Source organism: Phocaeicola sp. ICN-14070 (genome assembly GCF_037892625.1).
GTDB lineage: Bacteria > Bacteroidota > Bacteroidia > Bacteroidales > Bacteroidaceae > Phocaeicola > Phocaeicola plebeius.
In genome coordinates this window covers 57,672-115,342 of the sequence record NZ_JBBKBF010000002.1, presented here as the reverse complement: position 1 = coordinate 115,342, position 57,671 = coordinate 57,672, and the positions used below count along the sequence as shown (strand labels likewise).

Genomic DNA, 57,671 nt, shown 5'->3' with positions numbered 1-57,671 from the left:
ATATACCCTTGATGCACGGCTTGAAACGAAGGATGGAAATGATATTGTAAAAGAATCTTTTGGAGTACGTGAATTGGGAATCAAAGGAAGTCAGATAACTGTAAACGGAAATTCCGTATTTTTCAGGGGAACTCTTGAATGCTGTATTTTTCCAAAGACTGGTTTTCCTCCTACAGATGAAACAGAATGGAAACGCATTATGGAGATTTGTAAGGCTCATGGCCTTAATCATATCCGTTTTCATTCATGGTGTCCTCCTGAAGCAGCATTCTGTGTGGCAGACAAGCTTGGAATATATCTTTACGTAGAATGCGGTTCATGGTGCTCGGATTTAGGCAGTGGTCATCCTATCGATAGTTATCTATACGATGAGAGTGAAAGAATAGTAAAGGAGTATGGGAATCATCCTTCTTTCTGCCTAATGTCGTACGGAAATGAGCCTCATGGAAAAAAGCATAAGGAATATCTCACTAAGTTTGTTTCTTATTGGAAGGAAAAGGATTCCAGGTTCCTTTATACAACTGCAGCAGGATGGCCTGCTATAAAGGAAAACGACTGGCATTGTCTTCCTGCACCAAGAATACAGGGATGGGCACAGGGACTAAAGAGTATAATAAATGCTAAGAGACCTAATTCAGACTTTGACTGGAGTAATAAAATCTCGAAAACACAACCTACTATAAGTCATGAGATAGGCCAGTGGTGTGTTTATCCCGACTTAAAGGAAAGGAGTAAATATACAGGTGTTCTAAAAGCAAAGAACTTTGATATTTTTGAAGACAGACTTAGAGAAAATGGTTTGTTGCACTTGGCGGACAGTTTTCTGTTGGCCTCGGGTAAATTACAGGCATTGTGTTATAAGGCGGATATTGAAGCCGCTCTGAGAACTAAAAATTTTGCCGGTTTCCAATTGCTTGATTTGCATGATTTCCCGGGACAGGGAAGTGCAATAGTAGGAGTGTTGAATCCTTTCTGGGAATCTAAAGGATATGTTACACCTCAGGAGTACAGTGAGTTCTGTAATTCTGTGGTACCTTTGGCAAGAATGTCAAAGTTTGTGTTTAATAGTGGAGATACATTGAAAGCCGATATAGATGTGGCACAATTCTCGCAAAGTGATATGAATGTCCCTGTAAGATGGAAGATAACATCGTTCGATGGTGCACTAATAAGCAATGGTGTTATTGATGTTTGCAGAATCCCTGCCGGTGGTTTGAGCAGAGTAGGGCAGATTTCCTATAATGTAAATGTAGACAAACCTCAGCAGTGGGAACTTGAGGTTGAAGTTTCCGGATATAAGAACAGATGGAATTTATGGGCTTATCCTAAAAATAAGATAGAGAATAAAGAAGTGGTTGTTGCTTCCTCTTTGTCAGAAGATGTCTTGAAAACCTTGTCTGAAGGTGGCAAAGTGTTATTGACCGCTGCAAAAGGGAGTCTGAAGAATGAAGGGAAAGACTCAGTTGTGGTAGGGTTCTCTTCTATTTTTTGGAACACGCTTTGGACAAACAAACAGGCTCCACATACTCAGGGTATATTATGTAATCCTGAACATCCTGCATTAAGACTTTTCCCTACGGAATATCATAGCGATTACCAATGGTGGGATGCTATGTCGCATTGTAATGCTATTCCTTTACACAAATTGGGAAACCCTGAACCAATAGTAAGAATTATAGACGACTGGTTTACTGCTCGTTCCTTAGGGCTTGTGGTAGAAATGAAGGTAGGAAAAGGAAAACTGATTCTTTGTGGAGCAGATTTACTTGCCGATTCAGATAAGAGACCGGAGGCGGTACAGCTTATGAACAGTCTTCTTAATTATATGAATGGTGAAAAATTCAATCCGGATAATGTTGTAACTTTGAATCAGTTAACGACTTTATTTAAATAAACTAATATGGAACGATTTTTTTTATTGACAATGGCAGGTTTTTTACCTGCCATTGCAAACGCAGCAACAGATAAAGCAGAACATGATTTGCCACGTCCTAATATTTTGTGGTTGACATTTGAGGATACATCCCCACAGTTTATAGGCTGTTACGGTGACAGTCTGGCAAAAACTCCCACAATGGATAAACTTGCCGCAGAAGGAGTGAGATTTACTTCAGCCTTTTCTACTGGAACAGTGTCCTCTCCAAGCCGGTTTTGTCTTATTACTGGAATGACACCAACTACTATGGGTACAGGGAATCACCGTAGTCATTATCCAATACCGGATTTTGTTCATGGTTTTCCCAAGTATCTGAAAGATGCCGGATATTATACGTCTAATAATTATAAGACCGACTATAACAATGCAAGTGAGCGTAGGATGATAGCTGAGTCATGGAATGAAAGTTCAGGAAAAGCGGGGTGGTGGAAACGTAAACCGGGACAACCATTCTTTGCAGTATTCAATAGTCCGCACAGTCATCAGTCAAGGACAATGACAAACCCATGGGAAGTTTATGAGAAGCAGGTTCTTAAATGGATAAATGAGAAAAGAAAAACAGCCATTGACGTCCCTTTTGATATGCCGTCATTCTACAGAAATACTCCGGAGATGCGTAAACGGATGTCAAGGGTGTATAATTCAATTTCTTTGACAGACCAGCAGTTTGAAGGAATCCTGAAGCGCCTTGAGAAAGATGGGCTGAAAGACAGTACGATAGTATTTTGTTTTTCTGATCATGGCGAAGGTATCCCACGCGGTAAAGGAAGTTCTTTAGGATTGGGATATAGAGTTCCCTTTATAGTGTGGATTCCTGAGATGTATAAGCATTTGTCTCCATGGGGAAGCGGTGTAGTGACCGACCGTCTTGTCAGTTTCGAGGACTTTGGCGCAACTGTATTGGCTTTAGCCGGTGTTGACATACCTGATTATATTGAAGGTAAGCCTTTTATGGGAAAGAACTATGTAAAGGATAAAAAGTACGTTTATGGCGCTTGCGATGGTCTTGATTCGAACAATGAGTTGTCCCGTTCTGTAACAGACGGCAAATACATGTACACCAGAGTATTTACATGCCATCAGCCTTGGATAAGATGGATGAGCTATTATGACCACGGGGATATTCAGAAGATAATGCGTAAGGACTTTGCAGCCGGGCTGATGAATGAAGGACAGGCTGCTATTATGAAACCTCGCCAGGCAGAATATCTGTATGATTTGGAAAACGACAAGTGGGAGATGAATAATCTGGCTACAAATCCTGAATATCAGGGAGTACTGAAAGAATTCCGTAAAAAGATGGAACAACATGTTATAGAAAAACGTGATGCTCATTTTATTCCTGAATACAGTTATGCAGAGTATTCTGATAAATATATTCCATATACGCTTAGACAGAATGAAGATATTTATCCGGTGAGAAAAGTTCTTGATGCAGCTATGATGTGTGGTATGGGAAAGTCTGTTATTGCAAAACAAATTTCGTTATTGAAAACTGATAATGATATTGTGAATTACTGGGCTGCACTAGGGCTGTTTGTATCAAGAAAGGAGCTTAAAGCTTACAAGAATGAGTTGAGGAATGAACTTGATAAGATTGACTATCTGTCGGCAAAACTGTATTTGGCAGGTTCTCTATATGATTGTTTTGGCGATAAAGCATCAAAAGAAATATTGGAGCAGGGAATGTTGTCTGATAATATCTATGTTAATAAAGAAACGATGCAGATTCTATTGAATATAGATCTAAAAAAGGCACAAGATTTGTTGCCAGCAGTGCATAAACATATAGAACTATATGGGAAATTAAAGAGCCATGCAGAAGTTGAGAATTTTATGAATGTAGTTCTTCTCAGACTTGAGAAGAAGGAATATAGTTTCTTCTGATATAACCAATATTTGAAGACATAATGGAGATGTATAGTATAATAGTTATATTATACATCTTTTTTCATAAATAGTACATTTTATAGGTTATGTTTTTTTATGAAATTTGCGAAGTCACAATAGATATATATGAGGTTTATTAATCTTATTATTTAATATATGAATAAATATTTCTTATTTTCAATGTTGTTTTTTGCAGGATGTTCTTATCCTGAGATTACTCCTTTCGGTGAAGAGAAAGGGGGGTATGTAGATAAAAGTGAAGGGATTGAACCTGGTCTTTCTCCAATGATAGACCCTACTACAGAACCAGGAGTAATGCCTTATCAGCCTTTTGGTAATATTCTCGGTAATGATTGGGAACTCGTGTTCAGTGATGAGTTTAACGGTGAAGAAATAGACCTTAAGAAATGGAATATTGATGAGTCAACTAAATCTCGTGGCCCTAGACAGCGTCTTGGCATAAACTCATGGTTTTGGAAACCTGAGAATGTTTATCAGAAAGATGGTGATTTGGTATTGGAAGTACATAAGGCCGGGACAGATGTTATGACTAATGGCTCTATAAATAGCTCAAATAAGTTTATGACAAAGTTTGGCTATATGGAATGCAGGGTTAAGATTGGAGATGCAAATAAACTTACACATACGGCTTTCTGGCTTCAAGGGCCTAATATGGGAAATGTTAATGAAACAGGAGCTGATGGAGCGGAGATTGACATTTTTGAGTCTTGCCATACTTATGAACAAGTACAGGTAAATATTCACTATGATGGATATGCAGATGCGCATAGGTCACAAGGCTGGAGATATAGTACTCCTGGAATTCATAGTGACTATCAAGTATGGGGGCTGCTTTGGACTGACAAGTATCTGAAAATATACTATAATGGTATTTTAAAGCATACATTCACCGACCCTAAGCTGATACCTTTAACTCATGAGTTCTTATGGCTGTCAAATGGTGCTTCGTTTGGTGAAGAACTTCCTGATGACGGATTTAAAGCTTTTGAATTAGGAAAGCTTACAGAAACGAGATTTGATTATGTTCGTGTGTGGAGATACAATAGCATTGCCCCTCTCCAACCTTGGAATAACTTGGTGAGAAATGGAGGATTTGACAACAACACTTCTTATTGGACATGTAGTCCTACGGGTAAGACTGCTATAGATACATCACCTAATGGAGCGGAAGAGAACAAAATTTATCATAGAGAACTTACCATGTCAGGAAATACTATGCGATTGACTGATGTCAATGCCAGTGTGCAATTGTCTCAGGATGTTATTGTTACACCAGGTAAAAAGTATACATTCAGTTTTGTTGGAAGAATAAGAGATGCTATAGGAAAATCAGAACCTAATCAGAATACAACTGGAAAGGAGCTTAAAGGACAGATTTTCTCTATAGACGGTAATGAAACCGTATCAGCGGATCCTATATGTACTGTAGAAACACAATCTAGTGAGGACGTATTTATGTCATCAGAATTTACGCCAACAACAGATAAAGTCAGAATAAGAATAGAAAAAGATGGAGGTATTGCATTTATAGACGACGTATATATAAGAGAAATAGAAGCTTCAGAAAATAATTAATCTAATACATAACAAACGTATGAAACACATTAACTTTAAAATCAGTAGAATGAGTTTATGTTTGTCACGTCTTATTTTTGTTATGATGATGTTTGTTCCTTCTGTAATGATGGCAGGCATAAATCAGCAGAACTCTGTCTCTGGAGTAGTAAAAGACGAGAACGGTGAACCGCTCATTGGTGTGAATGTAATAGTAAAGGAAAATCCTACTATAGGAACTATTACGGATTTTGACGGAAACTTTATTCTTTCCGTTCCTTCTGGTGGTAAGACACTTCAGTTTTCTTATATAGGATTTCAGGAGAAGGAAGTTGTTATAGGAAAGAAAAAGACATTTAATGTGATAATGTCTGATGATTCTCAAATGCTTCAGGAAGTGCAGGTCATAGCGTATGGTACACAGAAAAAGGTTACAATTACCGGTGCTTTGTCTTCTGTTGGTGGTGAGGACTTAGTAAAAACTCCGGTTGCATCATTGGGGAATGCTTTGTCTGGTAAAATGCCGGGACTTTCTTCTGTTCAATATTCGGGTGAACCAGGAGCTGATGACCCTCAAATCTTTATTCGTGGAACAGGTACATTGGCCAGTGGTGATTCCTCTCCTTTGATTCTTGTAGACGGAGTTGAACGTTCGTTTTCACAATTAGATCCTAATGAGGTGGATAATATTACAGTTCTAAAGGATGCATCGGCTACAGCAGTATTTGGTGTGCGTGGTGCTAATGGTGTAATTCTTATTACAACAAAGCGAGGAGCAAAGGGAGATGCCAAGGTCTCTGTTTCAACTTCTGTGGGTGTTCAAATGCCTACCCGTCTGCTTGACTTTGTTGATAGTTATCAGTATGCGACTTATTATAATGAGGCGCAGATGAACGATGGTGTGAAACCAGAAAATGTCCGTTTCCAGCCTGAGATTATGGATGCATTCAAGAATCATACTAATCCTATTCTCTATCCGGATATGGACTGGATGGATTATCTTCTAAAAGATGCATCATTCCAAAGCCAGCATAATGTAAGTATTTCAGGGGGAACAGATAAAGTTAAATATTTTGTTTCTGCGGGCTTGCTGACTCAGGATGGTTTGTTCAAAAATTTTGGTGAGGATTATAATGGTAACTTTAAGTTCAAACGATACAACTATAGAGCGAATCTCGATTTTCAGGTTACTAAAACAACTCAGCTTGCTGTAAATATTGGTGGACGAGTAGAAGACAAGAATAAACCAATATCATCATCATCAGATGCTGAATTGTTTAGAATGCTTTATAGAGCAACTCCTTTTTCGGGTGCCGGTATTGTAGATGGCAAATGGATAAAGAGTAATCCTGACTATATACCACAAGTTGGTGAAGATGCTCTTAATGCTTATTATGGACGTGGATTTAAAACAACGGTAAACAATGTTCTTAATACAGACTTCCAATTGACTCAGAAACTTGATGTAATAACAAAAGGTCTTTCTTTAAGGCTGAAAGGTTCATATAATAGTAATTTCGTCCATACCAAACAGAGGGCAACTACTACTCCTTATTATAATCCGATAATAGATGGTGATGAAATAGGTTATCGTAAGTTTGGTAGTGAAGGCGAACTTAACTATTCTGAATCCAGAGATGCTTTTAGAGACTGGTATGCAGAGTTGTCTTTAAACTATCATAGAAAATTCGGTAAACATAATGTGTCTGCTCTTGCCTTGTATAACCAGTCGAAGAAGTATTATCCTGCGACCTATCCTGATATACCTACAGGATATGTTGGATTAGTAGGACGATTGACGTATGATTATGCTACACGTTATCTTTTTGATGTTAATGTAGGATATAACGGTTCCGAAAATTTTGCTCCAGGTAAACGATATGGACTGTTTCCGGCAGTATCCGTTGGATGGGTGATGTCGGAAGAAAAGTTCATGAAGAAGCAATCTTTAATTTCATACCTGAAATTCAGAGCTTCTTATGGAGTTGTTGGTAATGACAAAATCGGAGGTCAGAGATTTATGTATCTTGACGGTAAATATGCTTTTGGCGGCGGATATAACTTTGGTATTAATATCAATACAAATCAGTCTGGAGCATATGAAGCTGCCTTGGGTAACCCTAATCTGACTTGGGAAAAAGCTTACAAGCAGAATTATGGAGTAGATATGACAATCTTTAATGACAGATTGAAGATAAACTTTGATTATTTTTATGATCACAGAAAGGACATCCTAATTACAAGAACAAGTTATCCTGGTTTTATTGGTTTTGCACCTACGGCAGAAAACTATGGTATAGTGGATAACCGTGGATATGAAATATCACTTCAGTGGACAGATAAAATAGGAGATAATTTCAGATATTGGATAGGTGCAAATCTTTCGCATGCAAAGAATAAAATTATTGAGATGGATGAAGTTCCAAGAAATGAGGAATATCTGTATAGAACAGGATTGCCTGTCGGGCAACCGTTTATTAGGAAGTTCTGGGGATTTTATGATGAAAATGCTAATGAAAGGTATAAAGAGCAGTATGGAAAGGATATAGCCGATCATGGAGTTACACTCCAGCCTGGTGACTGTGTATATGTAGATTTGAATGATGACGGAGTAATAGATGATGATGATATCAGACCTGCTGGATATACTGACAATCCTCAATATTCAGGAGGATTGAATATGGGCTTTAAATGGAAAAAAATTAATTTCAGTATGACATGGAGTTATGCATGGAATACTTCAAGAATGCTTTCGGAAACATTCAGAGTTCCTTTGGGAGAGACAAATACTTATAGTATGCTTACTTCAATGTATGACAATAGATGGACACCTGAAACTGCATATACAGCAACTTTGCCAAGAGCAACGCTAGTAAATAAGTCCAATAACTACGAAAATTCAGACTTGTTCCTGGTTGATGCAGATTATTTGCGTTTGAAGAATGTTGAGATTTCATATATGTTTGATGGACCTATAATTAAGAAAATAAAATTGAATAATTTGCGAATTTTTGTTAACGGATATAATCTGTTAACATTTGATAAACTTAAAATATCAGATCCAGAATCAAAAACTGCTGAAAATAAACCGGAATATCCTGTAATGCAGGTTTATAATGTAGGGTTAAAACTTAATTTTTAAATTGATTAATCATGAAGAAATTTTTTCAACTCATATGTTCCTTTTTTGTCGCATTAGCATTCAATGCTTGTGTTGAAGACTTTAAAATAGGAGATAAGTTTCTTGAAAAGGCCCCAGGTGTAGATGTGACTCAAGATACAATTTTTGGAAAAGCAGAATATGCCCGTAAGTTTTTATGGGTGTGTTATGATAGGATGTATTATGGGCTGCCTTCTGCATGGAATGCAATTGATGGTAAAATGAATCAGGGAATGTTTGAGTGCTTGTCTGATTGTTGGCATTCACACATGAATTGGGATGAAGTGTCGCGTACATATTATGTTGGAGGATATTATGCCAGTATGGAGGACTGGTCTACGCATACAAGATTTGGCTTCAATAGAGAAGGTTGTTGGGAGGCGATTCGCTCTGCCTGGATTTTTATTGAAAATATAAATAAAGTTCCTGATATGGATGAAACGGAAAAACAACGTTTAGCAGCAGAAGCCAAGATGATAATTGTAACCCGGTATTTTGACATGTACAGACACTTTGGTGGATTACCGTTGGTAAAACGGTCTGTTCAGATTGGAGACAATTTAACTGTGCCCAGAGCAACGGTACAAGAAACCAATGATTTTATGATAGGACTTATTGACGAAGCCAAAGATTATCTTCCCTGGTCTTTAGATGAAGTAGATAGAAGTAATTGGGATGGCAGGTTTACAAGAGCTGGAGCTTTAGGTCTAAAATGTAAAATTCTTTTATTTACGGCAAGTCCATTGTTTAATGATGATGAACCTTATTGTACAGAACCTCCTCAGGATGCAGTTAATAATTTTCAGGTTTGGATTGGTGCACGTAAGCAAGAGCTTTGGAATCAGCTTCTTGTAGCTTGTGAGGATTTTTTTAATGAAGTAAAGGAAAAAGGTTTCTACAAACTAAATGATGTAGGAGCTAATTATAGAGAAAAGTTTAGAAATGCATATCTACAGCGTGGAAATACCGAAATGTTGATATCTACGCGAATTGGATATACTAATCATGGAACTTTTAGGAATACGTCTTGTCCTGGTGGAGCTTTTACTCCTACTCAGGAATATGTAGAAATGTTTCCAATGGCTGATGGAACTCCTTTTGATTATGAACAGTCTGTAGTGAAGAAGAATATGTTCTTCTCAGAGAATAATCCTAATGCTCCTTCAAGAGACCCAAGACTTTATGAAACAGTACTTGTTCCGGATGCAGCATTTCAGGGTCATCCTGCACAGATGTGGGTAGGCGGAAGAGAAATGCAGCAGAATTCTGTAACAGAATCTGGTGAGTATGCATCCGGTTATGGGCTGTATAAATTCATTCTGGACAAGACAACCAGTAACGGTAAGCCTACAATTTGGCCATACCTCAGGATGGCTGAAATATATCTGACTTATGCGGAAGCTTTGCTTGAAAATGACCGTATAGAAGAAGCCATAAACCAGGTTGATATTATAAGACAGAGAGTAGGCTTAGGAGGATTGAGAGATGTAGTATTGGGTGAGAACTACAGTAAAGAAGATGTCCTTAATGAAATCCTGCGCGAACGGGCTTGTGAACTCGGTTTTGAAGATGTACGTCTTTTTGATATGTGCAGGCGTAAGATGGAAGACAGGTTCAGATTGCCTCTGCATGGTCTTAGAGTGAGAAGAACAGATGGTGTGGAAGAACCTTTTACAAGTGGAACTCGTCCTACTGATTTCACATACGAGAAATTTGAATTTGCAAATAGAGCCCGTACATGGTGGAAAGAAGGTGGTTTCAGCTCGAAATGGTATCTTACAGCATTTCCTCCTAGTGAAATTAATAAAGGTTATGGTTTGACTCAAAACCCCGGTTGGTAAAATATTAATCTGATATACAATGAAAAATAAGATAATTTTTATAACATGTTTGGCATTGAGTAGTGGCTCTGTTGTCAAAGGACAGACAGCTGTTGCAGACAGTTGCTATTTGAATGAGGGTACTGCTGCTATTTCAACTGTTACATATGAAAGACTTGAAAAGAACTCTTCATTAAGTTTGCAGAACTCTTTGTTTGGAGAAGTTCTTGGACTTACCTCAATGCAAGGAATGAATGGTATATGGGACGAACGAGCTTCTTTATCGATTAGAGGCTTGCAGTCTCTTTCAAATAATGGTATTTTGATTCTGGTAGATGGAATTGAACGCCCTATTGCAGATTTGACAGTAGAGGAAGTTGAGTCCGTATCTGTATTAAAAGATGCAGCAGCTGTTGCACTTTATGGATATAAGGGTATTAACGGTGCTTTATTGGTAAAGACAAAAAGAGGTCGTGAAGGAAAAATGGATATAAAAATAAGCTATGACCACGGATTTAACCAGCCTCTTTATCTACCCGATATGGCAGATTCATATACTTATGCAAAAGCCATGAATGAAGCATATGCAAATGACGGAAAGTCTCCGCGTTACAATCAGTTTGAGCTGGAAGCATTCAAGAATGGGAAATACCCTAATTATTATCCAAATGTAGATTGGACAGACGAAGTTATCGGTGATTGGGGAAGTACAAATATTTATAATCTGAGTTTTTCTGGTGGAAGTAGAAAAATGAGATATTATACTCTCTTCAATCTGGAAAACAATAGCGGCTTCTTTAAGAATACAAATACAAATGAAGGATATTCAAACCAGAATGAATATTCAAAAGCTAATATCAGAATGAATCTTGATGTACAAATCAGTCCGTCTACATCACTTCAAACCAATGTCTTAGGTATACTTACAGAATATAATCATTCTTCATACAATACAATAGTAGATCAGTTATATACAGTTCCATCTGCTGCATATCCGATTAAAACAGAAGATGGTATATGGGGAGGTGATTTCGTCTGGGGTGGTTTAAACCCTGTAGCAAATCTCCAGGCAAAAGGGTATTCCAGATCTCACGCAAGGACATTGATGGCTGATATGAAACTTACCCAAAAACTGGATTTCATAACTCAGGGATTGGGAGCATATGTCAAGCTGGCTTATGATAATTCTTCAACATTCTGGGAAATAAGAACAAAAACATATTCATATGCGGCGGATAAAGTATCTTATATGTATGATATTCCAAGTTCTGTTACCAGGGTAACTGGAGGGAAGGATACGGAATTGACTTTCACAAAAAACATGAATGGACCGATGTATTACAGATTTAACTTTGACGGTGGTTTTGATTATAACAGAACTTTCGGTAAGCATAAAGTATATTCATTGTTAAGTTGGAGATTCCTTCATGATGTTCAGAAAGACAGAAATAATACTATAAACCAGCAGTATCTGACCTCATATACAAATTATGGGTTTATGAACAGATATTTTGTAGACTTGGCATTAGTAATGTCCGGCTCGAATAGATTGCCTGATGGATATAAGTTTGCATTCTCTCCTACAGTATCTGCTGCATGGAATATTACAAGAGAAGATTTTATGAGAAACCAAAGTGTCTTTGACTTGCTTAAGCTGAGGGCATCTGCAGGTATCTTGCATTCTGATTATGTACCTTCGTGGAACTTTGATGTCCAGAATTTTGGTGGTGGAGGCTCTTACTGGTTCGGCAATAATAAAGTGTCGGCAGGTGGTACACAAGAAAGTAGATTTCCTACAACATACTTCCGTCATGAAAGAGCGATGAAATATAATGTAGGTCTTGATGCCAGATTGTTTAATTCATTGTCGTTGACTGCTGATGCTTACTATCAGAAAAGAGACAGAATAATGGTAGTAAATAATAATGTATCATCGATATTGGGTGTAAATCTTCCATATTCACCGCAAGGTAGAGTTGATAGTAAAGGAGTGGAATTGGGATTGTCATATGATAAAACTATTGGAAGTCTGACTATAAATGCAGGAGCAAGATTTACCTTGTCTAAGAATGAAGTGATTGAGAATCTCCAGGCTCCAGTAGCTTATGATTATCTCTCTACTACAGGTGTACCTGTAGGACAGCAATATGGTCTTGAGGCTATAGGATTCTTTAAGGATGAGAAGGATATAATGGACAGTCCTAAACAACTGTTTTCTGATGTTCGCCCTGGTGATATTAAGTATAAAGACCAGAATGGTGATGACTTTATAGATGAGAATGACAGAATAGCAATAGGATACAATATCAATGTACCGGAAATATATTATGCCTTTAATCTTGGTATGGAATATAAGGGATTTGGTTTTGATGCTCAGTTCCAGGGGGTAGGCAATTATAGTGCATGGATGACAGCAAAGGGGCTTTATCGTCCTTTGGTAAACAATACTACTATTTCTAATTATTATTACGAAAACAGATGGACTCCAGAAACACCTGATGCAAAATTTCCAAGACTTACTTCTGTTGAGAATGCCAATAATACCCAAAACAGTACATTGTGGATGACGGATGCTTCATTCTTGAAACTACGCCATTGTGAGGTATACTATAAGTTCCCGTTGAAATTAATTTCAAAAGCAAGAATGAAAACAGCAAAACTTTATGTGAGAGGTATGGACCTGTTTTCTATAGATAAGATAGAAGTAACCGATCCTGAGGTTACAGGTATTTCTTATCCGGTTGACAGATCAATACATGTGGGATTTGCTCTTAATTTCTAATACTAAAATTTGATAATATGAAACTTAAAAAAAATATATTTGTATTTGCTGTAGCTTCATTGTTCATACAGGGATGTAGTGACAGAATGGATTATAATGAGCTCACTGAATATAACAAAGAACAGGTATTCTCTTCGTTCGATAGGGCAAGACAGTTTGTCACTAACATATATTCTATGATGGAAAACGGACTGCTAGGTTACGATAACGGTGCGACTTTGGCAAGTGCATGCGATGAAGCTGTATGTGCATGGGAAGGATCAAATGTAAACTATTTCTTTAATGGAGCCTGGAGCTCTTTAAAACCGTTGACTTCTACATGGAGTGATTCTTACTGGGCTATTCGTGCTTGTAATTTCTATCTTGAGAACTGTAACGATTATACATTCGAGGATTATAAGTACAATAAGGATTATCTGGACCAGATGGAAAGATATAACCGTTATCAGTATGAAGTAAGATTTTTGAGGGCCTACTTCTATTTTAATCTTGTCCGTACGTACGGTGATGTTCCATTGATAAAGGAGACACTTACTGATAAAGAAGCTAATTCAGTTTCCAGGACTTCAAGTGAGGACGTTTTTTCTTTTATCGTTGACGAGTGTGATAAGATAATGAACAAATTGCCTGACGACTATAATCAGGTTACTTATGTTGAAACCGGTAGAATTACAAGTTTGACAGTTGCTGCTCTAAAAGCAAGAGCTTTAATGTATGCTGCCAGCCCTTTATTCTATAAAGGTGATAATGTAAAGGAAGCCTGGCACAATGCTGCAAAAGCTAATAAGGATGTTATTCAGATGAGCGCAAAACTGGGAGTGATTTTTGGGGCTTATACTGATTTATGGGGTGAATCTAATTTCACTGCTTCGGAGGTGATTTATGCAAGACGTTTGGGAAACTTGAATTCTTTCGAATATAATAACTATCCGATGGGAGTTGAAGGAGGCAAATCCGGTAACTGTCCTTCACAGACTTTAGTCGATGCGTATAGGATGAAATCGAACGGTAAGCTTTGGAATGAAGAAGGAAGTGGATATAACGAAACTAAACCATACGAAGGAAGAGACCCAAGACTTGAGGCAACAGTAGCATATAATGGGATGATTGGATGGCCTGCTTACAATACTAACGAACTTCAGACATATGAAGGTGGATTGAACGGACTACCATTGGTTGGTGCGACTCCTACAGGGTATTATTTGAAGAAATATTGTGACAAAACAGTAGATTTGAGACCATCGAAAGTAAACCAGAAATTTCATTCGTGGGTAATTTACCGTTTAGGAGAATTCTATCTGAATTATGCAGAATGTGTGTATAATTATTTTGAAGACCCGGATCAGAAGAATTCAGAGTTACCATTAAGTGCAGTTGATGCCGTAAACTATATTAGAAATAGAGCGAATATGCCTGAACTATCTACAGGCTTAGGAGAAAGTTTTGTTGACGTTTACAGGGATGAAAGAATGGTAGAACTTGCTTTTGAAGGGCATAGATTCTGGGATGTAAGACGCTGGATGATAGGTGATACACAGAAGACAGTGGATGTTATGAAAATCAGTAAGACTGCAACAGGCTTTACTTATACGCGTGAAACCATTCAGCGTAGCTGGGATGATAAAATGTATTTCTTCCCATTGCCTGATGCTGAAATAAGAAGAAACATTAATCTTGTTCAGAATGAGGGTTGGACTATTGGAAAGTAAGTAATTTAAAAAGATTTGTGTTATGAAAATATTAAATATGTTTTTTTGTGGAATATCCTTTTGTTGTATGACATTTGCACAGAAGGTTCCGGAAGGAGATATAATTAAAAATTTGGTAGTAAATGGGAGTTTTGAAAATCCTGATAAGACTTGGGTTCCTGGCGAGAACTGGTGGTTTAATCCTAATGGAAATATGGCTTTTGACGGAACAAAAGATGATTCGTATTTACAGTATGCCATAACTCCTCCAACACTAAGATTCTCAAATGGTCCTAAAAATATGATGATTGCTCAGGATATACAGGTCGAACCAGGAGAAACTTATATATTTTCTTACATTGCAAGAATTCATGAGTCTATCAGTATTAGTGGTAAGAATCCTGTTAAGGGAGACAAGCATTTGGATGGATTCATTCAGAATATGTCAGTAAATCCTGTAAAAAATATATTAACAGTAAAAGTGAGTTCACATATAAATAAAGTTTATGAACATGAGTTTACTGTGCCAGAAGGTTGTACTAAAATTAAAGTTTTATTCCAGAAAACAACAAATGGTGTAGCTTTTCTTGACGATGTGAAAATATACAAATTAGGAGGAACTGATACAGAAGAACCTGAAGTTCCTGCAGAAATTGTCCCACGTCCTTCTTTAATGTTGTCAAACCTGACTAAAGAACTTACCATGTCGGAAATACTTCCTGATACAAAAGTTACAATTACTTCCCCCAAAGGTGAAATAACTGAATTCCCAGAAGGAAGTCCTGAAATTAAGTTCAGTTTTGAAGGGAAACCGACAGGTAACTATACTGTAGAACTTAAAGGAAGTCAGGCTAAAACTTTTATTATTAACACTAGTTCTTTAAATAAGGAGGAATGATATGATAAACTTAATATCTAAATATTCGGTATTATTTCTTTTATTATCTTCATTTGTGTCATCATGCACTAAGGAAGAAGTTTTAGAAGTAAAAGAAGTTACAGGGCCTTATAAGACTACCCAGCTATCAATAGAAATGAAGGTAGAGGATTCTGCAAATCCCAATTTTAAGCCTGTAAACATGCTGTTCTCAGCATTGATGAAAGCATCAGTTCATTGGGGAGATGGTGTGGTAGAAGATGCAAACGGAGAGCTTCAACATAAATATAAAGAAGATGGTGAGTATATCCTTGAAGTAAAGGGAGAAGAGAAGTGCCCGTCATTTTATATATCAAATGTAAATTATGTAGAGGTGATAAATTGGCCTGTTGCCGATGAAACTCCTGTTAATGAAAGTGCTACTACTATTGAAGAATAATTCCGCTAAAATATGAACTCCGACAGATCAATCTGTTGGATTCTGTTGGAGTTTAAGGCTTTTATATAAACCATTTATATGGAATTCAATTATGGTATATTCTTAAAACAGAAAAAAGACAATTATGAATGCTAAATTAGTTTGTGCTGTATCAACAATGATAACTTGTTGGGCTACAAATTGTACTGCTGAAAATTCTTTGAATAAACCAAATATTCTTGTAATTCTTCTCGATGATGCCGGTTACAATGATTTTGGATTTAACGGAAGCAAGGATTTACTGACTCCCAATATCGACCGACTGGCTGCCGATGGTACCGTTTTTACCGATGCTCATGTATCGGCATCTGTAAGCGGCCCCTCTCGTGCTGGTATATTATCTGGTAGATATAACCAGAGATGTGGGTATGAATGCAATCTTGGAGATACATTAGGATTGGGACTGAATGAGGAAACAATTGCTGATGTTTTTTTAAGAAACGGATATAACACATCTTGCATCGGAAAATGGCATCAGGGAGATGCTCCTGAATACCATCCTAATAGAAGAGGGTTTGAACATTTTTATGGCTTTATTGCAGGAAGCCGTTCTTATTTTTATCGTCCTAATAGGGATGATAAGCCGGGAGATGTTCATAATCTACAGTATAATGGTAAACAGTTGAGTTTTAATGGATACATGACCGATGTTTTGGCTGATGCAGCTGTGGATTATTTGGATAAACAGAAAGGATCAGGTAAGCCTTTTATGATGTATCTTGCCTTTAATGCTGTTCATACCCCGATGGAAGCTACAAAAGAGGATATGGCAAGGTTTGAAGGGCATTCCCGTCAGAAACTTGCAGCAATGACTTGGGCAGTGGATAGAGGAATAGGAAAAGTGGTAGATAAACTTAAAAAGGAAGGTATGTATGAAAACACCTTGATCTTTTTCTTGAGTGATAATGGAGGGGCACATAATAATCAGTCTTCGAATTACCCTTTAAAAGGTTTTAAGGGGAATAAATATGAAGGGGGAATAAGAGTACCTTTCTTTATTACGATGGGTGGTAAATATAAAGGGACGTTTGATGGTTTGTCTTCTTCTTTGGATATCTTTTCTACTTCAATAGCTGCTGCAGGGATAGATAAAGAAAGTCTTAAAAATCCTATTGATGGTGTAGATTTGATACCATATATAAGTGGTGAAATGAGCGGTAATCCTCACGATATATTATTCTGGAGAAAAGAAAAATCGTCTGCTGTAAGAATGGGTGATTACAAACTTATCAGTGTGGAAGGTTTAGGGCAAAGGTTGTATAGTCTTAACGATAATTTGGGTGAGGATAATGATTTGAGAAAAATCAATCCTGAGCTGTGCAAAGAAATGACAGATAAATATAAAGAATGGGAGAAAGGTATAATAACTCCTATGTTATGGGATGAAGGTGTATGGCATGAAGTTACAAGGGAAACACACAGACAACTTATGAATAACGAAAAAGTTACTGTATTTACTCCTGATGACTTGAAGAAATAATACTAGTTTTATACATCTAATTGGTGAAATTGTACATTTTGTATGATATCGGTAATTTTTATTTTTGCAACATGAACTTATATAACTTTAATATAATGAAAATCGGATTTATCATACCTTCATTAGCATCTTTAGGCATTGCAGTTAATGCCCAAAATCTTCCCAATGTGATATGTATATTAGCCGATGATATAGGATATCAAGACCTTAGCTGTTATGGTGCCAGGAAAATCTCAACTCCTAATCTTGACAACCTTGCAGCAAATGGAGTACGCTTCACAAATGCGTATTCTCCGGCCTCCACTTCATCTCCTTCAAGATATGCCATGCTGACAGGAGAATATGCATGGAGAAAAAATGTGGGTATATTGCCAGCAGATGCTCCTCTGAGCATATCGCAAGACAATATTACATGGCCTAAGATCATGAAAAGACTGGGGTATAATACGGCTATTGTCGGTAAATGGCATCTTGGAGTTGGAGAGAAAGGTACTCCTGTGGATTTCAATAGCAGTATTAAAGCCGGACCTCTTGCTGTAGGATTTGATTATTGTTATTATTTTCCAGGTACTAACGATAGGGTTCCTTGTGTATTTATTGAGCAGGACAAAGTTGTGGGGCTTGATTCTAATGATCCTATTCAGGTATCATATAAAAAGAAAGTTGGAGATTGGCCTACGGGAAAAGAGAATCCAGAGAAACTGGTCTTGAAACATCATTTAGGACATAATAATACAATAATCAACGGTATTGGGAGAATCGGCTGGATGACGGGAGGAAAGTCCGCATTGTGGAATGATGAAACAATGGCGGAAGATTTATGTAATAAGGCAATAGAATATATAAAGGAGAATAAAAAGAAGCCTTTCTTTTTGTATTATGCACCTCAGAATGCTCATGAACCCAGAGTCCCTTCAAGGCAGTTCAGAGGAAAATCAAAAGCAGGTATTTATGGTGACGTGATAGAGGAGTTTGATTATTGTGTAGGAAGAGTTATTCAGTGTCTTAAAAATGAAGGGTTGTATGATAACACTATTATTATAGTATCAAGTGATAACGCTCCAATGATTAAGGAAGGTTATGATGATGGTGCTTTGGAGAATATTAACGGTCATAATCCTTATGGAAATCTTCGTGGAGAGAAATATTCATTGCATGAAGGAGGAACAAAAGTTCCGTTTATTTTTTCGTGGCCGGATAGGATAAAAGAGCCTTTTTTACAGGAACAACCTTTCTGTTATATGGATTTGATGGCTACCATACCTTCTTTGATAGGTCATAAACTTGATAAAAATAATATGGTTGATACTGAAGATGCTTCAGAGCTTTTTATAAAGGAAAATGCAGGATTGTATCGTCAGTTTATATGTACCCAGAATAACGGTGGTGATTTGTCACTGAGAATGGGAAAATGGAAGTTTATTCCGGGAAAACCGGGTGTACAGGCTGAACTTTATAATTTAGAGGAAGACCCGTCTGAGATACGGAATGTGAATTTTGCATATCCGCAGATTGCATGGAAGTTTAGGCAATATATTAAAACCTTAAATAAGAAATGATTTATGATTCAAAGATTTAAAACATCAATGATGCTTTTGGGAATTGCAGCAAGTGCTTTCGCAAAAGGTGCAGAGCAGAAGCCCAATGTGCTGTTCATAATGATAGATGATTACGGATGGGCAGATGTGGGGTATAACGGTAGTAAGTTTTATGAAACTCCTAATATTGATCGTCTTGCATCTGAAGGGATGGTCTTTACTAATGGTTATGCTCCAGCATCTATAAGTTCTCCAACGCGGGTGAGTGTACTTACAGGTAAATATCCTGCAAGAAATGGTATTACAGATTGGATTCCAGGTTATCAATATGGACGTACTTCAGAGGAATTGAGTAAATACAAGATGATAGCTCCTGAAATGCCGCTGAACATGCCCTTGGAAGAAGTCATAATTCCTGAAGCAATGAAAGAAAATGGATATTCTACATATCATATTGGTAAATGGCATTGTGCGGAAGATTCATTATATTATCCTCAATATCAGGGGTTTGATGTGAATATTGGTGGTTGGTTGAAAGGGTCTCCTAATGGAATAAAAAGATCGCGGGGGGGGAAAGGTGCTTATTTCTCTCCATATAGAAATCCTTATCTTTCGGACGGGCCGGATGGCGAATATCTGACAGATCGTTTGGGGGATGAAGCTATAAAGCTGATAGATGCATCTAAATCAAAGCCTTTCTTTATGTATTTGGCTTTTTATGCTGTACACACTCCAATAGAGGCAAAGCCAGAATATGTGGAATATTTCAAGAAGAAGGCTCATAAAATGCGTCTTGATGAGATACAGCCTTTTACTAAAGATTTGGATTGGTATAAAAATGCGGATCATAAAGCTTGGCATTGGAAAGAGCGTGTTGTTCAGAGCGATGCAGAGTATGCTGCGTTGATATACTCAATGGATGAGAATATAGGCCGTGTGTTGGATGCATTGAAAAAGAAAGGTCTGGATAAGAATACCATAGTATGCCTTCTCTCTGATAATGGTGGTTTGTCAACAGCTGAAGGATCTCCTACTTGTAATTTCCCGTTGCGTGCAGGTAAGGGATGGCTTTATGAGGGTGGTATTCGTGAACCTTTTCTGATAAAATATCCCAAAGTAGTAGAGGCGGGAAGCGTATGCCATAATCCAGTAATTGGTGTTGACTTTTATCCTACTATATTGGAACTGGCTGGTTTGCCTTTGAAGCCAGAGCAGCATGTGGATGGAGTAAGTCTTGTTCCGTTCTTGAAAGGTGATAGAACTTTTGATAGAGGTCCTATTTTCTGGCATTATCCTCACTATGGTGGTAAAGGTGACACTCCGGGTGGGGCTATCCGCATGGGAGATTATAAATTAATAGAGTTCTATGAAGACAATCACGTGGAGTTGTATAACTTGAGGACTGATATATCAGAAACGCATGACTTAAGTAAGGAAAAACCTGAAGTAGCAGCAGATTTGCTTAAGCGTCTACATGATTGGCGGAAAGCTTGTGGTGCAAAAATGCCGAAGACTAACCCGAATTATAAGAAGTAATAATTTCATGTATAGGTTGATTCTCAGCTTCCTATTATTGGAATAGCTGTTTTGTGAGTATCGTATGAAGAAAAAGGGATGAGTTTTTCTCATCCCTTTTTCTTCATACGATACTCTTTAGGTGACATGTGCATGTATTTAGTGAATACTTTTGAAAAATAATACGGATCATTAAAGGCCAGTTCAAAAGCTATTTCTTTTGCTTTCTTGTCGCTAAAGTCCAAGAGCTGGCATGCCTTCTGAATTTTCAACTGATTGAAATAGTTGATGGGAGACATGCCCGATTTTTGTGTAAAGAGTGTACTCAGATAAGTAGGTGAGTAGTTCACGCTTTCGGCCATGTCTTCCAGTGTCAGTTGTTTGTCCAGATTAGCCTTCATGTAATTGATGACTTTCTGTATGGTATCTTGTGTTTTGGGCTTGTTGATTTCGCGGAACTGAGGAATGTATCGGAAGGAGCCGAGCAGGTACCATAGGCAGAGCGTGATGTACTCCAAATTTTCGATGCTGTATCCCATTTCAAGGTTTACTAAAATCTCATTGAACAACTGGATGCGGTCGTTGAAACGGGCCGTAGGCGAATCGTCAATGTAGATGGTACGGTTGAACAGCTCGGAAAACAGGTGGCTTTGTTCACCGGTAAAATGAATCCAGTAAATGCTCCACGGATGGCTGGTAGAAGCGGCGTATACATGCGGTGTACCCGCTTCGATAATGAAGAAATCGTTCTTTTTTACCGTACATTTCCCTTTCCCTATGTTGTACCATCCTTCTCCTTCGTGGCAGTAAATCAGGATATGTTGCGGGCTACCTTCTGTACGTTCTCGGTAGTGACCTTCAGCGCAGGGATAATAGCCCACGTCTGTGGGGTGCAGCAAGCGCGTCATGGGATTTTCTTTGATTCTTAATAGATTCTCTTGAGGAATGACAATGGCCTTCTCATTAGGAAATCCGTCTTTTTTCTTTTCCATAGCATATTTATTTGTGGGACAAATGTAGGCATTTATTTGGATTTTCAGAGAGACTTCCTGAAGAGATTTTATCTTATAGTAAGATAATACCTGAAATCGAAAAATATTACATCCTTTTGCGAAAATAGCACATTCGGAGATGGTAGTTTATGTGTAATTTTGTCATCTGTAAAATAGTTTGTCAACTCAAAATTTGATAATATGAAAGCAGCAGCATTACTCTCATTTTCTTTGCTTTGTTTCTCTTGCAGTCAGCAGACTGATAAGATTGACTTGGCCGGTTCATGGACATTTTCTACGGACAGTATGGACTGGAGCCGGGTGATTGAACTGCCGGGCTCAATGGCTTCCAATGGTTTGGGGGAAGACATTGCCGTGGGGACTGATTGGACGGGTGGTATTGTAGATTCCTCCTATTTTTTTTAACCTTCGTATGCCAAATACCGTGAGGCAGGAAATATCAAGGTACCTTTCTGGCTTCAGCCGGTAAAATATTACAAGGGTAAGGCGTGGTATCAGAAAGAGGTGGTGATTCCGGACAGTTGGGAAGGAAAGGACATTTCTCTCTTCCTGGAACGATGCCATTGGGAGAGCCGTTTGTATATAGACGGAAAGGAAATCGGCATGCAAAACGCTTTGGGGGCGCCCCATCGTTATGACCTGACAGGCAAGCTTTCTGCAGGAAAACATGTGTTGATGCTGTGTGTAGACAATCGGGTGAAAAACATTGATCCGGGAGAGAACTCACATAGTATTTCCGACCATACACAAGGAAACTGGAACGGGGTGGTAGGCGATATGTTCCTGGAAGTGAAACCGGAAGTGAATGTGTCTTCCGTCAAGATTATACCGGAGCGTCTGGCTAAGAAAGTCAGTGTGTCGGCTTCCTTGATGAACCGTTATGAAAAAGATGCCAATGTGGTACTGGAGATGACGGTAGGTAATGAAAAAGTACAGCAACAATGTACGTTGAAGCCGGGCGAAAATCAAGTGGTGATGTCGCTGGCCATGAAGGGAGACATTAAGTGCTGGGATGAGTTTTCTCCATCCTTATATGATTTGAAGCTGAGTGTGAAGGATGCGGAGAGCGGTGAAACGGATGTCTATGCGGAACGTTTTGGTTTCCGTGATGTGAAGGTGGCAGACGGCAAGCTCACCATCAACGACCGCCGTTTGTTCCTGCGTGGTACGCTGGATTGTGCCGTATTTCCGAAGACCGGTTTCCCGCCCACGGATGTAGAATCCTGGAAAAAGATTTATACCACCTGTCAGCAGCACGGACTGAACCATGTGCGCTTTCATTCCTGGTGTCCGCCCGAAGCTGCTTTTGTGGCTGCCGATGAGATGGGTATGTACCTGGAGATAGAATGTTCTTCTTGGGCTAACCAGTCGACTACCATTGGCGACGGAGGCGATCTGGACCGCTTTATCTGGGAGGAAAGTGAACGCATCGTCCGTGAGTTTGGTAACCATCCTTCTTTCTGCATGATGATGTACGGTAACGAACCGGCTGGTGAGGGAAGTAATGCCTATCTGACTAATTTCGTTACTACCTGGAAAGAGCGCGATGCCCGCCGTTTATATTGTTCAGGTGCCGGATGGCCCAATTTGCCGGTTAACGACTTCTTGAGCGATTCCAACCCTCGTATTCAGGCATGGGGACAAGGAGTGAAGAGTATTATCAACGCACAGGCTCCGCGTACCGACTATGACTGGTCAGAATATATCGGACGTTTCCAGCAGCCGATGGTGAGCCACGAAATCGGGCAGTGGTGTGTATATCCCAACTTCAAGGAAATGGCCAAATACGACGGGGTGATGCGTCCGCGTAACTTTGAGATATTCCAGGAAACACTGGCTGAAAACGGTATGGCACATTTGGCTGACAGTTTCCTGCTGGCATCCGGAAAATTGCAGGCGTTGTGTTATAAGGCCGATATCGAAGCGGCTTTGCGTACAAAAGACTTCGGTGGATTCCAGTTGCTGGGCTTGTCTGATTTCCCGGGGCAGGGTACAGCTTTGGTAGGAGTGCTCGATGCGTTTTGGGAAGAAAAAGGCTACATCCGTCCGGAAGAATACCGTCGTTTCTGTAACAGTACGGTACCATTGCTGCGTTTGCCGAAACTGATTTGCACCAACCAGGAAACGGTGAAAGGAAGTCTGGAAGTGGCGCATTTCGGAGCTGCTCCGCTGGAAGTGACTTCTACTGCCTGGACCCTGAAAACAAAAGAAGGAAAGACAATCGCTTCGGGCACGCTGGCACACCAGCCGGTGGGTATCGGCAACTGTATTCCGCTGGGACAACTGGAGATTCCATTGGATAAGGTAGACGTCCCTTCATGCCTGACACTGGAAGCTATATTGGGAGATTACGCCAACAGCTGGCACATCTGGGTATATCCTGCTGCGGTACAGAAAGTAGCTGATGAAGCACAATTGCTGATGACCGACCGTCTGGATGCAAAAGCGTTGCAACGTCTTCAGGAAGGGGGTAACGTACTGCTTTCTTTACGGAAAGGCTCCTTGCCTGCCGAAGCGGGAGGTGAAGTAGAGATAGGTTTCTCCAGCATCTTCTGGAACACGGCCTGGACGCTGGGACAAGCACCGCACACATTGGGTATCCTGTGTAACCCCGCTCATCCGGCACTTTCAGAGTTCCCTACAGAGTATTACAGTGATTATCAGTGGTGGGATGTCATGAGTCATTCCGGTGCCATCGAAGTGGCCAAAATTGACAAGAACTTGCAGCCGATTGTACGGGTTATCGACGACTGGTTTACGAACCGTCCGCTGGCTTTGCTGTTTGAAGCGAAGGTGGGTAAGGGCAAGTTGCTTGTATCAGGAATCGATTTCTGGCAGGATATGGACAAGCGTACGGAAGCCCGTCAGTTACTCTACAGCTTGAAGAAATACATGTGCAGTGACCGCTTCAATCCCTCTTCTGAAGTTGATGCGAAAGATTTAAGTATTTTGTCTTCCGCCAAAAATCAAAAATAACCACAGAAACATCATTTTTTCCTGCAAACTTAGGGTAGTTCTTCTACCTTTGTTTGCAGGTTTTTTTCACAAGAACAGAAACAATGAAAAGCACAACGCATCTTATTTTAGGAATGCTGGCCTTGACTTTCGGAGTGGAGGCGAAGGCACAGATTCAGCTTCCGTCGGTCTTCTCCGATGGAATGGTATTACAGCAAAACAGTAAGGTAGCCGTATGGGGATGGGGAAATCCGTCTGAAACCCTGATGATTCTTTCCGGATGGAATCCGGGAGACACCGTGCGTACGGTAGTCGATAATCAGGGACGCTGGAAAGCAGAGGTGCCAACCGGGCGTGCCGGAGGTCCGTATACGCTTGAAGTGAAAGGTGGAAACGACAGCCGGAAAGTGTCGGATGTAATGCTGGGTGAAGTCTGGCTGTGCAGCGGACAATCGAACATGGAATGGTCGGCCAATATGGGAATCATGAACGGCGAGCAGGAGGTGAAACAGGCCGCTTGCCCGTCTGTGCGTATCTTTCATAATCCCAAGCAAGGAGCCGATACACCTCAGACCGACTGCCGTACGAAGTGGGAGGTAGCTACTCCCGAAAGTATGCGCAAGACCAGTGCTACTGCCTACTTCTTTGCCCGCTACCTGACCGAACACCTGAAAGTACCTGTAGGCATTTTAGTCTCTGCCTGGGGAGGTACACCGGCTGAAGTGTGGACACCGGCCGAAATCGTGGAAAAAGACGAGATACTTTCAAAGAATAAATTAAAAGACTATCCCTGGTGGCCGATAAAGCCGGGAGTATTGTACAATCAGATGATTCATCCGCTGGTGCCTTATCAGATTGCCGGATGCATCTGGTATCAGGGAGAAAGCAACCATGAGAATGCACCGTCGTATGCCCGTCTGGTATCCAAGATGGTGGAGGCCTGGCGAAAAGATTTCGGATGGGACTTTCCGTTCTATTATGTGCAGATTGCGCCTCATACGTACGGAGCGAAGAACAACACCCCGGCTTTGTTGCGTGAACAGCAGGAACTCATGCTGGGGCAGGTAAAGAATACTGCCATGATCAATATTTCCGATTTGGTGGAGAATGTAAAAGACATTCATCCGCGTAATAAGCGGGCCATTGGAGAACGTCTGGCCTGTCTGGCTATGGACAAAGTCTACGGTCAGTTTACCGGTGCTTACGAGAGTCCGCGTTTGCATGAAGCCCGGGTGGTGAAGCGAAACCTGGAAGTCACGTTGGAGGGGAATTTCAATACCTTGCATTCCACCCCCAAAGAGGTGACAGGTCTGACGGTCGTAGACGGTACAGGGAAACAGGTTGCAGTCAATGCCCGCTTGAAAGGCAAGACCTTGCAGATTCCCCTGCGAGGATTGAAAGCACCTTATCAGGTATATTATTGTTTTGATGAAGCTACCATTGGCAGTCTCCGTACAGATGCGGGTATGCCGGTGCTTCCATTCCGTACAGAAAAAATAGAAGTGAAATGAAAAAGTGGTTATGTATGTTAGTCTGCTGCCTGTCTGTTTATGTGCAGGCACAGGTATGGACTTTAAAAGAGAAAGAGCCGGCTGCCCCGGGCACATGGTGGTGTTTCCGTAATACGGTCACGCTGGAAGAATTACCCCGCTCACTGGAACTGCGTCTGGCTGCCGATACGAAATACTGGCTTTGGGTGAACGGCGAGTTGCAGGTGTCGGAAGGAGGATTGAAACGCGGTCCGAACCCTTCGGATACCTATTGCGATGTGATTACTTCGCTTCCTGCCTTGCGTGCGGGCGAGAATACCGTGGCTTTGTTAGTATGGTACTTTGGTAAGGATGGTTTCAGCCATCGCAACTCCCCTACGGCAGGCATCAGTTTCTCCCTTTCTTGTGATGGAAAGGAGGTGGAACCCGATGCAAAATGGCGGGTGAAAAAGCATCCGGCCTATTATGTGCCGCAGGGTGAACAGCCCAACTATCGTCTGGCAGAGTCAAACATCGGGTTCGATGCAGTGAAAGACATCCCTTTCATGTCGCCCGATTATGATGACAAGAAATGGAAGAAAGCCACGGAAATATCACTGGAAAAAGCCGGATGGAATCAGCTGGTAGACCGCCCCATTCCGTTCTGGAAAGACTACGGGCTGAAGCCTTATGCGAAGACAGAGATGCAGGGCGATACGCTGCTGCGGGCTTACCTGCCTTACAATGCACAGATTACTCCCTACATCCGCCTGAAAGCACCGGCAGGCAAGTGTATCCGTATCCGCACGGACAACTACCGGGGCGGTTCGGCCACCAATGTATTTGCCGAGTATCGCACGTGTGAAGGAGAACAGACATTCGAATGCAAGGGCTGGATGAACGGCCATTATGTGCAGTATGAACTTCCGGAAGGCGTGGAAGTGCTTGATGTGAAGTACCGTGAAACGGGCTACGACACCTCCTTTGCCGGAAGCTTCTCCTGCGATGACCCGATGCTTACCCGCTTGTGGGACAAGTCGCAGCGTACGCTCTACATCACCATGCGCGACACTTATATGGATTGTCCCGACCGCGAGCGTGCCCAGTGGTGGGGCGACGTGGTGAACGAGTTGGGCGAAGCTTTCTATGCTCTCGACGAAAAGGCTCACCTGCTGACCCGCAAGGGTATTCATGAACTGATGGGATGGCAGCGGGCCGACAGCACCATCTTTGCACCTGTTCCAGCCGGAAACTATAAGGATGAACTGCCCATGCAGATGCTGGCCAGTGTGAGCCATTATGGTTTCTGGACCTACTACATGGGTACGGGCGACCGTCAGACCATTGCCGACGTGCTGCCGCGGGTAAAGAAATACATCCACGTTTGGAAAACGGATGCTCAAGGGCTGGTGATACCTCGTTCCGGCGGATGGACCTGGGGCGACTGGGGAGAAAACAAGGATATGACCCTGCTGTTCAACCTCTGGTATGTAATTGCTTTGAAGGGATACGAAGAAATGAACCAGTTGGCCGGCGAGGCAGAAGAAGCCGCCTGGGCACGCACCACCGCCGACAAGCTGCGTAAAGTGTTCCACCGTGCGTTCTGGAACGGAAAATACTACATCTCTCCGGGCTATCAGGGCAAACCCGATGACCGTGCGCAGGTATTGGCCGTCGTATCCGGAGTCTTGCCCAAAGAACTGTATCCGGTGATTCGTCCCTTCTTCTCTACCTGGTATCACGCCAGTCCGTACATGGAGAAATACGTGCTCGAAGCTCTTTGCACGATGGGCTATTATCAGGACGCCCTGAACCGCATGAAGCTGCGTTATCGCGCCATGATAGAAAGTCCGCTGACCACGCTGTGGGAGGGCTGGGGCATCGGCAGCGAAGGTTTCGGAGGGGGTACCTACAACCACGCATGGAGCGGTGGGCCGCTGACCATCCTTTCACAATACATCGCCGGCATTGAAACGCTGGAACCGGCTTTCCGTACATTCCGTGTGGCACCTCATCCGGCACATTTGAACCTCATCCGTACCCAGGTACCGTTGTCGGGCGGTCGTCGCATCATATTTGAAATGGACAAGTCGGTTCACAGTGGAACCATGTATCTGCGAGTACCGGAAGGAACTTCCGCACAGGTGGTGCTTCCTGCCGAATTCCAGCGCTGGAGTGTGAACGGCGAACCGAAAAACGAACGTCAGCTGACGCTGGCTGCCGGAGAATGGCATTTTGAAATGAGCGAGAAATAGTTTTGTTTTTGATTATCCAAATGGAAAGGCCGGGAGTCGGGAGACCTTCGGCCTTTTTTGTGTTTAGGTGGAGAGTTAATCGGAAAGGTTAGGGGAGCTTTGTAAACTTTTCAAGGAGCCGAAGGATAAAATGATAAAGTAAGCCCGGAGAAACTTGAATGAACCTGGGCCATTTCTTAAAAATATAGTTAAATTTACCTCGACACGTACGTGACGAGGTCTTGACACGTTCGTGCTGATGTCTTGACACGTACGTGCGGAGAGGTTGACACGTTCGTGTCGAGATATTTTTGTAGGTTCGTTGACAGTTTTGGGATTAAGGGGTTGGGAAAGTGTGGAGGTATGTTTAAATGGTAAGATTTGGAGGCTACGAATATTTTAAATTTAACATTGGTTTTTCTCATGCTTAATCATTAAATTTGCAATTACTGCACGCTAATCAATCTTTATAGAGAATATGGATAGAGATAGCTGCATATTAATTAAGGTAAATTTAAGGTAACTGATGAATACAAGAAAAGAAGAATAAAGAACATGGCAAAAAAGTTACAGAAAGAAAAGAGTATCGAGGAAACCCTTTGGGAGTCTGCAAATAAACTGCGTGGTTCCGTAGAACCTTCAGAGTATAAACACGTTGTATTAAGTCTGATATTTCTGAAATATGCTTTCGACCGTTTTGTGGAAAGACGTGATGAATTGATTTCGGAAGGTAAAGAAGCCTTTGTCAATCAGGCTGTATTCTATAATGCAAAGAATGTGTTTTATCTGAGCGAAATCAGTCGCTGGGATTACTTGATAGAAAACGCAAAACAGAACGATATTGCCATTAAGATAGATGCGGCTTTGGCACAGGTGGAAAAGGATAATCCGGCACTGAAAGGTGCATTGCCGAGCAATTATTATTCAGGTTTGGGCCTTGACCGTACCAAATTGGCCAGTCTGCTGGATGTGATTGGCAAGATAGATACGCAGAAAGATAAAGAACATGATTTGATAGGGCGTGTTTACGAATATTTCTTAGGAAAATTTGCCATAGCAGAAGGAAAGGGAAAAGGAGAGTATTACACCCCTAAGACAATCGTTAATCTGATAGCGGAAATGATTCAACCCTATCGGGGCAAAATATATGACCCGTGTTGTGGTTCAGGAGGTATGTTCGTGCAAAGCATGAAGTTCATCGAAGCACATCATGGTAACAAGAAGGATATTTCCGTTTACGGGCAGGAATACACGAATACTACTTATAAACTGGCCAAGATGAACTTGGCAATTCGTGGCATTGCCTGTAATTTGGGAGAAAAAGCCGCCGATACTTTTCACGATGACCAGCACAAGGATTTGAAGGCCGATTTTATCATGGCCAATCCTCCTTTTAACCAGAAAGCATGGCGTGCAGAAAATGAGCTGACTGCCGACCCACGCTGGCACGGTTACGATGTGCCGCCTACCAGTAACGCGAATTACGGTTGGATTCTGAATATTGTATCTAAATTGTCGGCCAATGGAATGGCAGGTTTCCTGCTTGCCAACGGTGCGTTGAGTGGAGATGGCACTGAACTAAACATACGTCGTCAGTTGCTGAATAATCATTTGGTGGAAGCCATTGTGATTCTTCCTCGTAATATGTTCTATTCCACCGATATTAGCGTAACGCTTTGGATTCTGGCTGGTAACCGCAAAGCCCGTACCGTAGAACAGAACGGAGAGTTGGTGAAATACCGTAACCGTGAAAATGAGGTGCTGTTCATTGACTTGCGCCAGTGGGGAGAACCCTTTGAGAAGAAATACATCCAGTTCTCCAAAGAACAAATAGCACAGATAGCCGAGAACTTTCATAACTGGCAGCGTGAGGGATACGAACAGACTTACCAGAACGTACCGGAATATTGCTATTCGGCCACACTTGAAGAGATTGAAGCCAAAGGATGGTCACTTGTTCCCAGCAAATACATTGAGTTCAAGAGCCGTGATGAAGGTATTGATTTCGATTCCAAGATGAAAGAGTTGCAAGCAGAAATGAAGGAATTGTTGAAACAGGAAGAAGAGAGCAAGAAGGATTTGTTGAATCTGTTCAGGGAGTTGGGCTATGGAATTGAATGACAAAATAGTAATCTACCGTACGGCTGATGGGCAAACATCCATTGACGTGAAATTAGAAGACGAGACTGTATGGCTTTCGGCTAACCAGATGGCTAATCTGTTTGATAGGGATGAAAAGACTATAAGAAAACATATTAATAATGTCTTTTCCGAAGGTGAACTGGAAAAAGAGAACAACACGCATTTTTTGCGTGTTGATGGCGTGAAACAGCCTGTTGCCTTTTATTCTTTGGATGTGATTATTTCCATAGGCTATCGCGTGAAAAGCCAACGTGGCACTCAATTCCGTATTTGGGCCAATAGAGTATTGAAAGAATATCTGGTGAAAGGCTATGCCGTCAACAAGGCTTTGACCGAACAGCGTTATACTGAATTGAAGCAATTGGTAACGGTTTTGGGCCGTACAGTCAAGGCACAGGAAGCACTGACATCGGAAGATGCGCTCAATCTGGTGGAAGTGGTTTCCGATTACGCTTATGCGCTCGATACGTTAGACAGATACGATTATCAGCAACTGGCGGTAGAGCAGACCACTAACGAAATAAAGTTCCATGCTACCTACGAGGGAGCCATGCAGGCCATAGAAGAACTGAAGGAAAAATTCGGTGGAAGTCAGTGGTTTGCCCATGAGAAGGATGATTCCTTTAAAAGTTCCATCGGGCAAATATACCAGACTTTTGGCGGGCAAGACCTTTACCCTTCTGTGGAGGAAAAAGCGGCTATGCTGCTTTATCTCGTCACGAAAAATCACTCGTTTAGTGATGGCAACAAACGTATTGCGGCCACCCTTTTCCTGTGGTTTATGGCCGGCAACGGCATTCTCTACAATCCAGATGGGAGTAAGCGCATTGCCGACAACACCCTTGTGGCTCTTACGCTGATGATTGCTGAGAGCCGTACAGAGGAAAAGGATATTATGGTGAAAGTAGTAGTCAATCTGATTAACAAGAACAACTATGAGTAAGGAGAATTATAGACGGCTGGGTGATTATATTCGTGAGGTGGATGTAAGGAATCGGGATTTGGAGGTGAAGGAACTTTTAGGGGTTAGTATCTCCAAAGAGTTTATACCATCTATAGCAAATACTATCGGAACTGATATGTCTTCTTATAAAATTGTTAAGTTTCGGCAATTTGTTTATATTGAAGATACTTCACGGAGAGGAGATAAGATAGCGATTGCTTTACTACAGGATTTTAAAGAAGCTATAGTTTCTTCTATTTATACTGTTTTTGAAGTAAAGAACCAGGATGAACTTCTTCCCGAGTATCTAATGATGTGGTTTCGTCGTCCAGAATTTGACCGATATGCCCGTTTTAAATCTCACGGTAGCGCAAGAGAGATTTTTAGCTGGGAGGAAATGTGTGATGTTTTTCTTCCTATTCCTTCCATTGAACAACAACGGAAGATAGTTGCCGAATACGAAACCATTTCCCGGAGAATTCGTCTGAACAAACAAATAATCACTCGTTTGGAAGAAACAGCCCAAACACTCTACCGCAAAATGTTTGTAGATGAGATTGATAAGGAGAATTTGCCGGAAGGTTGGAGAATGGGGACATTGGAAGAAATTGCCGATTTCAAGAATGGCAAGGCTATAAAAACAAATAATGGCATTATACCTATTTACGGAGGGAATGGAATAGTAGGTTACACGGAATCTTTTAATGCGAAGAATGTAATCATTATTGGAAGAGTAGGCATTAATTGTGGAAATGCATTTTTAGAGCCTAATAAATGTTGGGTAAATGACAATGCAATGATGGCTATATCTAAATCGAATAATATATATTTCTTATATTGGCTTATACGTGGGATGGATTTAAATAGTCAAAGCGAAGGTTCTGGTCAACCACTATTGACACAAGTTATATTGAATCAACAAGAGTGTCTTATTCCGTCACATATCGCAATAAAAAGATTTGATGACCAAGCGAAGATTTTGGTTAGGAATATATTTTTAATGCAACGTGAGATTATAAAATCAACTGAATTACAGTCTTTGCTATTGGCGAAGATGGGGCAATAAAAAATATTTTTATGGAAAGAAATGTTATTATAATTATGATTGTTTGTGCTACTTTAATAGCAATAATAGCTATTATTTGTGATTTCTTAAGCAATAAAAAAATACAAACTTCTACAGAAAATTTATTAACTCAGAAAATAATTAAATTACATCGAAATTATATTGTGGGGTTTCTTAGCTTTGCAGTGATAACTATTATCTCTGCAAAATATGGAGGACCTAACAATAATATTTTTGATTATTTGTCTTTTGGCTCAACTATTACTTCATTAGTTTTATCCGTATTAGCAATATTTGTAACCGTACAATCATCTTCAGATTTGTATAAACAATTTACAAGAATAGACAATGCTACGGAAACAATTACAACTATTTCAAAACAATTAGATGGAACATTAGATAAAATAACTGATGTAGAAAAAAAATTAACTTTAACCTCTAATACAATAACAAATCAAATAGATAGTATTATATCCCGTGTAGATGAGAAATTAAAAGAACGAATGCAGGAAACTGAACATAAACTCTCAGAGCAGATAAACTCTTTGAACATTTCAACTGTAAGTGGAAAAGAACAAAACTCTGAGGAAGCATTAGATTTCGTGAGTAAATTAAAAACATACTATTTAAATAGTATATCGGCAACAGGTGCATTAGCTATTTATGCATGTATTTTATCAAAAGATTATAATAAAGAATTCATATTACCTGATTTATTAAAAGGTAATGAGTTATATGCGTATGGTTTTTTAGTTTCAACGATTTCATCGGGATTATTAAATGCAAAAATAGAAGAGAATTATAAGATTAGTTGTTCGGGTTCAGAATATACACAAGAAGAAATTATTAATATCCTAAAGAATCAGGTTGTTAAATTTGGTCAAGATTTTCTCAACCAAATAAATACAATTAATAGATATTTTGGAATAAACGAATTGATAGTAGACTTGAAATCTCAAGAATAGTTTATTATGTCACATTTCAACGAACATACCCTCGAACTCTCCATCATGGAGTTATTCCAGCAGGAAGACTACATCTATACCAGCGGAGAAGAAATTCATAAAGAAGCAGATGAAGTATTGCTGCGCGATGATATGCGTACGTATCTTCGTAACCGCTATCGAGAGGCTGGTATCACTCCTCTTGAAATAGAAAGTGTATTGGCAAGGCTGACAGCCAATGTAGGGTGGTCTTTGTATGACAATAATGCACAGACCTATCGGCTGATGACCGAAGGGTTTTCGTTGAAGCGTGAAGATGCTGCCTTGCCCGATTTGTTTATCGAACCGATAGACTTTAGCGAGGAAGGAAGAGACAATAATCTGTTCCGTGTGGTCAATCAGTTGGAAATAAAAGGAACCGAGAAGCGTATTCCTGACGGTATTGTATATGTGAATGGTTTGCCGGTAGTAGTGCTGGAATTTAAAAGTGCAGTAAAAGAAGATACTACTATTATGGATGCCTATACACAGCTCACCGTGCGTTATCGTCGTGATATTCCTGAACTGTTCAAATATAATGCGTTCGTAGTAATCAGCGATGGGGTAAACAATAAGTATGGGTCGTTGTTTTCGCCTTACGATTTCTTTTATACCTGGCGAAAGGTGGAGGCGAACGACAAGGCAACCGATGGCATCAACTCTTTGCTGACAATGGTCAAAGGTTTGTTTCGCAAAGAAAGGTTATTGAGTGTAATCAAGGATTTTGTGTTCTTCCCCGATTTGTCGAAGAATGAGAAGAAGGTAGTTTGCCGTTATCCTCAGTTTTTTGCCACTCACAAGTTGTTTGAGAATATTCGCTTACATTCCAAACTTCGGGAAGGGGGCGATGGGAAAGGCGGTACCTACTTTGGAGCTACCGGATGTGGAAAGAGCATCACCATGCTGTTTCTTAGTAGGATGCTGATGCGTAGCCGGGAGTTTGCCAGTCCTACAATTGTCCTGATAACCGACCGTACAGACTTGGACGACCAGCTTTCCAAGTTGTTTGGTACAGCTAAAAATTTTATTGGTGATGAATGTGTGATAGATGTGGAGAGCAGGGACAAGCTGCGTGAGTATCTGACCGGACGGACAAGTGGCGGTGTGTTTCTTACTACCATCCATAAGTTTACGGAAGATACACGTCTCTTGTCGAAAAGGGCGAATATTATTTGTATCTCCGACGAGGCCCATCGTTCGCAGACCAGTCTGGCTATGCAAGTGAAGCAGACCGAGAAGGGAGTGAGACGAAATTTCGGTTTTGCTAAATACTTGCATGATTCATTGCCTAATGCCACGTATGTGGGCTTTACAGGAACTCCGATTGATGCAACGATAGAGGTGTTTGGCGAAGTGGTGGATGCTTATACCATGACAGAATCGGTTACTGATGGTATTACCCGTCGTATTGTGTATGAGGGGCGTGCAGCAAAAGTGTTGCTTGATAATAAAAAATTGCAAGAGATAGAGAAGTATTATGCGCAGTGTGCAGAAGAAGGGGCTAATGAGTATCAGATAGAAGAAAGTAAGAAAGCGGTGACCAAGATGGAGCGTATCTTGGGTGATGCTGATCGTTTGCAGGCGGTGGCCGAAGATTTCATTGCGCATTATGAGAAGCGAGTGGAAGAGGGAAGTACGGTAGAAGGTAAGGCTATGTTTGTGTGCTCTAACCGTACGATAGCTTTTTCCTTGTATAAGAAAATTGCGCTTCTACGGCCTGAATGGGTGAAGAAACCTGGTGAAGAGAAGCAGGGAATGGATGAACTGCAGGCTGCAGACATGTATGTGCTTTATGGCAATCAAGGGCTTCCTATTGAAAAGATGAAGCTAATCATGACCCGAAGCAAGGATGATGAGCCGGAACTTTATTCATTGTTGGGAGCGGACGATGACCGTCGGGCTTGGGCAGAAGAATATAAAAAGCCTAAATCGAACTTTAAAATAGCCATTGTGGTAGATATGTGGACGACGGGCTTTGATGTGGACTGCCTGGACACGATGTACATTGACAAACCTTTGCAGCAACATACGCTGGTGCAGACTATTTCGCGTGTGAACAGGGTGTATCCGGGAAAGGAAAAAGGTTTGGTGGTGGACTATATCGGTATTAAAAGTAATATGAATGTAGCCTTGAAACGCTACGCACAAGGGGACGATAATTCGGATTCGGTGGAAAATATCGGGCAGTCTGTGGCAATGGTGAAAGATGAGCTGGATATTATCCGGCGGTTATTCGGGAGTTTTGACTATTCCGTGTTTTCTACGGGGACACCGCTGGAGCAATTGGACTGCCTGAATAAGGGGGCTGAATTAATGCAGCGCACCAAGGAACAGGAGAACTTATTCATGGGTCATGCCAGAAAACTGAAATCGACATTCAATCTGTGTAGCAACAGTGAGGAGATAAGCTATGCCGAGCGTGAGGAAATACACTATTTTTGTGGGGTACGGTCTATTATCTATAAGCTGACAACTGGAGATACGCCGGACATTTCTCAAATGAACAGGCGGGTTGGTGAGATGATAGAAGAGGCAATACAGTCGGAAGGTGTGGAAGAAATCATTCAGATAGGCAATGACAAGGAGAACCTGGACGTGTTAAGTGAAGAATACATGGAACGATTGGGTAAACTGAAGCTGCCTAATACGAAAGTGAAGCTGATGGAACGGCTCTTGAAAACTGTCATTACAGAGTTCAAGAAAGTGAACAAGGCTAAAGGAGTGGATTTTTCCAAACGCCTGAGTGCTTTGGTTGAAAAGTATAATGAACGTAGGGACAGTGCGATTTTTGCAGATGAGGTACTGACCGAAGTGGCTAATCAGATGGTCGATTTATTAAAGGAGCTGAACAAAGAAAAGAAGTCATTCCAGAATTTAGGTATCAGCTACGAGGAAAAAGCGTTTTATGATATTCTTAAGTCTATTGCGAAACAATTTGGTTTTGAGTATCCTGAAGAGAAATTACTGAAACTGGCTGCTGAAATAAAGACAATTGTGGCTGATAAATCAAAATATACAGACTGGTCTACTCGTGATGACATAAAGGCAGAACTGAAAATGGACCTGATTCTGATACTGGCGGAATATGGTTATCCTCCTGTGACGAATGACGAGGTGTTTAAGGAAATTCTGGAGCAGGCGGAGAATTTCAAGAAATATAATGGATAAAACAGAAGTCCGCCTGTATCCATCTTATCCAATTTTACCGTAAATTTGCCGCGCATTTTGAAGAAGGTAAAAAATGGATAACAGTGTGACTAAAAAACGTGCCCAAAGCAATGAGATAGATATGCTGAACGGGCCGTTGTTCAAGAAAATTTTGCTGTTTGCTCTTCCGTTGGCAGCCAGCAGTTTGTTACAGGAACTTTTTAATTCGGTGGATGTGGCAGTAGTGGGCCACTTCGTAGGAAGCAGGGCACTGGCAGCCGTGGGAAGTAATGCGCCCGTCATCGGGTTATTGATAAACCTGTTTATGGGTGTTTCCATGGGAGCCTGTGCCATTATCTCGAACCACATCGGGCAGCAGGACGACAGGAGCATACGCAATGCCATCAGTACGGTGCAGTTGGTGGCACTTCTCAGCGGATTCTTTTTGCTGGTGTTGGGGCAGGTGGCTGCCCGGCCGATTCTGACATGGATGGGTACTCCGCCGGATGTGCTGGATGAGGCGGTGACTTACCTGCGTATTTATTTCCTGGGAATGCCTTTTATCATGGCATTTAATTTCGGTGCCGCCATTTTGCGGAGTATGGGCGATACGCGGCGTCCGCTGTATATCCTGGTCATGGCCGGTGTGGTCAATACCTTGCTGAACCTGCTGTTCGTGATAGGCTTCGGCATGGGAGTGGCAGGAGTGGCTGTAGCTACGGGCATAGCCAATGCGGTTAGTGCCACTTTAATCATTCGTTTGCTGTGTAAGGAGAAAGAACCTTTCCGGTTGCATTTCGACAGGATGAAGATTCATGGGGTGGAGTTGAGCCGTATGCTGCGCATCGGAGTGCCGGCAGGAGTGCAGGGCATGATTTTCTCCATTTCAAATGTGGTGGTACAGTCGTCTATCAACAGCTACGGAGCTGATGCGATTGCCGGTTCGTCGGCTGCGCTCAACTTTGAGTATTATTGTTATTTCATTATTCAGGGATTTAACGGGGCTGCCATCAGCTTCATTGCCCAGAACTATGGGGCCGGAAGAATGGACCGGGTGCATCGGGTGTTCTGGATTTGCATGGGCTCAAGTCTGGCTTTCTGTGCAGCTTTCAACTGGCTTTTTGCCTGGCAGGATGATTTCTTCCTGGGCTTCTTTTCGGATGTACCGATGGTGCATCATTTCGGGGCTATCCGCATGCACATTGTGCTGGCCTGTCAGTTTATTGCCAGCAGTTACGAGATTGCCGGTTCATCGTTGCGCGGCATGGGAAAATCGCTGACTCCGGCCGTGCTCACGGTATTTGGAACCTGCCTGTTGCGTATTGTCTGGGTGTATGGGGTATCGCCGGTGTGGAGAGGATACGATGTGCTGATGATGGTGTATCCGGTGTCGTGGGTGGTTACCGGGTTGCTGGTGCTTACGGCCTACTGGTTGTTTATTCGGAAAAAGAGATTGGCTTTGAACTAAAAAGAAAGAGGCTGTCTCAAATTTTGAGACAACCTCTTTGCTATACTAAAGGATGAGTGTGTTTCTTATTCCCACTCGATGGTGGCTGGCGGTTTTGACGAGATATCATAGCAAACGCGGTTCACGCCTTTTACTTTGTTGATAATGTCGTTCGAAACCTTGGCCATGAATTCGTAGGGCAGGTGAGCCCAGTCGGCTGTCATGGCATCGGTACTTGTTACCGCACGCAGTGCTACGGCACGTTCGTAGGTACGTTCGTCGCCCATAACTCCTACGCTCTGTACCGGCAACAGGATTACGCCGGCCTGCCATACCTGATGGTACAGGGAAGTTTCGTTACCGTTTTCATCTTTCACCTTCCAGTCGCGCAAGCCCTGGATAAAGATGTCGTCGGCATCCTGCAGGATACGTACTTTTTCACGAGTGATGTCGCCCAAGATACGTACAGCCAAGCCCGGACCCGGGAACGGATGACGGGTAATCAGGTGCTCAGGCATACCCAGTTCGCGACCTACGCGGCGTACTTCGTCCTTGAACAACAGACGCAAAGGTTCGCAGAGTTTCAGGTTCATCTTTTCCGGCAGACCACCTACGTTGTGGTGACTCTTGATAACGGTACCGGTGATAGACAATGACTCGATGCAGTCAGGATAAATAGTACCCTGTGCCAGCCATATCACATCCTGAATCTTATGTGCTTCTTCATCGAATACGTCGATAAAGCCTTTACCGATAATCTTACGTTTGCGTTCGGGTTCGGTTACACCAGCCAGCTCTGAGAAGAACTTTTCGCTGGCATCTACGCCGATTACGTTCAGACCAAGGCATTCATAGTCGTGCAATACGTTCTTGAATTCGTTCTTGCGAAGCATTCCGTGGTCTACGAAGATACAGGTCAGGTTCTTTCCGATGGCTTTGTTCAGCAATACGGCTGCTACTGATGAGTCAACGCCACCGCTCAGTCCTAACACTACCTTGTCGTTGCCAAGCTGTTGCTTCAGTTCGGCTACTGTGGTTTCAATGAAAGAAGCGGCACTCCAGTCCTGCTTTCCGCCGCAGATGTCTACTACGAAGTTCTTCAGCAGCAAAGTTCCGTCTTCGCTGTGGAACACTTCCGGATGGAACTGTACGCCCCAGAGCTTTTCGTTCTTTGCCTGGTAAGCGGCGATGGCTACTTTGTCGGTAGAAGCGATGATTTCAAAGTTGTCGGGGATGGCAGTGATGGTGTCACCGTGGCTCATCCATACCTGAGAGTGTTCGCGGATGCCTTTCAGCAGCGGGTTCTGATGGTCGAAAGTTGCCAGGTGTGCACGTCCGTATTCGCGGGTGTTAGCCGGCTCTACCTTTCCTCCGTTGGTGTACGACATGAACTGTGCACCATAGCAGATACCCAAGATAGGATATTTTCCGCGGATGTTGGTTAAATCAACTTTGAAAGCCTTCTCATCATACACTGAGAAAGGACTTCCCGACAAGATTACGCCGATAACCGACGGGTCATCGTGTGGAAACTTGTTGTAAGGAACAATTTCGCAATACATGTTCAGCTCGCGCACACGGCGGCCGATAAGCTGCGTGGTTTGTGAACCGAAGTCAAGAATAATAATTTTTTCCTGCATATTGTGTGTGATGTAAAATGTAATCTATGCGTGCAAAGGTACGCATATTTTTCCTAAATCCGATGTGGCCTTTGATTTTATTTGAGGCTGAAACCTGTCATTTGGAGCTTTGAAAGCCTTATGGTATGCTTTTTTTAAGTTTTATATGTAAATAAGTAAGGAATAAATTTGTACTTTTGTCGCCGTATGAGCAGAATTTTGGCAATAGATTATGGCAGAAAACGCACCGGAATTGCAGTGACCGATCCGATGCAGATTATAGCGAACGGGCTGACTACCGTGCCGACACATGAGCTGATGGATTTTTTACTGAAGTATGTGGCGCAGGAAAAGGTGGAACGCATCGTGGTGGGGCATCCCAAGCAGATGAACAATGAGGACTCCGAAAACATGAAGTATATCAAGCCGTTTGTGGCGCAGCTGAAAAAGAAACTGCCGGACATGCCGGTGGAACTGGTGGACGAACGGTTTACTTCTGTGCTGGCACATCAGGCGATGCTTGACGGCGGACTGAAGAAAAAGGCGCGTCAGGATAAGGCGCTGGTGGACGAAATCAGTGCCACGATTATTCTGCAATCTTATTTGGAATCGAGAAGAATGTAACTTAATAAATTTTTGAATAATATGATTTTACCTATTTATGTATACGGGCAGCCTGTATTGCGTCAGGAGGCTCAAGATATTACGCCAGATTATCCGGGCTTGAAAGAGCTGATTACAAATATGTTTGAAACGATGGACCGTGCCGACGGGGTGGGACTGGCTGCTCCTCAGATCGGGCTTCCTATCCGTGTGGTAGTGGTGAACCTGGACGTGCTGTCGGATGATATGCCGGAGTTCAAGGATTTCAAGCGTACGTACATCAATCCGCATATTCTGGAAACAGGCGGTGAACTGGTTTCGATGGAAGAAGGCTGTCTGAGCTTGCCGGGTATCCACGAAAGTGTGAAGCGTCCGGACAAGATTCACGTGACTTACCTGGATGAAAACATGCAGCCGCACGATGAGTGGGTGGAAGGCTATCTGGCCCGTGTGATGCAGCATGAATTCGACCACCTGGATGGTACCATGTTTATCGATCATTTGTCGGCTTTGCGCAAACAGATGATTCGTGGCAAGCTGAACGGTATGGTGAATGGTAAAGCTCGTTGCTCTTATAAAGTGAAAACAGTGAAATGATCAAAAGAATCCTATACATATTATATATAGGTATGTTTTTCCCGGTGGTTGCCCTGTCGCAGATTAATACGGACAGGGTTATGACCATCGGGAAAAATGCACTTTATTTTGAGGATTATGTCCTCTCTATCCAGTATTTCAATCAGGTAATCGGGGCGAAACCGTATCTGGCTGAGCCGTATTTTTATCGTGGACTGGCCAAGATGAACCTGGATGATTATCAGGGGGCGGAAGCTGACTGTTCGCAGGCGCTGGAACGCAATCCTTTTGTGGTGAATGCGTATCAGATTCGCGGTATTTCCCGTATCCGTCAGCAGAATTATCAGGGGGCTATCCAGGATTACCGTAAGGCTCTGAAGATGGATCCGGAGAATATCAGTCTGTGGCATAACTTAGCTTTGTGCCGGATGCACGAGGAGGAATATGCGCAGGCACGTGTGGATTTGGATACGTTGATTCGTATTTCTCCGCGTTATACGGATGCGTACCTGATGCGTACGGAGGTGTCGTTGAAACAGAAGGATACGCTGCAGGCCATGACGGATGCGGACAAGGCTATCGAGATGGACCGCTATAATCCGGATACATGGTCGTCGCGCGGTATGCTGTTCTTGCAACGCGGAAAGTATAAGGATGCGGAAACGGACTTGACAGAGGCAATTCGTCTGTCGGTGCGTAATGCGGGCGTGTATATCAACCGTGCACTGGCAAGATACCATCAGAATAACCTGAGAGGGGCGATGTCGGATTATGACCTGGCACTGGATGTAGACCGGAACAATTTTATCGGACACTATAACCGTGGTTTGCTTCGTGCACAGGTAGGGGATGACAACCGCGCGATTGAGGATTTTGACTTTGTGCTCAAGATGGAGCCGGACAACCTGATGGCTCGTTTCAACCGGGGCTTGCTGCGCGACCGTACGGGTGATTATCCCGGAGCTATCGAGGACTATTCGGCGGTGCTGGAAGAATATCCCAACTTCTTGGCTGGATACCAGTATCGTGCGCAGGCCAGAAGAAAGGTGGGCGACCTGAAAGGGGCGGATGCCGACGAATTTAAGGTGCTGAAAGCGCAGATTGAAGCGCAGAACGGTACGAAAAAGCAGACGGCTTCGAACGATAAGACGCGTAAGAAATCGGATAAGAACGTGGAAAACTACCGCAAGATTGTGGTGGCCGACAATGATTCGGAAGACGACCGTTACAAGACGGATTACCGTGGAAGGGTGCAGGACAAGAATATGACGATTTTGCCACAGCCGATGTTTGCCCTGAATTACTACGAGCGTCCGGAAGAGGTGAAGCGTCAGGTCAATTATTATAAAGGTATCGACGACCTGAATGCACGCAGGGTGCTTCCGCATCGTCTGCTGATTACGAATAATGAGGCTTCGTTGTCGGAGGAGCAGGTGAAGCAGCATTTTGCTTCCATTGATGAGCGGACGGCTGCCATTGTGAAGGAACCGGGTAATGTGTTGTATTATTATGCCCGTGCACTCGACTTCTATCTGGTGCAGGACTTTGACAATGCGTTGAAGGACCTGGATGAGGCTATCCGTTGTGACTCTACGTTCTTCCCGGCTTATTTCAGTCGTGCACTGATTTACTACAAACAGTTGGAATACCGCAAGCGCGACCGGAAGTTTGAAGTGGAAACGGTAGAGGAACAGAACCTGCAGGTGCGTTCGTATGATTATAATAAGGTGCGTGAAGATTTGGATCGTGTAATTGAACTGGCTCCCGATTTTGTGTATGCATATTATAACCGGGGTAATATTCTGGCAGTGATGAAAGACTATCGGGCTGCGTTGGTAGATTACAACAAGGCCATTGAACTGGATTCCCGTTTTGCGGATGCCTATTATAATCGCGGACTGACGAATATCTTCTTGGGTAACAACCGCCAGGGTATTCAGGATTTGAGTAAGGCTGGTGAACTGGGAATATTCTCGGCCTACAATATTATCAAGCGATTTACGACAATAGAGGAGAAATAATTGGATGCAATATTTTTCTTTAACTAAAAAGTTTATATTTTTGCGTCTCAATAACAGATTAATACAAAAAGACTATGGTTAAGATAACTTTTCCTGACGGCTCCGTTCGCGAGTATAACGAAGGAGTTACTGGTCTGCAGATTGCAGAAAGCATCAGTTCCCGTCTGGCACAGGATGTATTGGCTTGTGGGGTGAACGGTGAAACTGTGGATTTGAATCGTCCTATCAACGAAGATGCAAACTTCGTTCTTTATAAATGGGAAGACGAACAAGGAAAGCATGCCTTCTGGCATACAAGTGCACACTTGCTGGCTGAGGCATTGCAGGAATTGTATCCGGGTATTCAGTTCGGTATCGGTCCGGCTATCGAAAACGGATTCTATTATGACGTAGATCCGGGTGAGGCTGTGATCAAGGAAGGTGACCTGCCTGCCATTGAAAAGAAAATGGCTGAACTAGCTGCCAAGAAGGAAGAACTGGTTCGCCAGAGCATTTCAAAGGAAGATGCCTTGAAAATGTTTGGTGACAGAGGTGAGACTTACAAGTGTGAGCTGATTTCTGAATTGGAAGATGGTCACATCAGTACATACACTCAGGGTGCGTTTACCGACCTTTGTCGTGGTCCGCACTTGCTGTCTACTGCTCCGATTAAGGCTATTAAGCTGCTGTCAGTAGCTGGTGCTTACTGGAGAGGTCAGGAAGACCGCAAACAGATGACACGTATCTATGGTATCACTTTCCCGAAAAAGAAAATGCTGGATGAATATCTGGTAATGCTGGAAGAAGCCAAGAAACGTGACCACCGTAAGATTGGTAAGGAAATGGATTTGTTCATGTTCTCGGATACAGTCGGTAAGGGACTTCCGATGTGGTTGCCGAAAGGTACTGCCTTGCGTATCCGTCTGCAGGACTTCCTCCGTCGTATTCAGGCACGTTATGACTATCAGGAAGTAATGTGTCCGCCTATCGGTAACAAACTGTTGTATGTGACTTCAGGTCACTATGCAAAATATGGTAAAGATGCATTCCAGCCTATCCATACTCCGGAAGAGGGCGAAGAATACTTCTTGAAACCGATGAACTGTCCGCATCACTGTATGATTTACAAGAACTCTCCGCGTTCTTACCGTGACTTGCCGCTGCGTATTGCTGAATTCGGTACGGTATGTCGTTACGAGCAGAGTGGTGAGTTGCACGGATTGACTCGTGTACGTAGCTTTACACAGGATGATGCGCACATCTTCTGCCGTCCTGACCAGGTGAAAGATGAGTTCCTCCGCGTGATGGACATCATCTCTATCGTGTTCACTTCTATGGGTCTGGAAAACTTTGAAGCACAGATTTCTTTGCGTGACAAGGAAAACCGCGAAAAATACATCGGTAGCGATGAAAACTGGGAAAAGGCAGAACGGGCTATCGTGGAAGCTTGCGAAGAAAAGGGCTTGAAGGCGAAAGTGGAATATGGTGAAGCTGCATTCTACGGTCCGAAACTGGATTTCATGGTGAAGGATGCCATCGGTCGTCGCTGGCAGCTGGGTACCATTCAGGTGGACTACAACCTGCCGGAACGCTTCCAGTTGGAATACATGGGCTCAGATAACCAGAAACATCGTCCGGTAATGATTCACCGTGCTCCGTTCGGTTCAATGGAACGTTTCGTGGCTGTGCTGATTGAACACACTGCCGGCAAGTTCCCGTTGTGGCTGACTCCGGATCAGGTGGCTATCCTGCCTATCTCTGAGAAATTCAATGACTATGCCGATAAGGTACGCATGGAACTGAGAAAGTATGATGTACGTGCATTGGTAGATGACCGTAACGAAAAGATTGGCCGTAAGATTCGCGACAACGAAATGAAACGCATCCCTTACATGCTGATTGTGGGCGAAAAAGAAGCCGAAAATGGTGAAGTTGCCGTACGTAAGCAGGGTGAAGGAGACAAAGGAACCATGAAAATCGAAGAATTTGCAAAAAATATTGCAGAAGAAGTTCATAATATGATAAATAAATGGTAAATTTGCAGCCGTTTGCTGACAGAATCAAAATTCTGCGGCAAACGGACTTTAAAATAAATAATTTATAAATTCAAAAAACAAACAGGAAGACACTATTTTTAATGAAAAATGACACGTTAAAAGGGCAACACCGAATCAACGAACAGATTCGCGCCAAAGAAGTACGTATTGTGGGAGATGATATTGAATCGGCGGTATATCCGATTGCGCAGGCTTTGAAACTTGCGGAAGAACATGAAGCCGACTTGGTCGAAATTTCACCTAACGCAGTTCCTCCAGTTTGTCGAATTATAGATTATTCTAAATTCCTCTATCAGCTGAAAAAACGCGCAAAGGAACAGAAAGCTAAACAGGTGAAGGTAAACGTGAAGGAAATCCGTTTCGGACCTCAGACCGACGAACACGATTACAACTTCAAACTGAAACATGCCATCGGTTTCTTGCAGGATGGAGATAAGGTAAAAGCATACGTGTTCTTTAAAGGACGTTCCATTTTGTTCAAGGAACAGGGAGAAGTGCTCTTGCTCCGTTTTGCCAACGATTTGGAAGACTATGCAAAGGTAGAACAGATGCCGTTGCTCGAAGGAAAGAGAATGACTATATCATTGTCTCCGAAAAAACCGGGAACTCCGAAAAAGGCTGCAAAACCAGAACCTGCGAAGGTGGTTGAAACCAAAGAATAAAAAAGAAAGTGCGTAACGCGCCGGTATAGTGCGTTACCATGTGAATAATAATAATTAAAATTTTAACAAGATGCCAAAGATCAAGACTAACTCCGGTGCTAAAAAAAGATTCGCTCTTACCGGAACAGGTAAAATCAAAAGAAAGCACGCTTTTCACAGTCACATTTTGACTAAGAAGACTAAAAAGCAGAAAAGAAACCTTTGCCACATGGGCTTAGTTGACAATGCTAACTTAGCTCAGGTAAAAGAACTTCTTTGCATGAAGTAATCTTAACAAAAGCGTAAAAACGTATCATTTTAAATTATTAACCGAATGCATTAGCCTCAAGTCCGATTGAGAATATATCGGCGCTATCATTCAAAAAAGAATTAAAACTATGCCAAGATCAGTAAATCACGTTGCTTCTAGAGCAAGAAGAAAGAAAATTTTAGGTTTAACCAGAGGTTATTTTGGTGCAAGAAAGAACGTTTGGACCGTTGCTAAGAATACTTGGGAAAAAGGTCTGACTTATGCATACCGTGACCGTAAGAACAAAAAACGTAACTTCCGCGCATTGTGGATTCAGCGTATTAACGCAGCTGCTCGTCTGGAAGGTATGTCTTACTCTAAGTTGATGGGTGCATTGCACAAAGCAGGTATTGAAATCAACCGTAAGGTGTTGGCTGACTTAGCCATGAACCACCCTGAAGCTTTCAAGGCTGTGGTTGCTAAAGCTAAAGCTGCTTAATCTCACCGGAAACGGAGACAATGTATAAAGGATGCCCTAAAAAAGGCATCCTTTTTTTGTTTGTTATGTTTGTATATTCAAATAATTGTTGTATATTTGTAATACAAAATTGAAGCCGTACTTGCAGAATCGGGAAACTCATCAAATCTAAAGAAATACCGAGACAAGCTTCTACTTCCAATGGCGGGCCACGCCTTCGGGTAGCATTTATGCCGGTGGATTACAAAGGAGGGGAGCACTCAAAACCTGTCATTCGGAGTTTCGTCACGCCTCGGGTACGGCTTCTCCTTTTTTTAAAAAGCGAAGAATCTTGGGTTTAATGAGTCAAGGTTCTTCGTTTTTTTATGAGTTTATTTTTGAAACATTGTTTACTTAGATAATATAGAACTATGAGGAAGCACATTTTAATGTCGTTATGTGCCGGCTCTCTTTTGTTGGGGGCTTGTGCTGGAAAAGGTGAGCAGAAAATGAGTGTGTCACAAGAACCGGATACTTTATTAATGCTGGTGGGCAGTTATGCAAGTGCCAATCAGGAAGGTATAAAGGCGTATCGTTTCAATCAGGAAACGGGAGAGGCCGTGCTGGCCAGTACGTTGTCGGGAATTGAGAATCCGTCGTTTTTAGTGCCGACGGAAGACGGTACGCATGTGTATGCCGTGGGAGAGACGGAAAAAGGGTTTACGGCTAATGCGCTGGCATTGGATACGTTGACTTCGGGGCTGGCGTTGCTGAACAGCCAGTCTACGGGTGGAGCTTCACCGTGTTATATTACGGTGAGTCCGGATGGCAAGTTTGTGTTGACCGCCAATTACATGGGAGCGAATATTACGGTTTTCCCTCGTCTGGCGGATGGAAAGTTAGGAGAGGGGCATGTCATTTCCTTCCAGGGAAAAGGAGCCAATAAGGAACGGCAGGAGCAGCCTCACTTGCACTGTGTGTATTTCACTCCCGACGGGAAGTTGCTTTTGGCAAACGATTTGGGACTGGACCGTATTCACGCTTTTCCGGTAAAACAAACTCCAGGAACGAAAGGAACGGATTTATTGGATGAAGCGGCTGCTTTTGATATTGAGTTGGCTCCAGGTTCAGGTCCGCGTCATACTTGTTTTGACAAGCAGGGAAAACATGCGTATCTGTTGACGGAACTGTCTGGCGAAGTAGTGGTGTGGACGTATGATGGAAAGACCCTGATACAGCAGCAAGTCATCAAGGCAGATACGGTGGGCGCGAAAGGTAGTGCGGATATTCATCTGTCGCCCGATGGAAAATTCCTGTATGCTTCCAACCGTCTGCAAGCAGATGGCGTGGCTATTTTCAAGGTTTCTCCTTCCGATGGTACACTGACCAAGGTGGGCTATCAGTTGACGGGCATTCATCCGCGTAATTTCACGATTACACCGAACGGCAAGTTTCTGCTGGTAGCTTGCCGGGATACCAATGAGATTCAGGTGTTTGCGCGTGATGCAGAAACCGGTCTTTTGCAGGATACTGGCAAGACTATCCATACCGATAAACCGGTTTGTCTGCAATGGGTTATGAAATAAGTAATTAAACCATATACTTATACGGCGGGGAAAGAGAGGCGGAAACGGCTTCCTTTCCCCGCTGTGCTTTGTACGCTGATTTGTCCCCCGTGCAGGCTGATAATCTGTTTACAGAGGGTAAGGCCGATACCGGAACCGTTATTCTTAGTGGTGAAGAAAGGCACGAAGATACGTTCCGTCACTTCCGGCAGCATACCTTCTCCGTTATCGCTGATTTCGAAAATGAGTTCCTGGGCATGAGTTTCTACCTGGATGCGAATGTCCGGATGGGAGCGATGGGCACATGCTTCACGGGCATTCTTCAGCAGGTTTATAAATAGCTGCTCCATCTGTGTGCGGTCAGCATACCAGGTGAGCTGGAAAGACGGGCATTTATACTGCACTTCCAGTTCCGGGTAAAGTCGTTGCAGGTCGGAAAGAAACTGTTCCAGTGGGATTTCCGTCTTCATCGGGGCCGAGATACGGGTCAGTTTCCGGTAATTTTCTACAAACTCCAGCAAGCCTTTTCCCCGGCGGTAGATGACCTGTAGCCCTTGCTGTATGTAGGTATGCGTACGTGCATCATCAGGATGCTCCTGGCTTCGTTCATTCAATGTATCTGCCAGAGAGATAATTGGGGTGATGGAATTCATGATTTCATGCGTCAGTACCCGTATCAGCTTTTGCCAAGCTTCCATTTCTTTGTACTCCAATGCGCCGTGGATGTTTTTCAAGCTAATCAGCCGGCAGGTTCGTCCTTGCAGCTGGATGTGAGTGACCGACAGGGAGAGGTCGAAAGTGGCGTTTCCTTTTTGCAGGTGAGCCACCTGCTGGTTTTCCTGAATGGCCGTGCTGATTTCTTCGGGCAGATGGGCGCAGTGTCCCAATAGTTCGCGGGCTGCCTTGTTCATCCATTCCATCCGGTTGCTTCGGTCGGTGACGAGGACGGCCGTATCTACCTTGTTCAGCAGCATTTCATAGTATTGGTGCTTTACCTCCTCATCTACTATACGGGTGCGCAGGTTCTTCAGAGCCTGTGAAAGTTCTTCTGCTAACTTCTGCATCTGCGGGTCGGCAAAAGGTGCGCAAACCCGCTGTCCCAGGTCATTCTGTTTCATGCATTCCACGAGCCGGTACATGGTTTCAGTCTGCCGGATTTGTATGCGGTACAGGCTGTAACAGATGCCAATGAGCAACAGTCCGCAGATGATGGTACAGAACCACAGTCCATGCAGCATGGCTAAAACACCTGCGATAATCAGACCTGTCAGTCCTAAAATGTGCAGTATCAGGTAGTATCCATACGTTTTCATAAGCCCCATTTTTCCAGTTTCCGATAAAGTGCAAAACGTGTAATTCCTAATAGTTCGGCAGCCTTGCTCATGTTTCCTGCGCTCACTTTCAAGGCCCGTTCGATGGCATTCTTTTCAAGTTTCTCTAAGTTGAGTTCCTCCGTCAGTGCAGGTTGGTGAGCGGCAGCATTCCCTTGTGGAAACAAGAAATCATCCGGTTTCAGGAGGCCGTTTTCGCTCAGGATGACGGCACGCTCTACGGTGTGCTGCAATTCACGCACATTGCCCGGCCATTCGTATTTCAGCAACTTGTTTTTGGCTTCACGCGTCAGTCCCTTGATTTCCTTGCGGTATTTCCGGTTGTACTGATTCAGAAAATGTGTAGCTAACAGCAGAATATCTTCTCCACGTTCGCGTAAAGGAGGGATGTGAAGTTCCACGGTATTGATGCGGTACAACAAATCCTGACGGAATTTTCCTTCTGCCACCAACTGATGCAGGTTGGCATTGGTGGCACAAATCAGCCGGACATCGATGTGTATCGGATTGACTGCTCCCAGTCGGGTGATGCACTGCTTTTCGATGGCCGTCAGCAACTTGGCCTGCATGGGCAGGGACAAGTTACCGATTTCATCCAGAAACAGCGTACCCCCCGAAGCCGTTTCCATTCTGCCCGGCTTGGCTTTTCGGGCATCCGTGAAAGCACCCTTCTCGTACCCGAAGAGCTCACTTTCGAACAACTGCTCCGGAATACTTCCCAAGTCGATGGGAATAAAGACCTGCTCCCGACGGGGAGAGAAGAAGCGCAGCATGCGTGCGGCCAGATCCTTTCCGGTACCGTTTTCTCCCAGTATGAGCAAGTTGGCATCCGTATCAGAAAGCTTGTAGATGGTTTCTTTTACCTTCTGCATGGCGGGGGAGTTGCCAATCAGTTCCGGAATGCGGTCGTCTCCTTTCAGGGCCTGTACCTCGTTCTGCAACCGTTCTACTTCCTGGCGTGAGCGGCTGAGTTTGACGGCAGCCGACAATGTAGCCAACAGCTTTTCCTTCTCCCATGGTTTGGAGATAAAATCAGTAGCCCCGGCTTTAATGGCCTGCACCGCTTTTCCCGTATCCGCGTAGGCCGTCATGAATACCACTACCGCTTGCGGGTCGATACGGAGAACCTGTTTCAGGTAGTCAAACCCTTCCTGCCCGCTGATGGCATCCCGCTGGAAATTCATGTCGAGCAGAATCACATCGGGATGGAAGGTAGTCATAAAATGTTCAATCCGTGTAGGCTGTGTGGTTACTCGAATCTGCTCCATATAAGGCTCTAACAGCAGGTTCAAGGCGAAGAGCACGTCTTCGTTATCGTCAATGATGAGTATTTTTCCTTTTTCTTCCATATAATATCAAGGTGTCTTTCGCAAAGATAATGCTTTTTTGCATGTGCTGTATGTGCATTTTCGCACGCTTTTTGTGCGGATGCGCACACGGTGTGAATTTGCTCGATTCCTCTATCTTCTACATAATCAGTGCGTTATCTGAATGGCACAGTTTTTGGATATAAAAAAGCAGATAACTATGCGTATGAAGATGGGAAACAAGATACTGTGGCTTATGAGTTGCCTGCTTTTTTGCGGGCAAGTTGTGTGGGGAGAGAAGCTGACGCTGCAAGAGGCTATTCAGTTGGCGCAGGCCAGCTCTCCAGAGGCAGAAGCTGCTCGGCATACCTACCGGGCAGCTTACTGGAGTTACCGTTCGTTTCGGGCAGACTACCTGCCTGAGGTAAGTTTGTCTGCATCGCCTTATCTGAACCGGCAGATTAATAAGGTAACCCAGCCTGACGGTACGGAACTGTTTCTCCGCCAGAACCAGCTGGCTACCGACCTGACGCTTTCCGTCAGCCAAAACGTCTGGTTCACGGGAGGTAACTTGTTCATGCAGACCGCCGCCCAGCGTATGGATGAACTGGGCGAGAAAAGCACGGCTTATAACACCCAGCCTTTCACGGTAGGTTACCGTCAGTCGCTTTTTGGCTATAACTCCTTGAAGTGGAACCGCCGCATTGAGCCCGTCCGTTTTCAGGAGGCTAAGAAAACATATAGTGAGACGCTGGAGCTGATTGCTTCGAAAACATGCGAGTTGTTTTTTGCACTGGCATCTGCCCAGTCCGACTTGGAGATTGCCCGAGCCAACTATGCTTCCGCTGATACCTTGTATCGCTATGCCCGCGGACGGTATCGCATCGGCAGCATTACGGAGAACGAGATGTTGCAGCTGGAAGTGAACAAACTGACCGAGGAAACCAACCTGATGAAAGCCCGTATCAGTGTGGAAGACGCGATGCTTACCTTCCGTTCTTTCTTAGGTATCCGGGAGGAAGAAGAGATAGAGGTGATTCCGCATGACAGTGTGCCGGATTTTGAAGTGCCTTTGGACAAGGCACTGGAACAGGCACATTTTCACAGTCCGGAAATTGAGACCTACCGGCGGATGCAGTTGGAGAGTCGTAGCCAGTTGGCCTCTGCTCGTGCCAGTCGGGGACTAAAAGCGGATTTGTACTTCCAGTTCGGACTTTCGCAGACCGCTGCCCGTCTTCGGGATTCTTATCGTGACCCGCTTGACCAGCAATACGTGAGCCTGTCCGTAGTGATTCCGATACTGGACTGGGGGAGAGGAAAAGGAAAGGTACGTGTGGCCAAATCGAACATCGAGCTGGTCAATACCCAGGTGGAACAGGGCATGAATGATTTTGAACTGAACGTGCGGCAGATGGTACGGCAGTTTAACCTTCAGGCACGGCAGGTGGAAGTAGCTTCCCGTACCGACGAAACAGCCCGCCGGCGGTATGAAGTGGCCCTCCGCCTTTACCTGATGGGCAAATCGTCGGTACTCGATTTGAATGCGGCCACCACCGAGAAAGATACCTCCCGGCGCAATTATATTGAGGCCCTGAAAACCTACTGGATGCTGTATTACGGACTTCGCAGCCTGACACAATATGATTTTTACCGGAACTGTCCGCTGACTGAAACTTTACCTGAACTATAACACAAACCGATTATGGATATACAATTGAAAAAGAAACCCTGGTACGTTCGCTATCGTCTTTATCTGGCGGGCGGCGTACTTTTGCTGGCCGGACTGATTTATGTGGTTATACTGGCTTCCGGGCCACAGCGTTTACGCATTGATGCGGACTCTGTGCAACTGGCCGAGGTGAAGCAGGCTCCTTTCCGTGAATACGTGGACGTGGAAGGAGTGGTGCATCCCATTCTGACTTTGATGGTCAATGCCCGCGAGTCGGGTAATGTAGCCCGCATCGTAGCCGAGGAGGGAAGCCTTTTACAGCAGGGAGATACCATCTTGCTGCTGACCAATCCGGACCTGTTGCGCGAGATAGATGACCAGCGGGATGAATGGGAGAAGCAACGCATCTCTTATCAGGAGAAGGCCCTTGAGATGGAACAGAAAAGTCTGACCTTGAAACAACAGACGCTGGAGGCTGCTTACGAGTTGAACAAGATACGGAAAAGCTTTGCACTGGAGCAGGAAGAATACCGCATGGGCATCCGCAGCAAGGCGCAGTTGGAAGTGTCGGAAGATGAGTACCGCTATAAAACGGCTTCTACTCAGCTGAAGATGCAGAGTCTGCAGAGCGATTCGGCCATGACGGTCATTCGCAGAGAGCTGTTGCGAAACGACCGGGAACGGGAACAGAAGAAGCTGGAGCGTTCTTTGCAGCGGATGGAAGAGCTGGTGGTACGTGCACCGGCCGATGGGCAGCTCAGTTTTGTGAAGGTCACATTGGGCCAGCAGGTGGCAGCCGGAGAGAATCTGGCGGAAGTGAAAGTGATGTCGCAGTTCAAGGTGCATGCTTCCCTGAGCGAATACTACGTAGACCGGGTGACGGTAGGTCTGCCGGCATCCGTAACTTATCAGGGAAAACGCTATGCCTTGAAAGTCAGCAAGGTGGTGCCGGAGGTGAAAGACCGCACCTTTGATGTGGACTTAGTCTTTACGGGAGAAATGCCTGAAAACGTCCGTCTGGGAAAAAGCTTCCGGGTACAGATTGAGTTAGGGCAACCGGAACAAGCCTTGGTAATTCCGCGCGGTAATTTCTATTCGCAGACCGGCGGGCAGTGGATTTACAAACTCAATGCCGACAAGACCCGGGCGAGAAGGGTTCCGGTGGTAATCGGGCGTCAGAACCCCCTGCAATACGAAATAACCGAAGGTTTGCAGCCCGGCGATTGGGTGATTACCACAGGATATGATAACTTTGGCGACGCGGAAGAGCTGGTGTTTAAGTGAATGAACCAGATGCTTTCACCTGCTTCCAGTACTTCCCCGAAAGTACCGGAGTACTGCCTAAGAAGTACTGTAGTACTTTCAGGGAAGTACTGGAGTACTGCAAAGAAAGTACTGGGAACGCTTAAAGTGAAGAATTACAGAAAGTTGGGAAAAAATAGTGAATATTGGAAACAGTGACTCTCTGGAGTATCCTATAGTTGAATATAATTATTGATTTATGAAAGGGAAAATAAAACACATAACTATTGCTTTGGGAATCTGTCTTTTATTGGCAATGATTGTACTGGGGCTTAAAAACCGTAATACTATATATACCTGGTTTTTGGGCGATGTTCAGAATCTTTATATGCAGGCAGATAGTTTGTACAGACAGAAAAGATACGGGGATGCCGCGACTCTGTACTTAAAACTGGCAAAAATAGACACAGCAAAACATTGCCAGTTTATTTTAGGTGATATATATTATCAGGGTAAGACCGGGGTAAGGAATTACAAAAAGGCCATGAAGTTATTCCTGGAATCGGCAGATAACGGCAATGCGGATTCTCAGAACAATCTGGGCTATATGTATGCTTATGGCATAGGAACAGACATCGACTATTCTAAAGCCAGAAAATATCTCAGTCTGGCTGCTTTGCAAGGACACTCCCAAGCGCAAGTGGGATTAGGCAGTCTTTACAGGCATGGCTGGGGAGTCACTAAGAGCTATTCGGAAGCATTCAAGCTATATAAAAAGGCTGCAGCACATGATAATACTGATGCTATGAATAATTTAGGATATATGTACACATTCGGTTACGGAACTTCAACCAGCGCGGGCGATGCCATATACTGGTTTGAAAAATCTGCTTCAAGAGACAATGTTTCCGCATTGTTTAATCTGGCTGTGTTTCATATAGAAGGGCATGGATACCCCAAAGATTTATCGAAAGGAGCAGAACTTCTTTCAAGGGCGGCTGAATTGAATTCTCCCGCGGCGCAGTTCAATCTGGGATTGATGTACTATTTCGGAAAAGGTGTTGAGAAGGATTATGCCAAGGCAAAACATTTGTTCCAACAGGCTTCTGCCCGAGGACATAACCATGCGTTGGAATTTCTCATGAAGGTGGAAAATAAGGAGAAGGTTTCTGAAACCGATTCAATCTTTGATTGGAAATTGAAGGCGATATAATGTGGTATTAAAAATACCTGATTTTATAATTGTTGACACGAATGAGTGAAAAGATATGATTGCACATTACCTGAAAATAGCCTGGCGGAATTTGCTGAAGTACCGCACACAGAGTATTATCTCTATTATCGGGCTGGCGGTGGGACTGTTCAGTTTTACTGTCTGTTTTTATTGCAGCCGTTTCATAGAGTCAAGAGACCATTGTTTTATTAATCACGAACGGATTGCAGAGTTGCATTTGTATGATCCCATAATCGGGCATTATTTTTCTGGTACTCCTGCTCCGTTGTCGCACAATCTACGTAGCTGGACTGACCAGTTTGAAGCTGTGTCGTTTGTGTCCTACCCAAGAGAGTGCCCTTTCGACATTGAAGTGAAGCCCGGCAAGTCATTGCCTTACGAACTTCGGCGGATGGAGACAGACAGCCTGTATGCCCGTCTGTTCACTCCCCGTATTCTGGCCGGAAGTTGGGAAACGGCCAGTCATACTTCCAATGCATTGGTAATGACTCGTGAGGCGGCAGTCCGTATCTTCGGAAATATAAATGAAGCTATCGGTAAAACCTGTACCATGACCCGAAGACTTCCCACTTCACCAGAGTCAACTCCTCGTGACGGAGGTATTGCATATACCATACAGGCTGTAATGGAGGATACACCGATGAATAATTCCCTTCATTTCATGGAATCGGTCGACATGTTGGTCTTGAATGATAGTGAGGGAGTGATTCAGAGTTCCAAAAACCGGGAGATGACAGGAGGGAACACGTATGCTTTGCTTAGGCCTGAAGTCGATTTGTGGAAACTGGAAACGGTTTTGGTCGAACGGCATTCTACCTGGACATTGTATGGAACAACTTATAAGGTGAAAGCTTTTCTTCTCGGACAGTTTCCTTCGTTTAGTCGGGGACTGTCTGTTATTAGTGGAATAACCGCTGCAATGGGCTTGCTTATCTTGTTGGTAGGATTGCTCAATTTCTTCCACTTCTTGGTTGGGTCTTATTTCAACCGGGTTAGGGAATTCAGTTTGATGAAGGTGAACGGATGTAAAGACTGGCAGCTCTTTTGCCTGTTGCTGACTCAATCATTGCTTGTGACGTTGGCGGCCTCGTTGTTGATGCTGTGCGGCATCGAACTATCAGAAGGACGGATGGACTATTCGCTTCAATTTTTCTCCATGACTTTCGACAAGGCTTTGCTATTGGAACAGGCGGTGCAATATATCTTTTTGCTGATAGTTCTGTGTGTTGTTATCTGCTGGGTTTCTACGATACGTATACAGCGTATGACAATACAGACTGGTTTGAGGGGTGAGCAGCATTACCAGCAAAGACATCGGGGACGCAACCTGATGTTGGGGGTACAGTTTTTCATCTGTTGGGTTTTTGTCACATTGACTACAGGACTATATCTACAGGCAGAGAAGACCAGCAGTACGTTGTTGAGTACATTATCCAGGCAGGAGAAGGCTTCCATTCTCAGTATTCCATTAGACTATCAGTTTCTGGCTCAGGCAGACAAGCAACAACTGATAGACCGTTTCAGGAGCCATGCCGCTATCAAGGATGTTCTGCTGGCGGATATCGGCTATCTTCAGGGCATTTCCGGCAATTCCATGATGACTGAAAAGGATAATCCAGATTCATGGATAGAGGTAGGCATTATGGCTGTACCGAAAAATTTCTTTACATTCATGAACATACCGCTGGAGCAGGGGCACGGTCTGAATACGGCGACAGACATGGTAGCCGACCGTACCTGGCAGCAGCGAATGAAGAAAGATGTGATGGGTATGTCTCTTTATAATTTGCAGCATGGCTATACGGTATGTGGAATTTGTCCGCCCTTCCAGAACGATACATATACCCAGAGTGTCGGGTTTGTTTTTATCAGCAGTGAAAATTCTGGTTATATCGGACATTGCTACTTGAAATGTGAGAGCGAACAGGTTGATGCTGTTCGGACATGGGTGGAGCAGGTACTTCGGGAAAGCTTGCCGGAAAGTGTTTCTGTACGGGTAAATACTTTGACGGACGATATTCGTGAGAATCAACCTTTGGAAAATAAACTGAAAGACATTGTCCTGTTCTTTGCTATAGTCAGCATCATCCTTACTTTGTTGGGAGTATATTCCAGCATTACACTCGATACAGAACGAAGACAGAAGGAGGTGGCTATCCGTAAAGTGAATGGAGCAGGTGTTTCACAGATTATTCTGCTTTTTGCCCGTTTGTATATTATCTTGTTGACTGGAAGTGCGGTATTAGCCTTTCCTTTGCTTTACTTGGTACTGATACAATGGAAGCGGATGTATACCGTGTTTTTTGATTACGGCTTCTTTTTTTGGGTAGGTATCTTCATGTCTGTGGCTGCAGTTACGACCCTGACCGTTATCTTCCGTATCTTACGGATTGCCCGGCAGAATCCGGCAGAAGTGATAAAGAGAGAATGAAATAAAAATAAAGAAATTTATATGAACACACTACGCTATGCTTTACGTTTCCTGCTTCGTGCACGGACGTACACACTGATTAATTTGTTGGGGTTGGCATTCAGTCTGGCTTGCTGCATCATTTTGCTCCGATACATCCATCGGGAATTGACGGTCGATACCCATTGTGTAGACCGGGAAAAAGTGTATGCCGTGCAAGTGAGTGTGTCTGGAGGTGCATATTGGGGCTCTTATGCAGCTTATCGGAATGACAGTGTGCTGATTGCTCCGGAGCTGATAGAAACAAAATGTAGTTTTGTTCCGTTGGAGAATGATTTTCTGGTCAGTGAGGGACACCGTTACCGTTGCGATGCCCTTGCTACGGACAGCACGTTTTTTCAATTGTTCTCTTATCCGCTGATACAGGGAGAAAAGAACCTGACCGATCCTTCTTCAGTAGTACTGACCCAATCGTATGCACGGGAGGTTTTTGGTTCGGACAACCCTGTCGGAAAGACAATCACTTATTCCAACGGACAAGAATATGTGGTGAAAGGCGTGATAGGGTTTCC

At 43.1% G+C, this 57,671-nt stretch carries 37 protein-coding genes and 1 pseudogene (2 of these 38 cut by a window edge); 34 read left to right on the top strand and 4 right to left on the bottom strand.

Annotated features, from left to right (window positions below; all coding sequences use genetic code 11):
• From WKT20_RS01255 to WKT20_RS01200, 12 genes are all read left to right on the top strand, one after another.
• Positions 1 to 1,894 carry the 3' portion of a sugar-binding domain-containing protein gene (locus tag WKT20_RS01255; RefSeq protein WP_340416689.1) on the top strand. It extends 911 nt beyond the left edge of the window, so the window shows 1,894 of its 2,805 coding nt (coding positions 912–2,805); its start codon lies beyond the left edge, outside the window; it ends in the stop codon at positions 1,892 to 1,894.
• A gap of 6 nt (positions 1,895 to 1,900) precedes the next feature.
• On the top strand, positions 1,901 to 3,823 hold the full coding sequence (locus WKT20_RS01250) for a sulfatase family protein (RefSeq protein WP_118337681.1): 1,923 nt from the start codon (positions 1,901 to 1,903) through the stop codon (positions 3,821 to 3,823).
• 159 nt (positions 3,824 to 3,982) lie between these two features.
• On the top strand, positions 3,983 to 5,422 hold the full coding sequence (locus WKT20_RS01245; protein WP_118337682.1) for a family 16 glycosylhydrolase: 1,440 nt from the start codon (positions 3,983 to 3,985) through the stop codon (positions 5,420 to 5,422).
• Positions 5,423 to 5,441: 19 nt separating this feature from the next.
• Complete coding sequence (locus WKT20_RS01240; RefSeq protein WP_340416688.1) at positions 5,442 to 8,543, top strand: SusC/RagA family TonB-linked outer membrane protein; 3,102 nt, start codon at positions 5,442 to 5,444, stop codon at positions 8,541 to 8,543.
• Positions 8,544 to 8,554: 11 nt separating this feature from the next.
• Positions 8,555 to 10,402, top strand: coding sequence for a RagB/SusD family nutrient uptake outer membrane protein (locus WKT20_RS01235; protein WP_340416687.1), 1,848 nt, complete (start codon positions 8,555 to 8,557; stop codon positions 10,400 to 10,402).
• A gap of 19 nt (positions 10,403 to 10,421) precedes the next feature.
• Complete coding sequence (locus WKT20_RS01230; protein WP_118337685.1) at positions 10,422 to 13,163, top strand: SusC/RagA family TonB-linked outer membrane protein; 2,742 nt, start codon at positions 10,422 to 10,424, stop codon at positions 13,161 to 13,163.
• A 17-nt stretch (positions 13,164 to 13,180) separates the two neighbouring features.
• Positions 13,181 to 14,872 (top strand): RagB/SusD family nutrient uptake outer membrane protein, encoded by a 1,692-nt coding sequence (locus WKT20_RS01225; protein ID WP_340416686.1) that lies wholly within the window; start codon positions 13,181 to 13,183, stop codon positions 14,870 to 14,872.
• A gap of 22 nt (positions 14,873 to 14,894) precedes the next feature.
• On the top strand, positions 14,895 to 15,749 hold the full coding sequence (locus WKT20_RS01220; protein WP_340416685.1) for a hypothetical protein: 855 nt from the start codon (positions 14,895 to 14,897) through the stop codon (positions 15,747 to 15,749).
• A gap of 1 nt (position 15,750) precedes the next feature.
• Positions 15,751 to 16,167, top strand: coding sequence for a hypothetical protein (locus WKT20_RS01215; RefSeq protein ID WP_340416684.1), 417 nt, complete (start codon positions 15,751 to 15,753; stop codon positions 16,165 to 16,167).
• Between the two features lie 124 nt (positions 16,168 to 16,291).
• On the top strand, positions 16,292 to 17,686 hold the full coding sequence (locus WKT20_RS01210; protein ID WP_340416683.1) for a sulfatase-like hydrolase/transferase: 1,395 nt from the start codon (positions 16,292 to 16,294) through the stop codon (positions 17,684 to 17,686).
• Positions 17,687 to 17,757: 71 nt separating this feature from the next.
• A complete protein-coding gene (locus WKT20_RS01205) occupies positions 17,758 to 19,245 on the top strand; it encodes a sulfatase family protein (RefSeq protein ID WP_340416682.1) in 1,488 nt (495 codons plus the stop codon).
• A gap of 3 nt (positions 19,246 to 19,248) precedes the next feature.
• Positions 19,249 to 20,760 (top strand): sulfatase, encoded by a 1,512-nt coding sequence (locus tag WKT20_RS01200; RefSeq protein WP_340416681.1) that lies wholly within the window; start codon positions 19,249 to 19,251, stop codon positions 20,758 to 20,760.
• 89 nt (positions 20,761 to 20,849) lie between these two features.
• Here the strand turns inward: WKT20_RS01200 and WKT20_RS01195 are convergent, their stop codons facing one another.
• Positions 20,850 to 21,731 (bottom strand): AraC family transcriptional regulator, encoded by an 882-nt coding sequence (locus tag WKT20_RS01195; RefSeq protein ID WP_340416680.1) that lies wholly within the window; start codon positions 21,729 to 21,731, stop codon positions 20,850 to 20,852.
• 201 nt (positions 21,732 to 21,932) lie between these two features.
• Between WKT20_RS01195 and WKT20_RS01190 the strand changes: the two are divergent.
• The 9 genes and pseudogenes from WKT20_RS01190 to WKT20_RS01150 all read left to right on the top strand — a co-directional run bounded on the left by WKT20_RS01190 (position 21,933) and on the right by WKT20_RS01150 (position 38,159).
• Positions 21,933 to 24,728: pseudogene (locus tag WKT20_RS01190) on the top strand (sugar-binding domain-containing protein).
• Positions 24,729 to 24,811: 83 nt separating this feature from the next.
• Entirely contained in the window at positions 24,812 to 26,218 is a 1,407-nt protein-coding gene (locus tag WKT20_RS01185) for a sialate O-acetylesterase (RefSeq protein ID WP_340416679.1), read from the top strand.
• Positions 26,215 to 28,431 carry an alpha-L-rhamnosidase-related protein gene (locus tag WKT20_RS01180; RefSeq protein WP_340416678.1) on the top strand — a complete coding sequence of 739 codons (2,217 nt, stop codon included), beginning with the start codon at positions 26,215 to 26,217 and terminating at the stop codon, positions 28,429 to 28,431. The genes WKT20_RS01185 and WKT20_RS01180 overlap by 4 nt, the downstream gene beginning before the upstream one ends.
• Positions 28,432 to 28,965: 534 nt before the next feature.
• The gene (locus WKT20_RS01175) at positions 28,966 to 30,531 is read left to right on the top strand and encodes a type I restriction-modification system subunit M (RefSeq protein ID WP_117701527.1); all 1,566 of its coding nucleotides are present in this window, start codon (positions 28,966 to 28,968) and stop codon (positions 30,529 to 30,531) included.
• Positions 30,518 to 31,495 carry a virulence protein RhuM/Fic/DOC family protein gene (gene rhuM, locus WKT20_RS01170; protein ID WP_117701529.1) on the top strand — a complete coding sequence of 326 codons (978 nt, stop codon included), beginning with the start codon at positions 30,518 to 30,520 and terminating at the stop codon, positions 31,493 to 31,495. The genes WKT20_RS01175 and rhuM overlap by 14 nt, the downstream gene beginning before the upstream one ends.
• The gene (locus WKT20_RS01165; RefSeq protein WP_340416677.1) at positions 31,488 to 32,561 is read left to right on the top strand and encodes a restriction endonuclease subunit S; all 1,074 of its coding nucleotides are present in this window, start codon (positions 31,488 to 31,490) and stop codon (positions 32,559 to 32,561) included. The genes rhuM and WKT20_RS01165 overlap by 8 nt, the downstream gene beginning before the upstream one ends.
• Positions 32,562 to 32,572: 11 nt before the next feature.
• On the top strand, positions 32,573 to 33,526 hold the full coding sequence (locus WKT20_RS01160; RefSeq protein ID WP_118164679.1) for a hypothetical protein: 954 nt from the start codon (positions 32,573 to 32,575) through the stop codon (positions 33,524 to 33,526).
• A gap of 6 nt (positions 33,527 to 33,532) precedes the next feature.
• Complete coding sequence (locus WKT20_RS01155) at positions 33,533 to 36,712, top strand: type I restriction endonuclease subunit R (RefSeq protein WP_340416676.1); 3,180 nt, start codon at positions 33,533 to 33,535, stop codon at positions 36,710 to 36,712.
• Between the two features lie 85 nt (positions 36,713 to 36,797).
• Entirely contained in the window at positions 36,798 to 38,159 is a 1,362-nt protein-coding gene (locus WKT20_RS01150) for an MATE family efflux transporter (protein ID WP_340416675.1), read from the top strand.
• A 65-nt stretch (positions 38,160 to 38,224) separates the two neighbouring features.
• On the opposite strand, the gene guaA is transcribed toward WKT20_RS01150, so the two are convergent.
• A complete protein-coding gene (gene guaA / locus WKT20_RS01145; protein WP_117701537.1) occupies positions 38,225 to 39,778 on the bottom strand; it encodes a glutamine-hydrolyzing GMP synthase in 1,554 nt (517 codons plus the stop codon).
• A 186-nt stretch (positions 39,779 to 39,964) separates the two neighbouring features.
• Here guaA and ruvX point away from each other — a divergent pair, with 186 nt between their 5' ends.
• The 8 genes from ruvX to WKT20_RS01105 all read left to right on the top strand — a co-directional run bounded on the left by ruvX (position 39,965) and on the right by WKT20_RS01105 (position 47,927).
• Positions 39,965 to 40,381 (top strand): Holliday junction resolvase RuvX, encoded by a 417-nt coding sequence (ruvX, locus tag WKT20_RS01140; RefSeq protein ID WP_007560365.1) that lies wholly within the window; start codon positions 39,965 to 39,967, stop codon positions 40,379 to 40,381.
• A gap of 21 nt (positions 40,382 to 40,402) precedes the next feature.
• Positions 40,403 to 40,957: a peptide deformylase gene (def, locus tag WKT20_RS01135; RefSeq protein ID WP_022053636.1), complete on the top strand. Its 555-nt coding sequence runs from the start codon at positions 40,403 to 40,405 to the stop codon at positions 40,955 to 40,957.
• Positions 40,954 to 42,957, top strand: a complete 2,004-nt coding sequence (locus tag WKT20_RS01130; protein ID WP_340416674.1) for a tetratricopeptide repeat protein — start codon at positions 40,954 to 40,956, stop codon at positions 42,955 to 42,957. The genes def and WKT20_RS01130 overlap by 4 nt, the downstream gene beginning before the upstream one ends.
• 74 nt (positions 42,958 to 43,031) lie before the next feature.
• Positions 43,032 to 44,972, top strand: coding sequence for a threonine--tRNA ligase (gene thrS, locus WKT20_RS01125; RefSeq protein ID WP_118441414.1), 1,941 nt, complete (start codon positions 43,032 to 43,034; stop codon positions 44,970 to 44,972).
• Positions 44,973 to 45,073: 101 nt separating this feature from the next.
• Positions 45,074 to 45,655, top strand: coding sequence for a translation initiation factor IF-3 (infC, locus tag WKT20_RS01120; RefSeq protein WP_117701545.1), 582 nt, complete (start codon positions 45,074 to 45,076; stop codon positions 45,653 to 45,655).
• A gap of 70 nt (positions 45,656 to 45,725) precedes the next feature.
• Positions 45,726 to 45,923, top strand: a complete 198-nt coding sequence (gene rpmI, locus WKT20_RS01115; protein ID WP_007560375.1) for a 50S ribosomal protein L35 — start codon at positions 45,726 to 45,728, stop codon at positions 45,921 to 45,923.
• A gap of 109 nt (positions 45,924 to 46,032) precedes the next feature.
• A complete protein-coding gene (rplT, locus tag WKT20_RS01110; RefSeq protein ID WP_007560377.1) occupies positions 46,033 to 46,383 on the top strand; it encodes a 50S ribosomal protein L20 in 351 nt (116 codons plus the stop codon).
• A gap of 389 nt (positions 46,384 to 46,772) precedes the next feature.
• Positions 46,773 to 47,927 carry a lactonase family protein gene (locus WKT20_RS01105; protein WP_304265613.1) on the top strand — a complete coding sequence of 385 codons (1,155 nt, stop codon included), beginning with the start codon at positions 46,773 to 46,775 and terminating at the stop codon, positions 47,925 to 47,927.
• 17 nt (positions 47,928 to 47,944) lie between these two features.
• Here WKT20_RS01105 and WKT20_RS01100 read toward each other — a convergent pair whose 3' ends face one another.
• A complete protein-coding gene (locus WKT20_RS01100; protein WP_340416673.1) occupies positions 47,945 to 49,219 on the bottom strand; it encodes a sensor histidine kinase in 1,275 nt (424 codons plus the stop codon).
• Positions 49,216 to 50,586 (bottom strand): sigma-54-dependent transcriptional regulator, encoded by a 1,371-nt coding sequence (locus WKT20_RS01095; protein WP_340416672.1) that lies wholly within the window; start codon positions 50,584 to 50,586, stop codon positions 49,216 to 49,218. The genes WKT20_RS01100 and WKT20_RS01095 overlap by 4 nt, the downstream gene beginning before the upstream one ends.
• A 214-nt stretch (positions 50,587 to 50,800) precedes the next feature.
• Between WKT20_RS01095 and WKT20_RS01090 the strand changes: the two genes are divergently transcribed.
• The 5 genes from WKT20_RS01090 to WKT20_RS01070 form a co-directional block, all read left to right on the top strand.
• A complete protein-coding gene (locus WKT20_RS01090; RefSeq protein WP_340416697.1) occupies positions 50,801 to 52,234 on the top strand; it encodes a TolC family protein in 1,434 nt (477 codons plus the stop codon).
• Positions 52,235 to 52,246: 12 nt separating this feature from the next.
• Positions 52,247 to 53,497, top strand: a complete 1,251-nt coding sequence (locus WKT20_RS01085; RefSeq protein WP_340416671.1) for an efflux RND transporter periplasmic adaptor subunit — start codon at positions 52,247 to 52,249, stop codon at positions 53,495 to 53,497.
• 217 nt (positions 53,498 to 53,714) lie between these two features.
• Positions 53,715 to 54,668: a tetratricopeptide repeat protein gene (locus WKT20_RS01080; protein ID WP_340416670.1), complete on the top strand. Its 954-nt coding sequence runs from the start codon at positions 53,715 to 53,717 to the stop codon at positions 54,666 to 54,668.
• A gap of 55 nt (positions 54,669 to 54,723) precedes the next feature.
• A complete protein-coding gene (locus WKT20_RS01075; RefSeq protein WP_340416669.1) occupies positions 54,724 to 57,120 on the top strand; it encodes an ABC transporter permease in 2,397 nt (798 codons plus the stop codon).
• A gap of 21 nt (positions 57,121 to 57,141) precedes the next feature.
• A protein-coding gene (locus tag WKT20_RS01070; RefSeq protein ID WP_340416668.1) for an ABC transporter permease crosses the window boundary here: on the top strand, positions 57,142 to 57,671 show its start. It continues 1,852 nt past the right edge of the window; the window shows 530 of its 2,382 coding nt (coding positions 1–530); the start codon lies at positions 57,142 to 57,144; the stop codon falls past the right edge of the window.

Bases quoted from the DNA above. Each gene is read 5' to 3' on its own strand.
- WKT20_RS01250 (WP_118337681.1), top strand. From the start codon at position 1,901: ATGGAACGATTTTTTTTATTGACAATGGCAGGTTTTTTACCTGCCATT.
- WKT20_RS01245 (WP_118337682.1), top strand. From the start codon at position 3,983: ATGAATAAATATTTCTTATTTTCAATGTTGTTTTTTGCAGGATGTTCT.
- WKT20_RS01240 (WP_340416688.1), top strand. From the start codon at position 5,442: ATGAAACACATTAACTTTAAAATCAGTAGAATGAGTTTATGTTTGTCA.
- WKT20_RS01235 (WP_340416687.1), top strand. From the start codon at position 8,555: ATGAAGAAATTTTTTCAACTCATATGTTCCTTTTTTGTCGCATTAGCA.
- WKT20_RS01230 (WP_118337685.1), top strand. From the start codon at position 10,422: ATGAAAAATAAGATAATTTTTATAACATGTTTGGCATTGAGTAGTGGC.
- WKT20_RS01225 (WP_340416686.1), top strand. From the start codon at position 13,181: ATGAAACTTAAAAAAAATATATTTGTATTTGCTGTAGCTTCATTGTTC.
- WKT20_RS01220 (WP_340416685.1), top strand. From the start codon at position 14,895: ATGAAAATATTAAATATGTTTTTTTGTGGAATATCCTTTTGTTGTATG.
- WKT20_RS01215 (WP_340416684.1), top strand. From the start codon at position 15,751: ATGATAAACTTAATATCTAAATATTCGGTATTATTTCTTTTATTATCT.
- WKT20_RS01210 (WP_340416683.1), top strand. From the start codon at position 16,292: ATGAATGCTAAATTAGTTTGTGCTGTATCAACAATGATAACTTGTTGG.
- WKT20_RS01205 (WP_340416682.1), top strand. From the start codon at position 17,758: ATGAACTTATATAACTTTAATATAATGAAAATCGGATTTATCATACCT.
- WKT20_RS01200 (WP_340416681.1), top strand. From the start codon at position 19,249: ATGATTCAAAGATTTAAAACATCAATGATGCTTTTGGGAATTGCAGCA.
- WKT20_RS01195 (WP_340416680.1), bottom strand. From the start codon at position 21,731: ATGGAAAAGAAAAAAGACGGATTTCCTAATGAGAAGGCCATTGTCATT.
- WKT20_RS01185 (WP_340416679.1), top strand. From the start codon at position 24,812: ATGAAAAGCACAACGCATCTTATTTTAGGAATGCTGGCCTTGACTTTC.
- WKT20_RS01180 (WP_340416678.1), top strand. From the start codon at position 26,215: ATGAAAAAGTGGTTATGTATGTTAGTCTGCTGCCTGTCTGTTTATGTG.
- WKT20_RS01175 (WP_117701527.1), top strand. From the start codon at position 28,966: ATGGCAAAAAAGTTACAGAAAGAAAAGAGTATCGAGGAAACCCTTTGG.
- rhuM (WP_117701529.1), top strand. From the start codon at position 30,518: ATGGAATTGAATGACAAAATAGTAATCTACCGTACGGCTGATGGGCAA.
- WKT20_RS01165 (WP_340416677.1), top strand. From the start codon at position 31,488: ATGAGTAAGGAGAATTATAGACGGCTGGGTGATTATATTCGTGAGGTG.
- WKT20_RS01160 (WP_118164679.1), top strand. From the start codon at position 32,573: ATGGAAAGAAATGTTATTATAATTATGATTGTTTGTGCTACTTTAATA.
- WKT20_RS01155 (WP_340416676.1), top strand. From the start codon at position 33,533: ATGTCACATTTCAACGAACATACCCTCGAACTCTCCATCATGGAGTTA.
- guaA (WP_117701537.1), bottom strand. From the start codon at position 39,778: ATGCAGGAAAAAATTATTATTCTTGACTTCGGTTCACAAACCACGCAG.
- ruvX (WP_007560365.1), top strand. From the start codon at position 39,965: ATGAGCAGAATTTTGGCAATAGATTATGGCAGAAAACGCACCGGAATT.
- def (WP_022053636.1), top strand. From the start codon at position 40,403: ATGATTTTACCTATTTATGTATACGGGCAGCCTGTATTGCGTCAGGAG.
- WKT20_RS01130 (WP_340416674.1), top strand. From the start codon at position 40,954: ATGATCAAAAGAATCCTATACATATTATATATAGGTATGTTTTTCCCG.
- thrS (WP_118441414.1), top strand. From the start codon at position 43,032: ATGGTTAAGATAACTTTTCCTGACGGCTCCGTTCGCGAGTATAACGAA.
- infC (WP_117701545.1), top strand. From the start codon at position 45,074: ATGAAAAATGACACGTTAAAAGGGCAACACCGAATCAACGAACAGATT.
- rpmI (WP_007560375.1), top strand. From the start codon at position 45,726: ATGCCAAAGATCAAGACTAACTCCGGTGCTAAAAAAAGATTCGCTCTT.
- rplT (WP_007560377.1), top strand. From the start codon at position 46,033: ATGCCAAGATCAGTAAATCACGTTGCTTCTAGAGCAAGAAGAAAGAAA.
- WKT20_RS01105 (WP_304265613.1), top strand. From the start codon at position 46,773: ATGAGGAAGCACATTTTAATGTCGTTATGTGCCGGCTCTCTTTTGTTG.
- WKT20_RS01100 (WP_340416673.1), bottom strand. From the start codon at position 49,219: ATGAAAACGTATGGATACTACCTGATACTGCACATTTTAGGACTGACA.
- WKT20_RS01095 (WP_340416672.1), bottom strand. From the start codon at position 50,586: ATGGAAGAAAAAGGAAAAATACTCATCATTGACGATAACGAAGACGTG.
- WKT20_RS01090 (WP_340416697.1), top strand. From the start codon at position 50,801: ATGAGTTGCCTGCTTTTTTGCGGGCAAGTTGTGTGGGGAGAGAAGCTG.
- WKT20_RS01085 (WP_340416671.1), top strand. From the start codon at position 52,247: ATGGATATACAATTGAAAAAGAAACCCTGGTACGTTCGCTATCGTCTT.
- WKT20_RS01080 (WP_340416670.1), top strand. From the start codon at position 53,715: ATGAAAGGGAAAATAAAACACATAACTATTGCTTTGGGAATCTGTCTT.
- WKT20_RS01075 (WP_340416669.1), top strand. From the start codon at position 54,724: ATGATTGCACATTACCTGAAAATAGCCTGGCGGAATTTGCTGAAGTAC.